The sequence below is a fragment of the Vibrio sp. TRT 29B02 genome (assembly GCF_050113655.1).
GTDB lineage: Bacteria > Pseudomonadota > Gammaproteobacteria > Enterobacterales > Vibrionaceae > Vibrio.
Genome location: NZ_JBNJOJ010000010.1, coordinates 57,672 through 115,342, shown reverse-complemented (window position 1 = coordinate 115,342; position 57,671 = coordinate 57,672). Strand labels below are relative to the sequence as shown.

56 protein-coding genes (2 of these 56 cut by a window edge) are annotated in these 57,671 nt (G+C 44.7%); 24 read left to right on the top strand and 32 right to left on the bottom strand.

Annotated elements, in window-relative coordinates:
- Positions 1-519, top strand: partial view of a DNA ligase gene (locus ACQEXT_RS08365; protein WP_426951472.1) — the 3' portion only. The gene continues 336 nt to the left of window position 1, outside the view; the window shows 519 of its 855 coding nt (coding positions 337-855); its start codon lies off the left edge, out of view; the stop codon is at positions 517-519.
- 33 nt (positions 520-552) lie between these two features.
- On the opposite strand, the gene ACQEXT_RS08360 is transcribed toward ACQEXT_RS08365, so the two are convergent.
- Positions 553-1,923 (bottom strand): MATE family efflux transporter, encoded by a 1,371-nt coding sequence (locus ACQEXT_RS08360; protein WP_426951470.1) that lies wholly within the window; start codon positions 1,921-1,923, stop codon positions 553-555.
- Positions 1,924-2,065: 142 nt separating this feature from the next.
- Between ACQEXT_RS08360 and ACQEXT_RS08355 the strand changes: the two genes are divergently transcribed.
- Complete coding sequence (locus ACQEXT_RS08355; protein ID WP_426951468.1) at positions 2,066-2,677, top strand: riboflavin synthase subunit alpha; 612 nt, start codon at positions 2,066-2,068, stop codon at positions 2,675-2,677.
- Positions 2,678-2,700: 23 nt separating this feature from the next.
- On the opposite strand, the gene ACQEXT_RS08350 is transcribed toward ACQEXT_RS08355, so the two are convergent.
- Both ACQEXT_RS08350 and ACQEXT_RS08345 read right to left on the bottom strand, forming a co-directional pair.
- Positions 2,701-2,904 (bottom strand): CPXCG motif-containing cysteine-rich protein, encoded by a 204-nt coding sequence (locus ACQEXT_RS08350; RefSeq protein WP_138970938.1) that lies wholly within the window; start codon positions 2,902-2,904, stop codon positions 2,701-2,703.
- Positions 2,905-3,152: 248 nt separating this feature from the next.
- Complete coding sequence (locus ACQEXT_RS08345; RefSeq protein WP_426951466.1) at positions 3,153-4,019, bottom strand: fructosamine kinase family protein; 867 nt, start codon at positions 4,017-4,019, stop codon at positions 3,153-3,155.
- A 357-nt stretch (positions 4,020-4,376) separates the two neighbouring features.
- Here ACQEXT_RS08345 and ACQEXT_RS08340 point away from each other — a divergent pair, with 357 nt between their 5' ends.
- Complete coding sequence (locus tag ACQEXT_RS08340) at positions 4,377-4,721, top strand: DUF3802 family protein (protein ID WP_138970940.1); 345 nt, start codon at positions 4,377-4,379, stop codon at positions 4,719-4,721.
- A gap of 18 nt (positions 4,722-4,739) precedes the next feature.
- On the opposite strand, the gene ACQEXT_RS08335 is transcribed toward ACQEXT_RS08340, so the two are convergent.
- Complete coding sequence (locus ACQEXT_RS08335) at positions 4,740-5,258, bottom strand: NlpC/P60 family protein (protein WP_426951464.1); 519 nt, start codon at positions 5,256-5,258, stop codon at positions 4,740-4,742.
- Positions 5,259-5,346: 88 nt separating this feature from the next.
- Between ACQEXT_RS08335 and ACQEXT_RS08330 the strand changes: the two genes are divergently transcribed.
- Positions 5,347-7,377: a methyl-accepting chemotaxis protein gene (locus ACQEXT_RS08330; protein ID WP_426951463.1), complete on the top strand. Its 2,031-nt coding sequence runs from the start codon at positions 5,347-5,349 to the stop codon at positions 7,375-7,377.
- Positions 7,378-7,399: 22 nt separating this feature from the next.
- Here ACQEXT_RS08330 and ACQEXT_RS08325 read toward each other — a convergent pair whose 3' ends face one another.
- Positions 7,400-8,191, bottom strand: coding sequence for a sterol desaturase family protein (locus tag ACQEXT_RS08325; protein WP_426951462.1), 792 nt, complete (start codon positions 8,189-8,191; stop codon positions 7,400-7,402).
- Positions 8,192-8,262: 71 nt separating this feature from the next.
- On the opposite strand from ACQEXT_RS08325, the gene ACQEXT_RS08320 reads away from it, so the two are divergent.
- Complete coding sequence (locus ACQEXT_RS08320) at positions 8,263-9,000, top strand: tRNA-uridine aminocarboxypropyltransferase (protein WP_426951460.1); 738 nt, start codon at positions 8,263-8,265, stop codon at positions 8,998-9,000.
- A gap of 144 nt (positions 9,001-9,144) precedes the next feature.
- Positions 9,145-10,053, top strand: coding sequence for an N-acetylglucosamine kinase (nagK, locus tag ACQEXT_RS08315; protein ID WP_331426517.1), 909 nt, complete (start codon positions 9,145-9,147; stop codon positions 10,051-10,053).
- 30 nt (positions 10,054-10,083) lie between these two features.
- On the opposite strand, the gene ACQEXT_RS08310 is transcribed toward nagK, so the two are convergent.
- The 7 genes from ACQEXT_RS08310 to ACQEXT_RS08280 form a co-directional block, all read right to left on the bottom strand.
- Positions 10,084-12,576 carry a sensor domain-containing phosphodiesterase gene (locus ACQEXT_RS08310; protein ID WP_426951459.1) on the bottom strand — a complete coding sequence of 831 codons (2,493 nt, stop codon included), beginning with the start codon at positions 12,574-12,576 and terminating at the stop codon, positions 10,084-10,086.
- A gap of 303 nt (positions 12,577-12,879) precedes the next feature.
- Positions 12,880-13,146 carry a DUF2960 domain-containing protein gene (locus tag ACQEXT_RS08305; RefSeq protein ID WP_426951458.1) on the bottom strand — a complete coding sequence of 89 codons (267 nt, stop codon included), beginning with the start codon at positions 13,144-13,146 and terminating at the stop codon, positions 12,880-12,882.
- Positions 13,147-13,204: 58 nt separating this feature from the next.
- Complete coding sequence (locus ACQEXT_RS08300; protein WP_426951457.1) at positions 13,205-14,974, bottom strand: bifunctional molybdopterin-guanine dinucleotide biosynthesis adaptor protein MobB/molybdopterin molybdotransferase MoeA; 1,770 nt, start codon at positions 14,972-14,974, stop codon at positions 13,205-13,207.
- Positions 14,974-15,558 (bottom strand): molybdenum cofactor guanylyltransferase MobA, encoded by a 585-nt coding sequence (mobA, locus tag ACQEXT_RS08295; RefSeq protein WP_426951456.1) that lies wholly within the window; start codon positions 15,556-15,558, stop codon positions 14,974-14,976. The genes ACQEXT_RS08300 and mobA overlap by 1 nt, the downstream gene beginning before the upstream one ends.
- Positions 15,536-16,252: an energy-coupling factor ABC transporter ATP-binding protein gene (locus tag ACQEXT_RS08290; protein ID WP_426951454.1), complete on the bottom strand. Its 717-nt coding sequence runs from the start codon at positions 16,250-16,252 to the stop codon at positions 15,536-15,538. Before ACQEXT_RS08290 ends, mobA begins: the two co-directional genes overlap by 23 nt.
- A 9-nt stretch (positions 16,253-16,261) precedes the next feature.
- Positions 16,262-16,960: an ABC transporter permease gene (locus tag ACQEXT_RS08285; RefSeq protein ID WP_269376450.1), complete on the bottom strand. Its 699-nt coding sequence runs from the start codon at positions 16,958-16,960 to the stop codon at positions 16,262-16,264.
- Between the two features lie 6 nt (positions 16,961-16,966).
- A complete protein-coding gene (locus tag ACQEXT_RS08280; protein WP_426951453.1) occupies positions 16,967-17,785 on the bottom strand; it encodes a substrate-binding domain-containing protein in 819 nt (272 codons plus the stop codon).
- Between the two features lie 257 nt (positions 17,786-18,042).
- Here ACQEXT_RS08280 and ACQEXT_RS08275 point away from each other — a divergent pair, with 257 nt between their 5' ends.
- Positions 18,043-19,491, top strand: coding sequence for a sigma-54-dependent transcriptional regulator (locus ACQEXT_RS08275; protein WP_426951452.1), 1,449 nt, complete (start codon positions 18,043-18,045; stop codon positions 19,489-19,491).
- The gene (locus tag ACQEXT_RS08270; protein WP_426951450.1) at positions 19,481-21,520 is read left to right on the top strand and encodes a sensor histidine kinase; all 2,040 of its coding nucleotides are present in this window, start codon (positions 19,481-19,483) and stop codon (positions 21,518-21,520) included. Before ACQEXT_RS08275 ends, ACQEXT_RS08270 begins: the two co-directional genes overlap by 11 nt.
- 45 nt (positions 21,521-21,565) lie before the next feature.
- Here the strand turns inward: ACQEXT_RS08270 and ACQEXT_RS08265 are convergent, their stop codons facing one another.
- A complete protein-coding gene (locus ACQEXT_RS08265; protein ID WP_138971914.1) occupies positions 21,566-22,444 on the bottom strand; it encodes a mechanosensitive ion channel family protein in 879 nt (292 codons plus the stop codon).
- Between the two features lies 1 nt (position 22,445).
- A complete protein-coding gene (locus ACQEXT_RS08260) occupies positions 22,446-24,791 on the bottom strand; it encodes an AAA family ATPase (RefSeq protein ID WP_426951449.1) in 2,346 nt (781 codons plus the stop codon).
- A gap of 368 nt (positions 24,792-25,159) precedes the next feature.
- Here ACQEXT_RS08260 and ACQEXT_RS08255 point away from each other — a divergent pair, with 368 nt between their 5' ends.
- Both ACQEXT_RS08255 and ACQEXT_RS08250 read left to right on the top strand, forming a co-directional pair.
- Entirely contained in the window at positions 25,160-25,714 is a 555-nt protein-coding gene (locus ACQEXT_RS08255; protein WP_138971912.1) for an outer membrane beta-barrel protein, read from the top strand.
- 190 nt (positions 25,715-25,904) lie between these two features.
- On the top strand, positions 25,905-27,497 hold the full coding sequence (locus tag ACQEXT_RS08250; RefSeq protein WP_138971911.1) for an ABC-F family ATPase: 1,593 nt from the start codon (positions 25,905-25,907) through the stop codon (positions 27,495-27,497).
- Positions 27,498-27,724: 227 nt separating this feature from the next.
- Here ACQEXT_RS08250 and fdhD read toward each other — a convergent pair whose 3' ends face one another.
- Positions 27,725-28,555, bottom strand: coding sequence for a formate dehydrogenase accessory sulfurtransferase FdhD (fdhD, locus tag ACQEXT_RS08245; protein WP_331416305.1), 831 nt, complete (start codon positions 28,553-28,555; stop codon positions 27,725-27,727).
- Between the two features lie 184 nt (positions 28,556-28,739).
- Here fdhD and ACQEXT_RS08240 point away from each other — a divergent pair, with 184 nt between their 5' ends.
- The 11 genes from ACQEXT_RS08240 (at position 28,740) to cobB (ending at position 39,813) form a co-directional block, all read left to right on the top strand.
- Positions 28,740-29,204 (top strand): DUF3305 domain-containing protein, encoded by a 465-nt coding sequence (locus ACQEXT_RS08240; protein ID WP_426951448.1) that lies wholly within the window; start codon positions 28,740-28,742, stop codon positions 29,202-29,204.
- Positions 29,194-29,700 (top strand): DUF3306 domain-containing protein, encoded by a 507-nt coding sequence (locus ACQEXT_RS08235; RefSeq protein ID WP_426951446.1) that lies wholly within the window; start codon positions 29,194-29,196, stop codon positions 29,698-29,700. Before ACQEXT_RS08240 ends, ACQEXT_RS08235 begins: the two co-directional genes overlap by 11 nt.
- Positions 29,701-29,878: 178 nt before the next feature.
- A complete protein-coding gene (locus ACQEXT_RS08230) occupies positions 29,879-31,543 on the top strand; it encodes a 4Fe-4S dicluster domain-containing protein (RefSeq protein ID WP_426951445.1) in 1,665 nt (554 codons plus the stop codon).
- 11 nt (positions 31,544-31,554) lie between these two features.
- Positions 31,555-32,190 carry a TorD/DmsD family molecular chaperone gene (locus tag ACQEXT_RS08225; protein WP_426951444.1) on the top strand — a complete coding sequence of 212 codons (636 nt, stop codon included), beginning with the start codon at positions 31,555-31,557 and terminating at the stop codon, positions 32,188-32,190.
- Positions 32,191-32,236: 46 nt separating this feature from the next.
- The gene (locus ACQEXT_RS08220; RefSeq protein WP_138971905.1) at positions 32,237-32,434 is read left to right on the top strand and encodes a twin-arginine translocation signal domain-containing protein; all 198 of its coding nucleotides are present in this window, start codon (positions 32,237-32,239) and stop codon (positions 32,432-32,434) included.
- An 11-nt stretch (positions 32,435-32,445) separates the two neighbouring features.
- Entirely contained in the window at positions 32,446-35,301 is a 2,856-nt protein-coding gene (locus ACQEXT_RS08215) for a formate dehydrogenase subunit alpha (RefSeq protein ID WP_138971904.1), read from the top strand.
- 11 nt (positions 35,302-35,312) lie between these two features.
- Entirely contained in the window at positions 35,313-35,921 is a 609-nt protein-coding gene (fdh3B, locus tag ACQEXT_RS08210; RefSeq protein ID WP_006878919.1) for a formate dehydrogenase FDH3 subunit beta, read from the top strand.
- 14 nt (positions 35,922-35,935) lie between these two features.
- The gene (locus ACQEXT_RS08205; protein ID WP_426951443.1) at positions 35,936-36,982 is read left to right on the top strand and encodes a formate dehydrogenase subunit gamma; all 1,047 of its coding nucleotides are present in this window, start codon (positions 35,936-35,938) and stop codon (positions 36,980-36,982) included.
- Entirely contained in the window at positions 36,969-37,385 is a 417-nt protein-coding gene (locus ACQEXT_RS08200; RefSeq protein ID WP_426951441.1) for a hypothetical protein, read from the top strand. Before ACQEXT_RS08205 ends, ACQEXT_RS08200 begins: the two co-directional genes overlap by 14 nt.
- 300 nt (positions 37,386-37,685) lie before the next feature.
- Positions 37,686-38,906 (top strand): ammonium transporter, encoded by a 1,221-nt coding sequence (locus ACQEXT_RS08195; RefSeq protein ID WP_426951494.1) that lies wholly within the window; start codon positions 37,686-37,688, stop codon positions 38,904-38,906.
- 169 nt (positions 38,907-39,075) lie between these two features.
- On the top strand, positions 39,076-39,813 hold the full coding sequence (cobB, locus tag ACQEXT_RS08190) for a Sir2 family NAD+-dependent deacetylase (protein WP_426951440.1): 738 nt from the start codon (positions 39,076-39,078) through the stop codon (positions 39,811-39,813).
- 21 nt (positions 39,814-39,834) lie between these two features.
- On the opposite strand, the gene ACQEXT_RS08185 is transcribed toward cobB, so the two are convergent.
- From ACQEXT_RS08185 to potA, 6 genes are all read right to left on the bottom strand, one after another.
- On the bottom strand, positions 39,835-40,626 hold the full coding sequence (locus ACQEXT_RS08185) for a GGDEF domain-containing protein (RefSeq protein ID WP_426951439.1): 792 nt from the start codon (positions 40,624-40,626) through the stop codon (positions 39,835-39,837).
- A gap of 98 nt (positions 40,627-40,724) precedes the next feature.
- On the bottom strand, positions 40,725-41,762 hold the full coding sequence (locus tag ACQEXT_RS08180) for an extracellular solute-binding protein (protein ID WP_426951438.1): 1,038 nt from the start codon (positions 41,760-41,762) through the stop codon (positions 40,725-40,727).
- A gap of 173 nt (positions 41,763-41,935) precedes the next feature.
- Positions 41,936-42,970, bottom strand: coding sequence for an extracellular solute-binding protein (locus tag ACQEXT_RS08175; protein WP_269376471.1), 1,035 nt, complete (start codon positions 42,968-42,970; stop codon positions 41,936-41,938).
- A 76-nt stretch (positions 42,971-43,046) separates the two neighbouring features.
- Positions 43,047-43,817, bottom strand: coding sequence for a spermidine/putrescine ABC transporter permease PotC (gene potC / locus ACQEXT_RS08170; protein WP_138971898.1), 771 nt, complete (start codon positions 43,815-43,817; stop codon positions 43,047-43,049).
- Positions 43,817-44,677, bottom strand: a complete 861-nt coding sequence (potB, locus tag ACQEXT_RS08165; RefSeq protein ID WP_138971897.1) for a spermidine/putrescine ABC transporter permease PotB — start codon at positions 44,675-44,677, stop codon at positions 43,817-43,819. Before potB ends, potC begins: the two co-directional genes overlap by 1 nt.
- A complete protein-coding gene (gene potA, locus ACQEXT_RS08160) occupies positions 44,658-45,791 on the bottom strand; it encodes a spermidine/putrescine ABC transporter ATP-binding protein PotA (protein WP_426951493.1) in 1,134 nt (377 codons plus the stop codon). Before potA ends, potB begins: the two co-directional genes overlap by 20 nt.
- A gap of 380 nt (positions 45,792-46,171) precedes the next feature.
- On the opposite strand from potA, the gene ACQEXT_RS08155 reads away from it, so the two are divergent.
- The 3 genes from ACQEXT_RS08155 to ACQEXT_RS08145 are packed head-to-tail and all read left to right on the top strand — an operon-like array spanning position 46,172 to position 48,485.
- Positions 46,172-46,975 (top strand): hypothetical protein, encoded by an 804-nt coding sequence (locus tag ACQEXT_RS08155; protein ID WP_426951436.1) that lies wholly within the window; start codon positions 46,172-46,174, stop codon positions 46,973-46,975.
- Positions 46,968-47,813, top strand: coding sequence for a glucosaminidase domain-containing protein (locus tag ACQEXT_RS08150; RefSeq protein ID WP_426951492.1), 846 nt, complete (start codon positions 46,968-46,970; stop codon positions 47,811-47,813). Before ACQEXT_RS08155 ends, ACQEXT_RS08150 begins: the two co-directional genes overlap by 8 nt.
- Before the next feature lie 12 nt (positions 47,814-47,825).
- The gene (locus ACQEXT_RS08145) at positions 47,826-48,485 is read left to right on the top strand and encodes a DUF2987 domain-containing protein (protein ID WP_426951435.1); all 660 of its coding nucleotides are present in this window, start codon (positions 47,826-47,828) and stop codon (positions 48,483-48,485) included.
- A gap of 34 nt (positions 48,486-48,519) precedes the next feature.
- Here ACQEXT_RS08145 and ttcA read toward each other — a convergent pair whose 3' ends face one another.
- The 11 genes from ttcA to ccoN all read right to left on the bottom strand — a co-directional run.
- On the bottom strand, positions 48,520-49,452 hold the full coding sequence (gene ttcA, locus ACQEXT_RS08140) for a tRNA 2-thiocytidine(32) synthetase TtcA (protein WP_269376474.1): 933 nt from the start codon (positions 49,450-49,452) through the stop codon (positions 48,520-48,522).
- A 136-nt stretch (positions 49,453-49,588) separates the two neighbouring features.
- On the bottom strand, positions 49,589-50,536 hold the full coding sequence (gene uspE, locus ACQEXT_RS08135; RefSeq protein WP_426951433.1) for a universal stress protein UspE: 948 nt from the start codon (positions 50,534-50,536) through the stop codon (positions 49,589-49,591).
- A 142-nt stretch (positions 50,537-50,678) separates the two neighbouring features.
- Positions 50,679-51,428 carry an FNR family transcription factor gene (locus tag ACQEXT_RS08130; RefSeq protein WP_138971892.1) on the bottom strand — a complete coding sequence of 250 codons (750 nt, stop codon included), beginning with the start codon at positions 51,426-51,428 and terminating at the stop codon, positions 50,679-50,681.
- Between the two features lie 88 nt (positions 51,429-51,516).
- Positions 51,517-52,191 (bottom strand): sulfite exporter TauE/SafE family protein, encoded by a 675-nt coding sequence (locus ACQEXT_RS08125; RefSeq protein WP_426951432.1) that lies wholly within the window; start codon positions 52,189-52,191, stop codon positions 51,517-51,519.
- Positions 52,188-52,352 carry a cbb3-type cytochrome oxidase assembly protein CcoS gene (gene ccoS, locus ACQEXT_RS08120; protein ID WP_138971890.1) on the bottom strand — a complete coding sequence of 55 codons (165 nt, stop codon included), beginning with the start codon at positions 52,350-52,352 and terminating at the stop codon, positions 52,188-52,190. The genes ACQEXT_RS08125 and ccoS overlap by 4 nt, the downstream gene beginning before the upstream one ends.
- Entirely contained in the window at positions 52,353-54,725 is a 2,373-nt protein-coding gene (locus ACQEXT_RS08115; protein WP_426951431.1) for a heavy metal translocating P-type ATPase, read from the bottom strand.
- Between the two features lie 6 nt (positions 54,726-54,731).
- Positions 54,732-55,211, bottom strand: a complete 480-nt coding sequence (locus tag ACQEXT_RS08110; RefSeq protein WP_331426500.1) for a FixH family protein — start codon at positions 55,209-55,211, stop codon at positions 54,732-54,734.
- 90 nt (positions 55,212-55,301) lie between these two features.
- Positions 55,302-56,282 (bottom strand): cytochrome-c oxidase, cbb3-type subunit III, encoded by a 981-nt coding sequence (gene ccoP, locus ACQEXT_RS08105; RefSeq protein ID WP_426951430.1) that lies wholly within the window; start codon positions 56,280-56,282, stop codon positions 55,302-55,304.
- Positions 56,279-56,455, bottom strand: coding sequence for a cbb3-type cytochrome oxidase subunit 3 (locus tag ACQEXT_RS08100; protein WP_331416286.1), 177 nt, complete (start codon positions 56,453-56,455; stop codon positions 56,279-56,281). Before ACQEXT_RS08100 ends, ccoP begins: the two co-directional genes overlap by 4 nt.
- A gap of 14 nt (positions 56,456-56,469) precedes the next feature.
- Positions 56,470-57,090 carry a cytochrome-c oxidase, cbb3-type subunit II gene (ccoO, locus tag ACQEXT_RS08095; protein ID WP_006878897.1) on the bottom strand — a complete coding sequence of 207 codons (621 nt, stop codon included), beginning with the start codon at positions 57,088-57,090 and terminating at the stop codon, positions 56,470-56,472.
- A gap of 13 nt (positions 57,091-57,103) precedes the next feature.
- Positions 57,104-57,671, bottom strand: partial view of a cytochrome-c oxidase, cbb3-type subunit I gene (gene ccoN, locus ACQEXT_RS08090; protein ID WP_008079443.1) — the 3' portion only. Its footprint extends 860 nt past the window's final position; the window shows 568 of its 1,428 coding nt (coding positions 861-1,428); the start codon falls outside the window, past its right edge; the stop codon is at positions 57,104-57,106.

Below are 57,671 nucleotides of genomic sequence, written 5' to 3'. Positions count from 1 at the left end.
CAAGTGGCTTGGTCATTGATCCGCTACATGCTATTTGACATTCCTTATAGCGATCAGAGCTATCTGAAACGCTATGACGCCTTACAGAGTTTAGTCAATACGCTGGATACAGAACATATCCAATTGATTGAGCATACACCAATAGAAAGTCAGGCGACATTGTTTGACAATCTTGAGCGTGTAGCGGCACTTAAAGGTGAAGGTTTAATGTTGAGGAATATTCATCATGCCTATCACGCAGGGCGAAGCCAAGATCTAATCAAGCTTAAGAAACAGCAGGATGGAGAGGCGGTCGTTGTTGGTTATAAGCCAGGCAAAGGCAAGTTTTCCAATATGATGGGAGCACTGTTAGTCGAATTGCCCAATGGACAACGGTTCTATATTGGAAACGGATTCAGTGACGAGCAGCGTAATTTCCCTCCACCATTGGGTAGTCGCATTACCTATCAGTTCAATGGCTACACTCAAAATGGCGTGCCTAAGTTTGCTCGATTTCTTAGAGCCGCGATAGATCAATAAAAAACAGGCCAGTCAATTGACTGGCCGGTCGCGTTATTTAGATGCGAGTTCTAATTGATGAGCATCATCGAGTCGATGCATCCAACGTAGGCGTAATCCGAGCATGATCGCTGCCGAAGATAGACCAATAATAAAGCCCATCCAGAAGCCGTGAGCGCCCATTGGTTCTACAATCCAGTCTGTCATAGCGAGTATGTAGCCTAGTGGTAAGCCCAATACCCAGTACGCAATAAAGGTACGGTTGAATATTGCTGCCATATCCTTGTAGCCACGAAGAGCACCAGCCGCGACAACTTGTACCGCATCGGTCACCTGATAAACCGCTGCCAGCAATAAGAGCTGCAACGCAAGCTCGATTACTGCTCGGTTGTCGGTGTAGAGCAGGGCGACTTGTTCTCTGAACAAGACGGTGAATAGTGCCGTAAACAGTGAGCTTGCTACCGCAACGATAAGGCCAACACGAGATGCGATGGTAGCCCCCTCAACGTTAGATTCCCCAAGTCTGTGTCCGACGCGGATACTGGTTGCAGCACCAATACTCATTGGGATCATAAACACTAATGATGAGAAATTAATCGCGACTTGGTGAGCGGCGACGACAAGTGGCCCTAATGGTGCCACTAACAGAGCGACAACAGCGAATAGGGTCACTTCAAAAAACATGGCGGCGGCGACGGGGAATCCCAGTTTAAATAGACGTACCAATGGCTTTATTTGTGGACGATGAAACTGTGCAAATAACTGAACGTGTGCCAATCGATTGGACGTCAGCACATAGAAAAGCAATAAGGCAAACATAATCCAATAAACAATGGCTGTAGCGACACCACAGCCAACCCCACCAAGAGCAGGGGCGCCAAACTTGCCATAAACAAATATCCAGTTGAGCGGAATATTGATCAGGAGTCCAATAAAGCCAATCACCATCGCTGGCTTAGTCAATGACATACCATCGGTTAAGCTTCGAAGCACTTGGAACAGCAAAAATGCAGGGACGGCGAAGATAACAGCGTGCATATAACCAATCGTCTTGCTCGCCATCAGAGGCTCGACGTCCATTAGACCGAGGATACCTTTGGTTTGCAGCAAGACTAATGAAATCGGGATAGACAGCAAAAGTGCCATCGCAAGTCCCTGATGGATTTCAAATGGTACTTTGTGCTGTCTACCTGAACCATTGAGCTGTGCCACAACAGGGACTAAAGCCATTAGAAGACCAACACCAAATAGAATCGACGGTAGCCAAATACTCGCAGCAATGGATACCGCTGCCATATCTGTTGCGCTGACGCCACCCGCCATTACGGTATCGACAAAGCCCATTCCTGTTTGAGCCACGGAAGCAATCAGAACAGGTGTAGCCAGTTTTACCAGTGTGTTAGCTTCGGTTTTATAGCGATGCAATGAAAAATACTCCAACAAACTGTTTGAAAAACCTGAGTGAATAGGCAAAGGAATGCTGCGCACTCAAGCACAGAGAAAATGATTGTCTGCGATGATAAAGAAATGTCACACTAAGCACCATGAAAAACTGACGGAATTAATCATGTTTACCGGAATCGTTCAGGGAATGGCGAAAGTTGTTGCCATCGAAAAGAAAGAAAAGTTTCAAACACATACCGTTGAATTCACTGGATCAATGAATCAGGGTCTTGAGATAGGTGCATCTGTGGCACACAATGGGTGCTGTCTTACGGTAACGAAAGTGAATGGAGAGCTTGTTGATTTTGATTTGATGCAGGCGACGTTAGCGTTGACCAACCTTGGAGAGCTGGCTGTCGGAGATCGGGTTAATATTGAGAGAGCCGCTAAGTTTGGTGATGAAATTGGCGGGCACTCCATGTCAGGTCACATCTCGCTAATGGGTGAAGTGGTTGATGTGATAGACACACCAAATAATCGAACTCTATGGTTCGAAATTCCTCAAGAGATGATTAAGTATGTGTTGGCTAAAGGCTATATTGGCCTCGATGGTTGTTCGTTGACCATAGGTGAGGTCGAAGGTGCGCGGTTCTCCGTTCATCTCATCCCAGAGACGTTGCATAGAACTCTGTTCGGAAGCCGTAAGATTGGTGATAAAATTAACGTTGAATTTGATCCACAGACACAAGCCATTGTGGATACCGTTGAAAGAGTATTAGCGAGTAAATCGTTATAAAAAAAGCGCCGTTTGGCGCTTTTTTAAAATACTTGTTCATCGTCGGCATCAACAAACAAGTCAATCGTATCCATTTGCTCATTGACCGTCATGTTGAGGTGGATTGCATGGCAGCAAGCAGGACAATCATCGTAAAACTCTTGGCTACCATTCGACGCATCAAGTGTAATACTAATGGTATGACCGCAATGGGGACAAGCAACCCTTTTTTCTGTGTAGCTATGCATAACTCTTTTCCTTACATCTATATCGAAAACAGCGCCTAACTGACTCCCACTGAAAGTAAGAATTTCCCTGTAGACGATATAATCTTATGCTTAGAAGTTTCTGTTAGGCAGAAATTAAGTACAAAATTTGACTTAGCTATGAAAAGGCAAAGGTTGTCGAAACACACATCACTATTGATCGACTAAATGTTTGACAATTCAACAACTGCAAACCTTCTTAAGTGTTTGTTAAATAAATATATTCACCATTAATATGAAAGAATTTTCTTTATCATTTTTTCTGATTGATCCAAGTAGTGTCCACCAAATTGATTGTAATGATTGAGTAAATGATAAAGGTTGTAGATGTCTTTCCGTTCGCTGTAACTGATGTCGAGCGGCAGAATACTTTCATAGCCTTGATAAAACTCTGGTTGGAATCCACCAAACAGCTCAGTCATAGCGATATCACATTCACGATCACCCCAGTAACTGGCTGGGTCATAACAAATCGGGCCGAAGACAGAACTTGCCACATTACCATGCCAAAGATCGCCGTGAAGTAGGGAAGGTTTAGGCTGATGATTGGCGAGTCTGGTCTGAATTAACTGGGTAAAGTCGTTGATATCGACCAAGTTAATTCCTTTCTCTTGCATTAATTGCAGTTGCCAACCAATTCGTTGTTCAGCAAAGAAACGGGACCATTTCCTATCCCACTTGTTAGGCTGGATCGTCGCACCAATAAAGTTGTCCTGATCAAAGCCGTATTCCTGCTGCTCGCCCCACTGGTGAAGTGCGGCGATCTGCTGTCCAAAGAGATAACTATTCTTGCTGTCATCTAATGGTTTGGTTGGGAGGTAGTTGAGTATAATGAAGGCGTTATCTTTGGTGGTACCCGCTAAAACCAGTTCAGGAACAGAAACCGTTCGGCTTTCACGCAACATGTGAATACATTCAGCTTCAGCTTCAAACTTAGGCAAAGAACCACGCTGATTAACTTTAACGAAATAGCGTTGTTCTCCGTCCGAAATCATATAGCATTCGTTGATTTCACCACCGTGAACTTTGCATTTTTCGCTTATTTCGTAAGCGAACATCAAGGTTTCAGAAAGCTGTTTTGATATGGCTTGCCACATAACATTTCCTAAGTCAGATGTATTTAACTACAGTGTAGAAGATGATGGCGTTGAATACTGATTCATAGTGCAAAAAATTCAACGATTTAGACAATCTGACCTGTCAAATTCGCAAAGTGTGAAGTGTGTCCCTCATCGCATTCTTCGCTATAAAATATGCTATTAATAATACGTGAGTATTATTTGACTCTGCTTCAACTTTCTTAGTTGCAGCAAGTTATGTCTAATGGGGTAGGCTACTATAGCCAGAACTGAACATGTAATCAGCAACTGAACGGACACGAGTTGTGAAAACACATTGAAATGTCTTAGTATTAAAGATGGATATCGACGACATGACAATAATGGAGATGAACTGTGGTTGTTGAAACCGATGGTTACCTAGCTCTAATCGAGCACTTAGCTTTCAATCTTGATGTGTTTGCTTCTGAAGAAGGAGACACAGGAACAGAGAGCGTCGAAGATGTCGTTACCGATATGGTAGCGAGTAACATCATGGCTATCTTTGAGCAAAACCCAGAACTCCACTCTAGCGTCCGCTTCCAGTTACTTAAAGAAGCTGATTCAGTAGTAGAAGACCTCGGGGAGGTTCTTGCTGGAGTATGGGGCAAGCCTGCGACAAACGAACAAATTAGCTTCTTAGACGAATACATTGCTTTGGTTAAGAATTTGTTCGACTCCGCTGTTGCGAAATACGATTAACCCCAATTTGTTGTACGACTAATTGATTTCAGGCGAGAGGCTAACTCGTCTGAAATGCCAGTACTTGCCAGCCCAATATGGGTTGTCGAGTCTCGATATGACGACCCCTTTTGATGTTGACGCGTGCATAAACTGCTTGCCGCCAATATAAACGCCAACATGTCGAGTGTTGGGTGCAGTTTTAAAAAATACCAAATCACCAATTGTCGCTTGAGAGTAGGTGATTTCCGTTCCCACCTTAACTTGATCTAGTGTCGTTCGTGGTAACTGTATTCCCATCGCTTGTTGAAACGCAGTTTGCACGAATGCCGAACAATCCACCCCATTTAATGACGACCCACCTAAGCGGTAGGGAACACCTTCCCACTGGTCATAAACTTTAATCAAAGACTCTCTGATCGCCAACTGAGAAGCATTGGGCGCTAAATAAGTTGCCGACGCGGGCTGACTTTCTTGTTGAGGAGAACTGCTACAAGCCGTGAGTAATGTTGTCAGGATTATTGCGTTCAGGGATAGGTGAAGTGCATCGCGATACATAATTATAACTCTAGTCTGCAATCTAACCGTAACAATCTCGCCATAATATCCTCGCCAGAAACGTCGGTATCAGGATCTTATCTTCATTATGGAAACGATGAAAAAAAGCACATTTTCACTGTCCCTTATTCAGACAATCAGTGCGGTATTTTTTACCATCACCTTACTCGTCATTTTACTTTCTGTCACTAGTATTAAAGGTTTAGAAAATATTAGACAACGTTTTTCAGAACTTTCCCAACAAGCTTTGCCACTGGCGATGACCAATGCTGAACTTACGCAAAACATTTTAGAGCAGGTTAAGCAGTTAAGCTATGCAACTGGAACTCAGAGCATCGAGTCACTACAAACGATCGAACAAAAGATTGTAATTCATGAGCAACAAAGTACCGCGCTATCTGAAAGTGTGGTGAAGGTTTCAGCTGAATTTGATAATGCGGTGACACCAGATCAAACTGAACAGTTAACGGGATCGTTATTGTCACTTGCGTCACTCAGCAACACAGTGATAGCTACGCAGCGCAATATCTTGACGTTAGAAAAGACTATTGCCAATGAACTCGACGGATTCCGATATGGACTAGGGTCTATTGGGCCGGAAATGAATCGCATTAGCTCATTTTTAGTTGGCGACAATCCTGAGTCAGCAGATGCTGCGAATCGGTTTATTGCTAATGTGAGTTCGATGGAAAGTTCTTTTGTTCAACTGATGATGATAACAGAACTGGATCAGGCCCAAATAGCATTCAAAGAAATGAAAAACCGTCTTGCAGGGGTCAACTTAGCGTATGACGATTTTAAGCAGTGGCATCCTGATGTGGTTGAGTTTACAAGCCTTACAGCGGGCTATGAGATGGTGTTGTCTGGCTTTGAACCCAATGCGATTGTCGAGCAGATATTAGCCAAACTTGAGCTTGTTAGCCAACAGCGCAGGCAGGTTGAAGAAGTGGTGATTGCCGCAGATAAGACGATCGGTTTACTCAATGATATTTCGGCTACAGCCAACACCTTGATAGGCAACAGTCAGCACGTGGTTAGCTCAACGATGCAAACCACAGCTACCGTCGTACTGACGAGCGGTGCAGTGCTGGTAGCGGTAATTATCATGGCTTGGTTTATTCTTCGTGCATGGACAAACCGAGGTCTCAAGAACATTCTGACGCATCTCAACCGTATGACTGAATACGATCTCACGGGTCAGGCGCTGTTAGTTGGGCCGTTGGAAATGAAAGAGATCGCCAATAAACTCAATCAGGTGATTCGTTCGACTAACGAATCAATCGCTCTAGTGACAAGAAACTGTGAAACGCTCTATCAGACCGCCGAAATTAGCCACGGCGCAGCGGAACAATCCAATCAGAGTCTAACTGAACAAAATCAATCGTTGGCAAGTATGATTGCGACCATCAACCAGTTGGAAGCTTCAATTCGAGAAATCGCGACAGTGACAGCCGAGTCATACAATGAGTCAACAGCCGCGACGCGCTTCTCAGCTCAAGGTGTCGATGCAGTCGAAGAGAACCAGACACGCTTACGATCGCTGGAAAGTACACTCAATGCCAATGAAGAGTCTATGGTTGAGCTCGATAAAAGGGTGAAACAGATCCGAGAAATGGTTGATCTTATCTCTGGTATCGCTGAAAACACCAATCTTTTGGCCCTCAATGCCGCGATAGAAGCCGCTCGTGCCGGTGAGCAAGGGCGAGGCTTTGCAGTGGTGGCAGACGAAGTACGTAAACTCGCCAGTGATACATCTAATCAGACAACGAATATTCGTGAACGTATGAATCAATTGGTTGCTGCTGCCGAACGTTCGCGCTTGGCGGTTGAGGAATCACGTCAGGAAATGAACAATGCGTTAGAGTCGAGTGAAGTCGTCAAATCTACTTTCAACGATATTGAAGCCGCAGTGACTCACATCCAGACTAGAGTGGAGCAGGTAACCATAGCGACCGAAGAGCAAGAGCGAGCGACAGAACACGTCAGCAGTTCGATCTCACTTATTTCCGAGCAGGGGCAACAGACGAAAATGCAGCTTGAATCTATGGTCGAAAGCTCACAACAGGTAGCAGGGATTGCGGGTAATCAGCAGGCTATGTTACACAAGTATTCGGTTTAGACTCCTACTGGTGTGCCGTATCTTAGCGATTTCTAAAAGGTTGCGAGAGCATCTTGTCAATTCGTTGCTCTTGCGCTGAACGGAACGTGGTGATGCCAATTTCGACATCATCATGCCCTAACTTTGGTTGGGCTCGATAGGTGGTAAATATCCGATCCCACACCGATAAAAAGAAGCCAAAGTTAGAATGGGTCTCTTGGGTAATGGTCGAGTGGTGTACGCGGTGCATATCAGGCGTAACCACCCACTTTCTTAACCATTTATCCCATTTTTGTGACAAATAAGCGTTACTGTGATTAAACATCGCACTGGCATTGAGAATGATCTCGAAAACCAGTACAGCGATAGGTGGTACGCCAAGTACTAATATGAGCGCAATTTTAATCCACATTGAAAGAAGGATCTCAATGGGGTGGAAACGAGAGCCGGTCGTGACATCTATGTCCTGATCAGAATGATGCATTCGGTGTAATCGCCACAGAAGCGGTACCCGATGAAAAACCAAATGTTGTAGATATATCGCTAAGTCGAGAACGATGACCGCAATAAGTAACACCATTGGTTGAGAAAGCGCAAAAAACTGATTAAACAGCCCGATTTGATGAGATTGAGCATAGTAGGCCGCTTCAATAGCGACGATGGGCATCAATAGGGTTAGGCATAATGAGTTGAAAGCGACTAAGCCTAGATTGTTAAGCCATCTGTAGAGTTTATTCTGTGTTAAACGTTTTCGTGGCGTCACCCATTCCCAAAGACCGCAAAGCACAAGGACGCCAACGAAAAAGCTTAATCGAATCATTTCTGGATTTTGCATTGATACTATTCCTTGCAACTGTTATTTGGGTGAGTAAACTTGCTCAACTTTGACATTATCTACACTGCGCTATGAGAATCCACGCCTTTCATCACTTGTACCAGCAACGCCTCGAACGTTCAACCAAGCCCTTTAATGCGCGAGGTAGTAAAGTCGCGCGTTGTCAGTACTGCCAAGTCGCACAGCAAGATTGTTTGTGTCAGCACCAGCCGACAGCGAGCACAGAGGTGGCGGTGTTGTTGTTACTCTCAGAGAACGAAGTATTCAAGCCGAGTAACACTGGACGCTTAATTTTAGATACGGTGGCAGACGGGCATGCATATCAATGGAGCAGAACCGAGCCTGAAGCGGCAATGTTAGAATTGCTCAACAGCCCAGACTACCAACCGATTCTGGTCTTTCCTGAGCAGTATGTTGAGGATCACTCAAGGCTGGTCGCGAATACGACCACTAGCAGCGACTTGGCATGCAAACCCTTGTTGGTTTTTCTTGATGGGAGTTGGCGTGAAGCTCGACGCATGTTCAACAAGTCGCCATATTTGAGTCAACTACCCGTTTTATCGATTAGCCCTCAGCGAATCTCGCAATATATGATGCGTCGTTCGGACAATGATCAACATCTCGCAACGGCGGAAGTGGCGGCACTGGTATTCAAACAATTAGGCCATCAACAATTGCATCAAACATTGACCATGTGGTTTGAGGTGTTTCGAGAGTCATATCTCAACAGCAAAACACGTAACAGAAGAGACGACACTAAACCGGCATTGAACGAGTACATCATGTCGAGAAACGAGAAATCACTCTAAATAATCAATTCTGGTTGGGCAGAGACTGTTCAGTTGAGAACAACGCAAAGCTAAATTGGTTCTGTATCACAGTTTGTAGGCTTAGCTATATGGATAATGGTGCGATTATACGTTTTCTGATTGATTTTTTCTGGGAGAGATAAGATGTACTACGGCTTTGACGTTGGTGGCACTAAGATTGAATTTGGTGCGTTCAATGAAAAACTGGAGCGAGTGGCTACCGAGCGAGTACCAACGCCAACGGACGACTACGAATTATTGGTTGAAACCATTGCTGCTTTGGTTGCAAAGTACGACCAAGAGTTTGGCTGTGAAGGTAAAATTGGTCTTGGTTTACCGGGTATGGAAGACGCTGACGATGCGACTGTATTGACAGTAAACGTGCCTGCGGCTAAAGGCAAACCGCTCCGTTTTGACCTAGAGCGTAAAATTGGCCGTAGTGTAAAAATCGAGAACGATGCAAACTGTTTCGCACTGTCAGAAGCGTGGGATGAAGAACTCAAAGACTCTCCATCAGTTATGGGTCTGATTCTAGGCACAGGTTTCGGTGGCGGACTTATTTATGATGGCGCGGTGTTTTCGGGACGCAACCACGTAGCTGGTGAGTTGGGTCATATGCGTCTACCGATTGATGCTTGGTTCCACCTTGGTGACAATGCGCCACTATTAGGCTGTGGTTGTGGTAAGAAAGGCTGTCTAGATAGCTACTTATCAGGTCGTGGTTTTGAACTTATTTATGCACATTACTTTGGTGAAGAGAAAAAAGCGATCGACATCATCAAAGCGTATGAGCAGGGGGAAGAAAAAGCGTGTGTACATGTTGAGCGCTTTATGGAGTTGCTTGCGATCTGTTTTGCAAACATCTTCACGGCTAACGACCCACACGTTGTTGCTTTAGGTGGTGGTCTATCAAACTTCGAATTGATTTATCAAGAGATGCCTAAGCGTGTACCGAAATACTTACTTTCGGTAGCAAAATGCCCGAAAATCATTAAAGCGAAGCATGGTGATTCGGGTGGCGTACGCGGTGCAGCGTTCCTCAACATCAAATAGTAAAAAGACGGGACCATTTGGTCCCGTTTGTTATTCGCCTTGGTTGATCCGTTTGATCTCTGCTTCAATCTCCTCAAACGGTTGAGGTTTACTGATTAAGTAGCCCTGAATGTAGCGACATCCTAATTCTTGAAGCAGAGTCAGTTGTTGTTCATCTTCAACACCTTCCGCGATCACTTCTAACCCAAGTTGGCGCGCTAACAGGTTTACCGATTTAATTAACACCGCGTTGTTGAGATTGGTTGAAATATCTCGGACAAAAGAGCGATCGATTTTTAGGATATCAATCGAATTCTTCATTAAGTTAGAGAATGATGCGTAGCCAGTACCAAAGTCATCCAACGCGACTTTAACGCCTTTCATGCGTAACACACTGAGTAGATCCTGAACATGTGGCTTATCTTCAAGAGGGATTGACTCGGTGACCTCGATAATGATGTCCTTCTCAGACAAACCTGACTGACAAATGATGTTCAAGATCGAACAGTTGGCTGGGTCTTCTTCGCTTAGTTCATCGATAGATCGGTTAATCGACATCAAAATATTTTCATAGCCGCGAGATTTTAAACGTTGCAGATCCTGACAGGACTTCTCCAACACAATTTCGCCAAGCTGGAAAATATAGCCAAGATTTTCAGCGATAGGGATGAACTCGAATGGAGAGATAATCTCACCGTCTTCGTTCCAGCGTGCAAGAGCTTCGAGTTTGACTACCTTGTTACTGTTCAAATCGTAAATTGGTTGATAGTGAACATCAATGCGTTTTTCGTCGATGGCTTTCTTGAGACGTGCACCAAGCGAATACTGTCTTGCCACTCGTTTTTCTAACTGAGTGGAATAGATAGAGGTCGATGGAGCAGGGTCGCTCTTGGCTTCTCGTAGCGCATAGTAGGCCTGCTTTATCGGATGTGTTTTGCTTTCAAACTCACTGACATTTGAGCAACCGATGTTCACCGCGAGTTCAATTTCATGATTATCTATCACGACGCTTGTTTCGATCTTGGCGCGAACAAAGCTAACGAATTTATTGACCCCTTCGAGGGTGTCTTGAGTAAAGCTCAGTGCAAACTGATCTGGGCCATATCGACAGATGTTAATCTGATTGGTATCAAAATTGGTCGCCAGAGTATGACCAACATGGACGAGAACCTTATTACCAACGGATTCTCCGTACATATTATTGATTGACGAAAAACGTTTAAGATCGAGAATGATGACTGTTTGATTGTCGGTGTTTGATAAGGCATTAATAAAGCTTTCTCGAGTTTGTAGCCCCGTAAAATCGTGTTCGTTTTTGTAGTTGTTGAGTTCACTTTCAATTGATTTTAGCTTACTAAGATCTTCGAATGTCGCGATGTAGTTTTGTATCTCGCCAACTCGGTTTCGTAACACATAGATACTGAGTTTTTCGGGATAAACGGCGCCAAATTTGGTTTGATTCCAGACCTCGCCGCTCCAGTGCCCCTGTTCATGAAGCTCTGCCCACATCTTTTGATAAAAACTCGCCGGATGGAGACTAGAGCTCAAGATAGAAGGCGATTCACCCTCTAGCTCAGCAAAAGTATAGCCAGTAATATCTTTCACTTTTGAGTTGGTACTGATAATGCGGTTGTGTTTGTCGGTAATTAATACGCCGTTGCTCGAGAGGTCAACGATCTTTTGCGCAATGGTAAAGTCCGCTTCTAATTGAGAAATATCTGTCGTATTTCGTATGTTGCCTACCACCTTGGTCAATTCGCCTAACTCATTGAATTTTTTAATGTAGCTAATTTCGAATTGCTTATTGATCGGGCACATTTCTCTATAAACAGTGAGAGTCTTAGCTTGCCCCCCAGAGCTTACATCAAGCATGAAACGATCTAAGCTGATTTTACTGTTAAAGATATAGAGTCGGAAAAAATCAGAAAATTGTAGTCGTTGATTCGGTGCCATGCCCGTCATATTGGCGAGATTTTTAGAATAGCTAAAATGGTTATGAGTGATATCCCATGTCCATGAACCACTTTGCGTTAATTGCTCTGAACGTTCAAATTGTTCCAATAGTTTATCTTTTTGATCTGCAAGGCGTCGCTGAGTGATTGACTTACCGATGAGAAAACCGATGGTTTCTAGCCAAGTCTTATCAAAAGATATATCGGGTAAATTGGTGTTATACATGAGTGCGATAACGCCAACTACTTTGCCACTGCGCGACTGAATAGGAATGCCGAGATAACTGTGCGCATTGATTATCTGTAAGATGGCATCATCAGGGAAAAGTTGTTGAATTTTCTCTTTGTAGACACAGATTTCTCGGTTTTCCAGCACCAGTTCACACGGCGTGCCACCTAAAGAATAGGTGATGTTTTCCGCTAGCTCGCCGTGGTGCAAGTAGCAGTGAGAATGAGCGATGTTCTGCTCCAGATCATACTCAGCAATCAAACAGTGTTGTGGTTTATAGCGTAAATAGACGTCTTTTAGACAATGGTGGTAAAGCTCTTGTTCATTTCTTGAATCGATGATTTTTGTAATGAGCGATTCCATTAGAAGGGGCCAATCCTTGTTAAGTATTATGTTCTATTTTTATGGTTTATAGGGTTGGCATAAATATTCACACAGGTGCCATTAATTGTATATGTACAATGTACGGTTTTGTGAGGGGAATATTGTCAAAATATAAAATTATCAGTTAATTCAGCTGGATGTAACGTCGCTGCCTGAACATTAAGGTCTAATAATTCTAGTGTAATTACTCCACTTTGTTTTAAACAACGACCTTATGTTGAGTTAATTAGCCTTGTCTAAGAAAGAACAAAGGCTGGAAAGCCAGCCTTTGAAACGAGGGGATTACGAATTCTTCTTTCCTACACCGAGGTTTTCTTTTTGCGCCAAAGTGATTTTACTAAAGCCAAGTTTTTTAAAGTGATTATCACGATAATTGCGAACGGCTTTGGTGTCTGAAATCGCTTCGATTTGCTGCTCCATTTTTAGGTATGCCGAAATATCAATACCTTCAGCTTCTGCCACTGCCTCGTGAATGTTTCTGTGTTTCTCGTAAGAAAAAGTCAGTGTTTTGTCTTGGTCTTTGTAGGTATATAGGATTGTACGAGCCATAAATATTCAACCGTCTATAAAATAAAGAGGCCAGCTAAGCTGGCCCCTGAATGGATTGCTAGATTCTGCCTTGAAGTGGGATGATTGTCACGCTTTCTCCAACTTTAACCGTGTCAACAGCAGGGGATATTTCGATTAAGCAGTTGGCTTCACTCATTGAGCGAAGAATACCTGAACCTTGCTTGCCCGTTGTTGCGACGGTTAAATGGCCACGAGAATCAAATTGATAGATGCCGCGACTAAATTCTGTGCGTCCTTGGCGAGAACGTAAGGGTTCAGTGGCGATTGCCTTAATCTTTAATGGCTGCCAATCAAGTTCGCCTTGCATCTTGCGTATCGCTGGTTCGACGAAATTAATGAATGACACCATAACCGCCACTGGATTACCTGGTAAACCAAAGAAAGGTTTTTCGCTAATGTTACCGAAAGCGAGTGGGCGACCCGGACGCATGTTTATACGCCAAAAATCGATACTACCTAGCTGTTCAAGGGCAAGTTTAATGTAATCGGCATCGCCAACAGAGACGCCACCAGAAGTAATGATCACGTCTGCTTGCTGAGCTGCGCGTTCCAGTGCTTCAACCATCGTCTGCTGGTTGTCCTCAACAATGCCAAAATCCAAAATTTCACAACCAAGATTTTGCAGTAACCCCATAATGGTGAAACGATTTGAATCGAATATAGAGTGCGCTTTTTGCTCACTCCCCGGGGCTTGAACTTCATCACCTGTTGAGAAAACAGCAACTTTAAGCTTACGGTAGACTTGGCATTCACCGTAACCAAGAGAGGCGATCATTCCCATCTCAGCAGAAGAGAGGCGCTGACCACGAGAAAACACATCATTTCCTGCCGCTAGGTCTTCACCTGCAAGACGTACATTCTGACCTTGTTTTATTGAAGTATCAGGGAACGTGACGCTGTCACCGCTTTCAGTGGCTTGTTCACGCATGACAACTGTATCGGCAAATTGTGGCGTCGGCGCACCTGTCATGATTTTTACCGCTTGACCTTTTTGTAAAGGTTGTTGGTAAGCATGACCTGCGAGTACTTCAGCCACGACTTGGTAGTGCTGACGATCGAGGTCATCACCACGAATCGCGTAACCGTCCATTGCCGAATTGGTGTATTGCGGCACATTGACCGGTGAAATAATGTTGTTCGATAAAACTCGACCAAAACAAGATTCCACAGCGCACGGCTCATTCTCAGTGACGGTATTGACAAGTGACAGTATTTTTTCTTGTCCTTGTGTGACAGAAAGATACGCAGGGGAGAGGGTGTCACAACATGCCGCCACTTGGTTTGGTTGGATACCATTTTGTGCGTACTGAATGACAAAATGAGCAATCGCATCAAGGTCATTGATATCCATTTGTGGCAGCTCGGTGTCCTTGACTGGCGTATCCGACGCAATGGCAATGATGTTAGTGTCATTTGGATACAACCAAGGTTTACCCACAACTTCGCGATGCAATTCAATCTTTGGAAACGCGATGTTTTTGCAGCCTTCAACCAAAATGATATCGAGTTTATCGGTATCAAAACGTGTCAGTAGGTATTGAAATTGTGATTCTTCCTCAGGCGTCTCCGTCATCAGTGCGTAACGATTACGAGAAGAAATCAACATTTGCGATGCGCCAGCTTTACGAAGACGATAACTATCTTTGCCTTCTTTATCGACGTCAAAATTGTGGTGAGCGTGTTTCAGCATACCAATGCGCAGGCCAGTGGTTGTTAGCTTTGGCAACAGCGCTTCAAGGAGCGTCGTTTTACCTGTGCCCGAATAGGCAGCAAAACCTAGAATAGGAATGGGTGTTTGTTCAATCATCAGTTAATGGTACCGAATTGAGCGAGCTCTTCTGGTGTGTTCAAATTAACAAAACAGTTTGGTGAATCGCTAAAGTCGACATACTGGGTATGGCACTCTTTATAAAGTAGGATGATTTTGCGATCACCGCGCTCTAAGAAAGCGGTTAATTTGGGAAGAACTCTTTTGTGATAAAGGGTGAAAACCGGCTGTTGGTGGTCACCATCGTGAGCAACGAGAATATCCGTCTCGTCGGTGACAGAAGCGCAAAAACGCTCGACGAGATCGTTATTGATCAGTGGACTGTCACAAGGGACGAATCCTACCCAGTCTGTTGGTGCGTTGAGCAGTCCCGCATGGATACCGCCCATTGGCCCAGGATAGTCTTTAAATTGATCACTAAATACATCGCCGAACTGAGTATAAATACTCTGATTTCGGTTAGCGTTAATCATGATGCGCTCAGTCTGTGGAGTGAGACGCTCGATAACGTGTTGAATGAGTGGTTTGTCATTCAGTTGGACAAGCCCTTTGTCTTGTCCGCCCATACGGGTTGCTTGTCCACCAGCTAAAATGACCCAGCTAGTTTGCATTGGAGGAAGCATAATTAGTTTGTAACTCTTTGTCGGTTATTACTTGAAGCAGAGGAGACTCTACCAAAGTGGCTTCTTTTATCCACCATTGTTTACGGCATAAAGCGGTCAAGGCGTTTTGCTGGTGACTGGTTATCACCAAACTTGACCCACGTTCGAGAAGGTCTTGCGCCATAATCACTAAACGGTCGATCGATTCTTGATCTAAAGAAGCACTGGGTTCGTCCATCAGCAAAATCGAAGGCTTTAGAATCCACGCTCGTGCCATTGCAACGCGTTGCTTTTCGCCCCCCGACAGCACTGAGATGTGTTCGTCTGCAAGAGTTTCTAAGCCTACCATGCGCAGTGCCGTAATAACTTGAGCTCGCTTATCTTTTGCTGTTTCTTTTTGATAGCGAATACCGTATGCAATATTCTGGTATACCGTGCCATCAAATAAATAGGGAGACTGATGGAGGTAGATAACATTTTTTCGTCCTGATCGCGAAAAGAGTCTATTGCGCCACGAGTCACTGGGGGCGACAACTTTACCAGTGGTGGGTTTGATCAACCCAGAAAGGATTTTTAGCAGGGTAGTTTTACCGACACCATTATCTCCTTTTAGATAAATGGCGTCGTTTGGACCAATATTCAAAGTAGGGACGTGAAATAGCACGCGCTCTTTGAAGCGCATAGAAAGTTGCTGTGCCGTTATTTTTATAGTCATACAGCGCCCTTAAGTTCTGAGGTAGCCTTTGCCACGCATACTGGTAAGCAAGAAGTTTAATACTAAAGCTAGAGTCAGTAACACTATGCCTAATGCGACACCTTGCGCAAAGGCACCCTTGTGGCTTTCCATAGCAATCGCTGTCGGTATGTTGCGAGTGATGCCCATAATGTTGCCACCAACCATAGTCGAGCAACCCACCTCTGTCACGATGCGCGAGAAGGCAGCAATAGTGGCTGCAAGAAGCGGGAACCGTGTTTCCCAAATCATTGTTCCAACGATGCGAGGTATCGAGGCTCCGAGCGTGATTGATGTTTCAACCGCTCTTCGGTCACTAGATTGAAGCGCGCCATGCATCATTGAAACCAGTACCGGAAAACCGATAAGCATCTGACCAACAATCATCGCTTTCTGAGTGAATAGCATCTGCCAGTCCCCAAGAGGACCTGCACGTGACAGTAGCATGTAGAGCAGTAATCCAATCACAACGGTTGGGATAGCCTGAAGCGTATTGACCAGCGAAAGAAAAAGCCATTTTCCCCTGAACTCTGTGTACGCGAGAACAAAAGAGAAAATGATTGCTGGCAACAGCACGATCGAAATCGCTGACAATGAAACACTAAAGGAGACCGCGACGATCTCCCAAAGTTCTCTATCGAGGCTCACCAATAAGGCGAGCGCATCGAGGGTGGTTTGCCATAGGCTCATCGAAAATTATTTCTCGTTAGCGTTGGCGACAAACAGTTGTTTACCATTGAGTTTGAATTCATTGATCAGTTGTTGTCCTTTTGGATTGACGAGCCAGTCACTGAACTCCTTGGCACCTTGGTAATTGATGCTAGGGTAGCGCTCAGGGTTAACTAGAATAACTTGGTATGGGTTAAACAGTTTTTTATCGCCTTGGAACAACACTTCTAGATCAAGTTTGTTATTGTAGGCTAACCAAGTACCACGGTCGGTCATCGTGTAACCTTGCATCTCATTGGCCATATTTAGCGTTGGCCCCATACCTTGGCCCACGCTGCGGTAGCCGCCAAAGTTGGGTTCCATTTTTGTTTGTTGCCAAATGCCTTTTTCTTTTTTATGTGTTCCAGAATCATCACCACGAGATACAAAAGTAGCGTTCATGTTTGCAATACTTTTGAACACTTCAGCAATGTCTTTCTGCTGAGCAATTTTTGCAGGATCTGAATGAGGACCAACAATAACGAAATCATTATACATCAGCTTGCGAGGCAGTACGCCATAGCCTTTTTCTACGAAGTTTGCTTCTGCTTTCGGTGCGTGAGTCATAACCAAATCTACGTCACCGTTCTCACCCATTTTAAGTGCTTTACCCGTACCGGCAGCAATAACGTCGACTTTATAACCGGTATCTTGTTCAAATTTAGGTAATAGGTAGTCTAGTAGGCCTGAGTGATACGTGCTTGTAGTAGTCGCGAGACGAACATGAGGAACTTCATCGGCAGATGACGCGGAGTAACTGACTAAGGCTAAAGACGCTGTTGCTAATGTAAAAGAGATTGCTTTCATCGTGTTTATTAATCCATTCTATTTATTATTTGCTAGGTATCTTGATACCTAATCGCTGCCAACTCTGACGTGTTATAAGTTGGCATGCATATAAAGCAATCTTGATGCCAAAAAAATGCGATCTTTTTCAAATGAATTATCAATAAGTTACAAGGAAAAAGTTTGATGAGGGACAAAATGTCTCACATTAAATATAACCAAGCTTTGGAAACTTGGTACACTCTGTCCCAATAGTCACACAGTAATAGTGGAATACAATGCCTCCTTCATTCGACCCTAATAAAGCTTCACAATATCAAGCATTTTCCGTTCTTGTCGTTGACGACGAAGCGGGAATGCAAGCGATATTAAACAAAGCACTAAGTAAATGGTTTTCAACAGTGGATTGCGCTGGAAGTATCGAAGAGGCAGAGACGCTCAGATGTGCCAATCATTACGATTTGATCATCTTGGATATCAATTTACCGGGTCGCTCTGGTATTGAGTGGGAAGAGGCGTTTTACGACGATGATAAAAAAGCCGACGTGATATTTATGACAGGATATGCCGACTTAGATACCGCTATTTCGGCGATCAAACTCGGCGCGACGGACTTTATTCTTAAGCCGTTTAATTTGGATCAAATGCTTAATGCCGTTCAACGTTGTATGGACAAACGTCTTGAACAACGCCATCAGTTTGCGCTTCGTCATGACTTCAAGCGCCATATCGCGACTGATATCGTTGGTGGCTCCGACAAAACCAAGCAACTGAAACAACTCATTACTCAATTTGCGCCTTCACGTGCGTCCGTTCTCATTGAAGGCGAATCTGGAACGGGTAAAGAACTGGTCGCTAGGGGTGTACATGATGCGAGTCAGCGTAATGGGCCTTTTGTTCCCATCAACTGTGGCGCTATTGCCCCTGAATTATTAGAGAGTGAACTGTTTGGTCATACCGCGGGCGCTTTTACAGGGGCGAAACGCAGTCGTGAAGGCTTATTCCGTGTCGCCAATGGGGGGACTCTGTTTTTAGATGAAATTGGCGAGATGCCGCTTCCAATGCAGTCGGCGTTACTAAGGGTGTTGGAACAGAGAACAATTCGCCCAGTGGGAAGTGAGAAGGAAGTGGCGGTCGACGTGCGAGTGGTGGCTGCGACGAACCGTAATCTTCAACAAGAAGTCAAAAAAGGGCATTTTCGATCGGATCTCTATTATCGCCTTAACGTACTCAAAATTGATGTCGCACCGCTGAGAGAACGTAAGACGGACTTGATTGAATTGGTGCCGTTCTTTACTAAAAAGCTCGCCGCGGAGTTAGCAATGCCTGACCCTAAGTGGGCGCATGAAGATGTTCTGGCGATGAATGAGTATGATTGGCCAGGCAACATCCGTGAACTCAAGAACCTGATTGAACGTTGTATTCTGCTAGGGAAACCACCTGCTCATTATTGGCGTGAGATTCATGGCGATGCTTACAAACCTTCTGTTTCGATGAAGGTTTCGAGTGGTGTTGAATTAATCGAACTGGCTGGCGATACCAACAAGGGGGTTGGCTATCCAAACAGCTGGGCGCTAAAGGATGTTGAAAAAGCCCATATCATGCAGTTGGTTGATTACCATGATGGTAATAAATCCGCCGCCGCACGTGATTTGGGCGTAGCTCGTAAGACATTAGAGCGCAAATACAAAGAGTGGGATGGTGAGGAGTCAACGCATGCCGAGTAGAGCATCACGTTGGTCTCTGTGGTCAAAATGGCGCTATCGCTTTAAAACCATGGTGCGCTATAGGCTGATGATCCTCACCTCTGCGCCGATTTTTTTGACTCTGCTCGCTCTGATTGGAATAACCATCTACTGGTCGATTCATTACACTTGGCAAAGCGCGTTGATTGATGTTTCTGAACGTTTAGGCGTGGCAGAGAACAGCATTGAACTGATTCAGGAGCGTCAAGCGAATCACGTCAAAGCATTTGCGAACTCTTACGACTTTGTAACCAGAGTGGCCAACAGTGAGATGCCAGAAGCAGATTTGCAACAATGGGTGTCTGACCAGCGTATCGAATATAAGTTGGATTTTTTACGGTTTCATCGTGTAGATAGCCTAGTCAATAAATTTCGCTTTATGGATCTCACTCGCCGTGAATCCTTCTTCGATGTACTTACTCAGCAGGAGCTCAATGCACTAGGGTCGGATCTTGTAAAACGAGCTCAGACGCCGATTCTCAATAGTAGCGAGATAGAAGGACGTGGCTTAGTTAGTCGAACCGTGATCCCTATTCACAACAAGGCCAATGATATTATTGGTTTTCTGGATGGTGGATTGCTGCTTAACAACAGCACCGTTTTGGTTGATACCATTCGTGATTTAATCTATCCGTCGAAACAAGATAGCTTGCGTCCCGTGGGAACGCTCACGGTCTTCTTGGACGATCTGCGAATCAGTACCAACGTTCCTTTAGACAGTGATGACCGCTTGGGACGCGCCATCGGTACGCGCGTTTCCGACGAAGTCAAACGCACCGTACTCATCAATGGTGAGGAGTGGGTTGACTTAGCCTTTGTCTACGACGCTTGGTATATCACGGCTTATCAACCATTACATGATCAATATGACAATGTGATTGGCATGCTTTATACCGGCTACCTGCTATGGCCGTTTGTCACCACCTATATGACCAACATCGCTGAGATCTCGATAACCACCTTGTTTTTACTGCTCATTTCCAGCTTATTGGTCTATCGCGGTTCGAGAGATCTGTTTATTCCTATTGAGCACATTCACCGCGTCGTCAAAATGATCCAGTTAGGTAAGGAAACGCGTATCGGCCCGCTCGGTTTGGATGAGAACCATGAACTGGCGCAATTAGCTAAGCAATTCGACAACATGCTTGATCTGCTCAAGCAGCGCAAAAATGAATTGTTGCGAGCGGCAAATGAACTGGAGTGTAAAGTCCAAGATCGCACCGCCAGTTTGAAAGAGAAAACGGAGGAGCTGGAACTTCATATCCAGCTACTCAACCAAACTCGAGACAAATTGGTAGTCAATGAGAAATTAGCCGCGCTTGGCGAATTGACGGCGGGTATTGCGCATGAAATCAATAATCCAACAGCGGTGATTCTGGGAAATGTCGAGTTAATGCAGTTTGAACTCGGTGATGAATCTAATCGAGTCAAAGAAGAGATTGAAGCCATTCATGCTCAGATAGATCGCATCCGAAACATTACTCGCAGTTTGCTGCAATACAGCCGTCAAGGGGGAGTTCAGGATGAAATCACATGGCAACATGTCAACCCCATTGTTGAGGAGAGCATCACTCTGGTTAAGACGGGAACTAAAAAACGCGGCGTTGAGTTTGAGACACACCTCTCTGCTCATACCTCTGTTGAGGTTAACCGTCACCAACTGTTGCAGATACTGGTCAACTTGCAGATGAATGGTATCCATGCAATGAAGGGGACGGGGCGACTGTTCATATCTACACAAGACTGGATGGAAGGCGACAAATCCGTCGGCGCTATTATTCATGTTAGAGATGAAGGGTGTGGAATCAAAGAGGAGAATCTGAAGCGAATCTTCTCGCCGTTTTACACCACCAAGCGCGATGGAACAGGGTTAGGGCTTTCCGTATCGCAGAGTATCCTGAGCCAATCTGGTGGTGAACTAAAAGTCACTTCTGAGTGGGGCAAAGGGAGTTGTTTTAGTGTCTATTTACCCGAACGTGCCGAACCCAAACTAAAAATTACCAATCTATAAAAAAGGCCAGTGCGACTATCGTACTGGCCGTTTTTATCGGTGTTATTAACTGGCGTTAACTGCAATTTTCGGCGGGCAAATACCGTGCTTTTTAAACTCTTTCATCACGCGCAGAGTAATGTCGGTTTCAAACAGCTTTTCGTAAGCGGTATCAACCACGTACGCCTTACACGTCAACTGAATGGCTAAGTAGTTATCAGTGATGGTTTGTTTGACCAGTACCGTTACAGGCTTAGGTAAGTGGATGTAGCGACTTGATGACGCCGCTTCTTGAATCAGGTCTCGAGCGAGCGTAATGTCTTCATCAAGCCCAACATAGAATGGGATAACAACTTGCATATCAAGAGCACCGTAGTTCCCGCTCACCGTCACTTCATTGAGGAACTTGTTGTTGGGAATGGTGATGATGTCGTCATTGAGAGTACGCATACGAACGGAACGTAATCCAATCGCAATAATGTCTCCGTAGTTACCTTCAAATGTGACGCGGTCACCAACCTGAAACGGACGATCGACCATCACAGTCATGCCCGCGATAAACGACGCAGCAAGGTCTTTAAGCGCAAAGCCCACGGATACAGCAAGTGTACCGCCAATCAATGCGAGTATTTGGTCATTGATGCGGAAACTCATCATAAACACCAAGATGCCCGCACTCATGTAGATAAAGAACTGCATGAATGACTGGAGTTTTTGCAGCAGCATTCTGTACTGAGCAAACTGACCACCAATGCTTTCAACCATGGAATTGATGAACTTAAGCAATAACCAGGTGGCGATAATGATCAGCAGCGAGAAGAACACACCGCTCCAACGAATCAGACTGGCAATTTGACCGATGTTTTCGACACTGGCCACTTCCTCAGTGGCAAAAGCAGGGTGGATGACCAGCAAACCAAGCAAGACAATTAGAATTTTTTTCATGTTACTTCACCAATAAATGCTGACGATCGAGAACATTGGTTATATGACGGAACCAGTGATCGGAAACACGCGCTTTGTCTTCTAGCCACTCAATATAACCACGGCTCTGGAAGTAACGCAGTGTGCCGGTGATCTCGGCAATGCTCAACTGAGTACATTCGGACAGGATTTCTGGAGAAGCGATCTCCAATTGAACAATAGAGCGCAGCACAGCCAACATAGGTTTGGGCATTTTCTCCAACTCTTGTGATTCAGGTGCGCGGAATAGGCGAATATAAACCTGCTCCGTCTCTTTATCGCGGTTTAATGACAACCTGAAAAAGCGCAGCGCGACGGTAGGGTTGCCATCAGAGTAATGCCATAGAATTCGATAGAACCCTTGTTTAGCACGCTCTTCTTCAGTGACTTCTTCCTGATCCCACTGTTTTGGAACCACTAAGCCCTCAAATGAAATCTGTTTCTGTTCAGGTTGGTTGATTCGGGTATCGAGTAACAGATGGATCTGTTTCTCTGTCCAACGAGGCAGAAAAGAGACCAAATCAAACAGCAGACGTTCACCACGAGCGCGATCGACAAAACGCCAGCTGGCTTTCTCAATTGCGATAACAACGCGATGGTTCTTTTTTGAACGGCGCAAGAGGTTAGTAAGACGAATCAGGTCAGTTAGCCCACCGACCATTGGTTTCACCAGTCGTTGAGCGTTGTCCACGGCAATTAAGTAAGTGGTGTCACTTTTTCGCAATTGGGACAATATTTGGATCTCTGTCGCGTCTTCTTCTAAACCAAGGCTAACGGCCAAATGCGCGAGCAATTCGCTGTACCCAGAGTAAGGACAACTTAGATACATTGGCTCGGCATTATTCACTTTCATAAGAAGCCCACGCAGGAGTGTTGTGGTTCCAACGCCACGTTCACCCGACACTACGCATATCGCCGGACTGTCGCTCATCAAATACTTAGACAACTGCTTAATTTCATCACCCGCATAGTCGATGATGGTGCTGTCAAAGCTCCCAGGTGAAACGTACTCAAACGTGTCGTTACCTTTAACACGCACTAAGTTGCTTTGGCCGTTGTTGTTTCCAGTTTGCTTAGCGACCTCAATACGGAACAGGTAGGCGAGTGCTTGACTGAAAAAACTGTAATTTGAAAGCGCAGAGACGAGCCTATGTTTGAAGTGGTGAATGATTAACCACACCATTGCCATCGCTGTCGCAGGAATACTCAGCAGCAAGGCATCTTTACGGCTTACTGCCCAGTTAACCCATACTGGTCGGTCAGTTAAGGGCTCAACCGTTGCGAATACCTTGCTACGCCACAAACGCAAAATCGATAAGGTCACCAAGACAAACCAAGCGTAAAGGGCGCTATATATCCAATAGTAAATGGTTCCTTTACCGAGGGTGCGCATAGAGATTTGTAAGATCACACCAGCAACAATGGCGCTCCAGACATAGCGTCGAATGGTCGATAGCCTCAAGGCAACAACTTCTGGATTAGATGAGCGACTATTGCGATACGCAAACTCGAGAATAAAGCTAATCGCTATCGAGCCACCGAGCACCCACCAAGTAAATATCTCTAAGATAATCAGGTGCTGAAGACTTGGAATACCAGAAAGTACACGCAGTGATAAGGTAATCGCGATCAAGAAAGCGATCGCTCTGTTAGCGCGACTGATGTACCAGATAAGGCGAACCCACAATGCAGGCTTAGCATTCGACTCAAGCTGAGTTTCTTTGAAAAGGCGAATCAAGCGCTTGCTGTTTGCTAGCCACCAGACCAGACCAAAATAGATAAACAGTACTTTCAACCCAGCCCAAATGACAGGAATCGGTGAGATCAAGACTTCGCCAAGCAGTGATTTAAAACTGCGCAGCTGAAAATAGATCCAATATTCAAGATTAAGCTGGGTTTGATGCCATTCCTGTTTAAACTGAGTTACCCCGTAAGGACCAAACCCCGTCAGCTTGTCACGGTTAACTGAATCGGTCAGGACAAGCAGTTGCTCCTTACTTTTGCCAAGACTGGTTAACGTCAGATAACTGGATTCTGTGTCAAACCACGCATCGTCCCCCCCATGTTTTCGGAAAGTCGCAAGGTTTTTCTGGAAATGATCAATCTGTTTTTGTTGCTCAGTAAGAACGGCATCAAGTAGCTGATTGACCTTTCTTCTATCTTGAGCCGTCATAAACAAAGCTTCAGGAAGGTTCGCTATTTCTTGTTCAATGTCACTGCTGACACTGTCCACCTGAGGAATTGCCTGGAGATCATACTGCCAAGCTGCCAAAGCAGGAAGCGCAGTAATCAAGCTAGCCATACATAAAAAGCGTACGATTAAACGCATAAAAATCTCTTATAACTTATGAGGTTAGAGTTAGTTTAGTAGTTTTAGAAATGAAAGCGAGTGAAACACCCACTTATTTAAGCTGCAAAACTATATTCTTAACTTTGCGTCAAGTGTCATACCGATGTCATTAATAATAGTGATCCGCTAATTGAGACAATCTTTACAATGCAGTTAATTACCGGCGTTGATTCAATAAGTTAGCTCAGTTGAGAATGCCCTACAATGCGAGCTAGTACACTAGTGCGCGAGTAGAGTAAATGCTCAATTTTGAAATGTCACTTTACTGATTAATGTAAATACACAGATAGAGAAATTTTGTAATTTTGAGTCTCAAAATAACTTATATATAAAATGGATGACTCAGCATGAAAAAGATAATTCTAACGACTGCATTGATGGCAGTCACTGGTTCAACGTTCGCTTCAGACTTTATAAACTTAGATGTCGCAGGACCGCGTTTCGGTTTCCAGACGGTTAACTCAGAGCTTGAATTCTCAGGCAATAACATTCAGGACACGACGGTCAAAGGTGATATGGATGGGGTAGAAGTTGGCTTCGATTTTAACCGAGTATTCGGTACCACCTTCTCATACAGCAAAGGGGATGATAACGGCTCTGACTACGACGATATTCGAGCGGCGGGTGAATTTGGCTATACCTTCTTCTTTGATGATGAAAAAGAGTTTTCAATCAAGCCATACGGCTCTATTGGTTGGGAGAAGGCAAACATCAAAGATAACTCGCAATTCAGTTTTGACGCGTCGATGTCTGGTCTGACTGCGGGTATCGGTGCGCGAGCGACAATCTTCAAGTACGGGTATGTCGGTGTCGAGTACACAGCCCTTACTGGCAAGATAATTGGAATCGACACAACATTGACCAATGCGCGAGTTTCAGTGGGTGGCCGAGTTACCTTCTAAACCCACTGTGTATTACCAATAGATCGAAGGAGCTGTTAAGCGATTAGCGGCTCCTTTTTGATATATCTGCAACATGTTATGTAGTTCACACTTCTTACCTGTTACAATAGCGCCAAATTTACATCAATACATTTGGTAATTAGTCATATCTAATTGATTTTTAAGGCTAATTCATTAGGGGGATAGTCCTATCATAAGTACAGCTAATATCACTCAGCAATTTGGCGCTAAGCCGCTGTTTGAAAACATTTCGGTAAAATTCGGTGAAGGTAACCGCTACGGCCTGATTGGTGCCAATGGATGTGGTAAGTCAACCTTTATGAAAATCCTTAGCGGAGAACTTGAGCCGACTGGTGGTAACGTAAGTTACGATCCTAACGAACGTGTGGCAAAGCTGAATCAGGACCAGTTCGCTTATGAAGAGTTCACGGTAATCGATACGGTTATCATGGGCTATAAAGAACTTTGGAAAGTTAAGCAAGAACGTGACCGCATCTATTCATTGCCAGAAATGAGCGAAGAAGAGGGCATGTTAGTTGCGGATTTGGAAGTTCAGTTCGCTGAAATGGATGGCTACATGGCTGATTCTAAGGCGGGTGAATTGCTTCTTGCTGTGGGTATTCCAGAAGAACAACACTACGGATTGATGAGCGAAGTCGCACCTGGTTGGAAGCTACGTGTTCTACTTGCTCAGGTTCTGTTTGCAGACCCGCATATCATGCTGCTTGACGAACCAACCAACAACTTGGATATGGACACTATCCGTTGGTTAGAAGATACCCTAAACCAACGCAACTGTACGATGATCATTATCTCGCACGACCGTCACTTCCTAAATTCTGTATGTACGCATATGGCGGATCTGGATTACGGTGAATTACGAATCTATCCGGGTAACTACGATGAGTACATGACCGCGGCTTCACAAGCACGTGATCGTCTACTGTCTGATAATGCGAAGAAGAAAGCTCAGATCGCTGAACTACAGACATTCGTTGCACGTTTCTCGGCTAACGCATCTAAAGCTAAACAAGCAACATCTCGTGCTAAGCAGATCGACAAGATCCAACTGGCAGAAGTTAAAGCATCAAGCCGTCAGAACCCATTTATTCGTTTTGAGCAATCGAAAGAGTTGTTTCGTAATGCACTGATTGTTGAAAATCTGAGCCAAGGTTTTGAAGACGATCTGTTTAGTGATTTCAATGCTATATTCGAAGTCGGTGAGCGTGTCGCTATCATCGGTGAGAACGGGGTCGGTAAAACCACACTACTTAATACATTAGCGGGTGTACTAGAGCCTCGCACAGGTGAATTTAAGTGGTCAGAAAACGCTAACATCAGTTACTACGCTCAAGATCATGCTCATGACTTTGAAGAAGATATGAATCTGATGGACTGGATGGGCCAGTGGCGTCAAGCAGGAGATGATGAACAAGTTATCCGTAGCTTCCTTGGTCGTATGCTGTTCTCTCAAGATGACATCAAAAAGTCAGTGAAAGTACTCTCTGGTGGTGAACAGGGTCGTATGTTGCTTGGCAAAATCATGATGCACAAACCGAATATGCTGTTAATGGACGAGCCGACCAACCACATGGATATGGAGTCGATCGAATCGCTTAACAACGCGCTTGAGCAGTACAAAGGCACACTATTCTTCGTCTCGCACGACCGAGTATTTGTAGACTCACTGGCTACTCGAATTATTGAAATCAAGAACAACAAAATTACCGATTTCAAAGGAACGTATTCAGAATTCCTTAAAGCTCGTGGTATCGAGGGATAGTTCTCTCCAGCCAGACAAGTAAAAGCCTCCTTGCGGATAACTCCTATCACTTAACGTGTTTGGAACGAACAGGGTAGAGTTTTACTTATACGAACGGCCCTTGATTTGGGCCGTTTTTTCGTTCTGGCAGAATGTAACGCTTCACTTGCTCTCGCATTGCCCGCAACTCTTTTTATGTCGGGAAATATAAAATTAAGGGCGCATGGGAGGTGTTTTGCCAGTATCGGTTAACTTGCTGGATTGCCTTTTACGTCAAACTCCATTTTATCTGCGCCGGTAAATACCTGGAACCTCAAACCTTTGGCTCGAGCTATGGTGGTAATTCCAAATTTTTGTGCCAAATCTAACCCCATTTGCGTCACTCCTGAACGGGACAAAAGCACGGGAATTCCCATTTGAGCAACTTTAATCACCATTTCTGAGGTTAAGCGACCTGTGGTGTAGAAAATTTTGTCATCACCGCTTTGCTCATTGAGCCACATTTCACCGGCTAGCGTATCAACTGCGTTATGACGGCCTACATCTTCAACAAAAGAAAGAACCTCATTGGCTTTACATACCGCACAACCGTGAACGGCGCCGGCTTTTTTATAGGTGTCGTTGTAGTGAGTCAGGGCTTCGAGCGCGGAGTATATTTCTGATTGCTTAATTTTGACTTGAGGAACTTGATAGTTTTCTAGTTGTTTCATCACATTGCCGTACATGGTGCCTTGACCACAACCTGATGTGACGGTTTTTTTCTTCAGTGCGCCCTCGACTTGTTGAGTGTCTTCACTGGTGATTACCGCTGCGGTATGCGTTTCCCAGTCAATAATCACAGATTCCAATGCCTGTGGATCGGAAATAAAACTCTGGTTTTTTAAATAGCCAAGCACGAGTGACTCAGGGCGTGATCCTAATGTCATCAAGGTAACCACTTCTTTCCAGTTAAGCATGACGGTTAAAGGACGTTCGCAAGCTATCTGTTTGGTGAGCTTTTCACCGTATTCATCAAACACTTCAACTTCAAGTGTCTGCATTGGGTTTTCACTGGTTTTAATAATGTTTGGTTTAACCACAGAGTTATCCTATTCGATCTATCCGCATTCGCGGAGTGCTGCTTGCAAATAATGTTCCGCCTCTATAATAAGGGTAGGGAATCGCATTGTTTAGGACTAGGTACAAATATTGCAAAGTAAAACCCAGATTGTATCAATTACACAATCCAAACCTGACAAACAACAGTGTACAAGTTGGTGAACTATGCCAGAACAGCAAACTATGTCCGTTAAAACAGAAAAGTCCGAAGATTTATGGTCAATCGGGTGCAACTTAATCGCACATGAAATTAGTACCGGACTATGGACGACGACGCAGTGGCAACTTTCAAGCTTTGATCTACAGCCAGATGAGTCGCACCAGAGAGTCATTGCTCTGCAACTGCATCGGGATGAAAGAACGGATTACCGTTTTAACCTGAGTTCTCAACAACCTAAGCTATTTTTGGTTCTTGATACTATGGAGTCCGAAGACGATCCTAATATTGTCATACTCACAGCCTCGCAAAGTGTTGCTGGCCAATACATGGATGGCGATTACCTAGTGCTTTCTAATGACATGCCGCTTGCGGTACAAGCATGGATGGAGGCGTATATTGGTCGTCATGGTGAACTGCTAGAAGAAAGACGTAAAAAGCGTAAAGGGGCGGGTAGAGCAAGTGGCAACTAGTTTCCTAAGTCGCTGGTCACAACGTAAACTCGATGCGCAAGGTTCTGAGCCTGAGTTGGTTGAATCAAGTGAAAGTACAAATTTGCCAGATAACGCTGATTCTTCACTGGAACTTGCGCCAGACATCCCTGAACAACAGAGTGCAGAAGCGAGTGAATCTGAGCTCAGCGTCGCGTCTTTGTTGACTTCAGAGGTCGAGTCAGCGGTCAAAAAGGCCGCGTTACGCAAACTCTTTTTATCAGGGCAATTCAGTGAAATTGACGGGCTCAATGATTACGATCATGACTATAAAGCGGTTAAGAATCTCTCTTCAGAAGTCGCCAGCAAACTTCGCGAATGGGTCAACGCACGCGAAGAAGAGCCGAAACCGTCTTCTGAACTGGATAATAATTACCAGCTAACCGATCAAGATTCCTTGATTCAACCCGAAGACGTTGAACAAGAGTCAGAACTTGAGCGAGAATCGATGGGACAAAATATACCACACAATAAATAGGTACATTTTGACTAAACCATCAATTAACAGAGTGGGACAATTTGTCTCACTCTGTTTTTTTGTCACCAATAAAGATAAGGAAATATTCTAATTCATTGATTTTAATGTAAATAAAAGTTGGTACAGCATTTGCAATTAAGAGCGCAGGTGAATATTCCGTTCTAACTGGAACTGAGCAATGCTAAAACAACTACTACAAGAATCATCGTCAACATCCAATGGTAAAGCGCGTCTTTATGCATTTGAGAACACGGTTGAACTAACGAACTTAATTCCTCCCACGGTAAGTTACGAGAGTGGTGGTAATACGCTTATCGTCGGTCCGACTTCAATCATCGAAAGCGCTGCTGCTCAATTGGGTCAAATGAATAGCCTAACCTTGCTTTCTACTGATGGCGAACAAGGTCAACACGCGAATCTGTATTACGCTAACACAGTTCAAGTATCAGGATTCCTGGGCACCTTTTCGGTGCTAATCGAAAACAACGGCCTAGAGAGCAATCTGGCTAAGGTCGCGTTAAATCATGATTGTTTTGATATCGTTTTGGATCTGTGCCTCAACAGTTGCATGAGTGAAGAGGTTCCTGTCCCTGGTTATTACCCAGTTGGCAGAGGTTATCCAAAACTGGCTGAAGCATTAGAAGAAATTCCGACGCTGATGGGGACATTTGATAAACCCAAATTTTTCCGTTTGGATACAGACAAATGTGCGCATAGCTCTCGTGGTGTAAAAGGTTGCGAGAGATGTGTTGACGCCTGTCCTGCTGGTGCGTTGTCGAGCGAAGGCAGTGATAAAACCGGTCATCGCATTGAGATTAACCCTTACTTATGTCAAGGCGTCGGTACTTGTGCCACTGCTTGTCCGACAGAAGCAATTCACTATGCGTTACCGAATCCACAAGATACACAAAAATTCATCGAACGAACCTTAGCAAATTATGAATCAGAAGGTGGTGTTGATCCGATCGTACTGATTTGTAGTTCTCGTCACGAGCAATACAACGTGATAGCACTTAAGGCGCTACCTGATAACGTAATCCCTATCGTTGTTGAAGAGTTGCCGTCTGTTGGCGTCGATTCTTGGTTTGCTGCATTAGTAAATGGCGCAACGCAAGTGCTGTTCGCCGCGAGCCGTTTCATGCCTGAAACGATTCAACGAGTCCTCAACAATGAAGTTGCAGTCGCACAAGAACTGCTGGCTCAAATCGGTATCGCGAAAGAAACCATCGACATCGTATACCTAGAGTCATTACGCGAAGGTGCTCCGATTTTATGCACGGATTCATTTGACCTCGCACTGGGTGATTTGCCGGGTAATAAGCGTCAACGACTGTTTACGGCTTTAGATGCGCTTGCTCAGTCAAGAATTCCGGTCGAAAACATTGTTGAACTTCCGGCCAATGCCCCTTACGGCAATATTTCATGCAAATCGAGTGATTGTACTCTGTGCATGAGTTGTGTGGCCGTGTGTCCAACTCGTGCGTTGCATACTGACGGTGACTCTCCGTCGCTCAAGTTCGTCGAACAAGACTGTATCCAGTGTGGTTTATGTACTAAAGCGTGTCCAGAGCAGGCGCTTACGATGACGACACGTATGAACTGGGACAAGGCGAGTCGTCAGCAAGCGACGGTAATCCATCAAGAAAAAGCCGCGGAATGCATTCGTTGTCAAAAGCCGTTTGCCCCACAGTCAATGATTGACATGCTTCAAAATAAGTTACGCGGTCACTCTCATTTTTCAGACCAAGCTTCGCTAAACAGAATTGCGATGTGTGAAGACTGTCGTGTTGTCGATATGTTCGAATCGATGGCGGAAGACCCAACTAAACAACTGAATTACTAGGGTAGAAAGCAATGGAAAATCAACAACAAACTCTACGCGCTGAAATTTACCTTGTGCTATCTGCACTATTCCGTCAGGCGCCATCAGAAGAGATGGTGAGTTTTCTCAGTGAGTTGGAGATTGAACAGAGTGCAAGCGAAATGCAGTCCGCTTGGATCGGTTTGCAAAACGCAGCCCGAGAATCTAACCAAGAAGCGTTAAACGATGAGTACCAAGAATTATTCATTGGTATTGGTCGTGGTGAAGTGATGCCTTTCGCCTCTTGGCATCTTACGGGTTCACTGATGGAAAAACCATTGGCTTCGATTCGTCACGATCTTGCAATTCTTGGTCTAGAGCGCGAAGAGCAAGTCAAAGAGCCAGAAGATCACTTCTCTGCCCTTTGTGAAGTGATGTCTGTACTTACCGCTGAAGATGAAGAGCTGCAACAGGTATTTTTCAATAAGCACTTAGCAACGTGGTTTAACGCGTTAACGAAACAGATCAAGGCTGCTCAGCACGCCAATTTTTACCTGGCTGTTGCCGAATTAACTGACGCATTTATGACCCTTGAGCAAGTGCGTTTTAGTGAAAATCTACAAAGTGGAAAAAACAAATTAAAAATTGATGTTAAGAACGTGACTGAGTACGAGCAAGCTCAGCAATAAGCGTCACATCGATGCAATACCTACTAATAAGGGTAAGGAAGCAATAATGAAAGACGATAATAAGTTAAATCAAAGCCGCAGGGATCTTCTCAAAGGCTTAACTACGGCAGCAGTTGCTGGAGCGGTAGTCGCTGGAACCACTAAAGTGGCTAGTGCTTCAGAATCTGTATTGCCAAAACAAGACGTGAAGAAAACTGGCTATCACGAAACTCAGCATATTCGTGACTACTACGATACGCTATAGGAGCCTAACCAATGAAACTAGTTAAACGCTCCGATAGTGTGAGCAAAGAGCAACACCAACTCGGCGTTTCACGCCGTGCCTTTATGAAAAACAGTACCCTTGCAGCAGGCGGGGCCGTAGTAGGGGCAAGCCTGTTCGCACCAGGAATGATCAAAAAAGCGCAAGCTAAGTCTGTTGATCCTTCAGCGAAGACTGAGATCAAAAGAACGATTTGTTCTCACTGTTCTGTAGGTTGTGGTATCTACGCCGAAGTACAAAATGGTGTTTGGACAGGCCAAGAGCCTGCTTTTGACCACCCGTTCAATGCTGGTGGACATTGTGCAAAAGGTGCAGCGCTGCGTGAACATGGCCATGGTGAACGCCGTCTCAAATACCCAATGAAGCTCGAAAATGGCAAATGGGTCAAACTGAGCTGGGATCAAGCTATCGAAGAAATTGGTAACAAGGTTCTCGATATTCGTAAAGAATCTGGTCCAGATTCCGTTTACTGGTTAGGCAGCGCAAAGCACAACAACGAACAAGCGTACATGTTCCGTAAAATGGCATCACTTTGGGGAACCAATAACGTAGACCATCAGGCGCGTATCTGTCACTCAACAACAGTAGCTGGGGTAGCAAATACTTGGGGCTACGGTGCAATGACGAACTCGTTCAACGATATGCACAACTGTAAGTCGATGCTGTTTATCGGTTCGAACCCTGCTGAAGCGCACCCAGTGGCAATGCAGCATATCTTAATCGCGAAAGAGAAAAACAACTGTAAGATCGTTGTTGCTGACCCTCGTCGTACACGTACCGCAGCAAAATCTGATCACTATGTTTCGCTTCGCCCAGGGTCAGATGTTGCGTTTATCTGGGGTATTTTATGGCATGTTTTTGCTAACCAGTGGGAAGACAAAGAGTTTATCCGTCAACGTGTGTTTGGTATGGATGAAATTCGTCAGGAAGTCGCAAAGTGGACTCCTGCTGAAGTTGAGCGCGTAACAGGCGTCTCTGAAGCCGATGTATACAAAACGGCGAAACTTCTTTCTGAAAACCGTCCTGGATGTGTTGTTTGGTGTATGGGTGGTACTCAGCACACCACAGGTAACAACAATACCCGTGCATACTGTGTACTGGAACTTGCGCTAGGTAACATGGGTAAGTCAGGTGGCGGTGCGAACATCTTCCGTGGTCACGACAACGTGCAAGGCGCGACAGACTTAGGCGTACTTTCTCATACGCTTCCAGGTTACTACGGCCTTGCAGATGGTTCTTGGAAACACTGGGCGAAAGTGTGGGATCTTGACTACGAGTGGGTTAAAAATCGATTCGACCAAAATGAGTACCGTGGTAAGAAACCGATGAACAATATGGGTATTCCGGTTTCTCGTTGGATCGATGGCGTTTTAGAGAACAAAGAAAATATCGAGCAGAATGACAACATTCGCGCGATGTTCTACTGGGGACACGCGGTTAACTCGCAAACTCGTGGCGTCGAGATGCGTAAGGCAATGCAGAAATTGGATATGATGGTGATCGTCGATCCATATCCAACAGTTGCTGCGGTAATGAACGACCGTACAGATGGCATTTACCTTCTTCCAGCGACCACTCAGTTTGAAACCTACGGCAGTGTGACAGCGTCAAACCGCTCTATTCAATGGCGTGACAAAGTGGTAGAGCCGTTGTTCGAGTCAAAACCTGATCATGAAATCATGTACCTTCTGACTAAGAAGCTTGGTTTCTCCGATCAACTGTTTAAAAACGTAAAAGTTGAAAACAACCAACCACTTATCGAAGACATCACGCGTGAATTTAACCGTGGTATGTGGACAATTGGCTACACGGGTCAAAGCCCAGAGCGTTTGAAAACGCACCAACAAAATTGGCACACCTTCCACAAGACGTCGTTAGAAGGTGAAGGTGGTCCTGCTCATGGTGAAACCTATGGTCTACCATGGCCGTGTTGGGGTACACCTGAGATGAAACATCCGGGTACGCATATTCTTTATGATACGTCTAAGCCAGTTGCTCAAGGCGGTGGTAACTTCCGTGCTCGCTTTGGTGTGGAATTTGAAGGCAATAATATTCTTGCTGAAGATAGTTATTCTAAAGGCTGTGAGCTTGAAGATGGATATCCAGAATTTACCGACAAACTGATCAAAGCACTCGGATGGTGGGATGACCTCACAGCAGAAGAGAAAGCCGCGGCAGAAGGCAAAAACTGGAAAACGGATCTCTCTGGCGGTATTCAGCGAGTAGCTATTAAACATGGTTGTATTCCATTTGGTAACGCGAAAGCGCGTGCTGTGGTTTGGACATTCCCAGACCGTGTTCCGCTGCACCGTGAGCCACTGTACACACCTCGCCGCGACCTTGTTGCTGATTACCCAACATGGGATGACAGTGAGTCTATCTACCGTCTACCGACCATGTACAAGTCGATCCAAGACAAAGATGTCTCTGCTGAGTACCCAATTATATTAACGTCTGGTCGTTTGGTTGAATATGAAGGTGGTGGTGAAGAGACACGTTCAAACCCATGGCTCGCTGAACTTCAACAAGAGATGTTTGTAGAAGTTAACCCGAAAGATGCCAATGACCTTGGTTTTAAAGATGGCGATATGGTGTGGGTAGAAGGTGCTGAGAAAGGCCGCATTCACGTAAAAGCAATGGTGACTCGTCGAGTGAAACCAGGCCTTGCCTTCATTCCGTTCCACTTCGGCGGGAAATTCCAAGGTGAAGATCTTCGCTCTAAGTACCCAGAAGGTTGTGACCCATATGTCATTGGTGAATCAGCAAATATTGCCACCACTTATGGCTATGATCCTGTTACTCAGATGCAGGAAACTAAAGTCACCCTATGTAACATTCGCAAAGCGTAAGGAGTCCACTGATGGCTAGAATGAAATTCCTTTGTGACACCAAACGCTGTATCGAATGTAACGGCTGTGTCACTGCATGTAAGAACGAAAATGACGATGCGCTTGAGTGGGGTATTCAACGTCGTCGCGTAGTCACACTCAATGATGGCGAACCAGGTGAAAACTCGATTTCGGTTGCGTGTATGCACTGTACCGATGCGCCATGTAAAGCCGTGTGTCCTGCTGACTGTTTTGAGCACACCGAAGATGGCATCGTGTTACACAACAAAGATCTTTGCATCGGTTGTGGTTACTGCTTATTCGCGTGCCCGTTTGGTGCTCCTCAGTTCCCTAAACAAGCTTCGTTTGGTGAACGCGGTAAAATGGACAAGTGTACATTCTGTGCTGGCGGTCCTGAAACTGAACCAGGTTCGGTAGAAGAACGCCAAAAATACGGTGCCAACCGCATTGCAGAAGGTAAGCTCCCAATGTGTGCTTCTCTATGCTCGACAAAAGCGCTGCTTGCCGGTGATGCAGAAAAGGTCTCTGACATCTTCCGTCAACGCGTTGTTGAACGTGGAGCCAAGGGCGCGGGCTGGACAGATGGTAATGATCTGTCTTATGACGCAACGAAAAGCTAACGGTGGAGAGATTCATGTTTTCAATGTTTAAACGTGCATCTCTTGCGATGCTGTCACTGATGGCAGCATTGCTTTTTGCTTTGTCGTTGCCTGCGCATGCTGAGCAAAAAGAGTCTGATGTTGCACAACGTGAAATGACGCAATTAGCTGGTGCCGATTATTGGCGTCAAGTTCGTCAGGGCGAAGTGGGCTACACGACGTCTCAGTTCCCAGAGCACGGAATGCTAATTAGTACCCCAGGTCAAGCTTGGTACATTTTAAAAGAAAAATGGATGTCTCCTGCGGGAGCTGTGGCGATTTTCGGTAGTATCGCATTAGTGACCATGATGTATATCGTGATTGGTCCGCTAATGTTAAGTGCGCCTCGGACGGGCAAAAAGATCAAACGCTGGTCTCGGCTTGATCGTGCACTGCACTGGAGTATGGCATTCACCTTCTTGACCCTCGCGTTTAGCGGCTTAATGCTGGTTTACGGTAAGCATTTCCTTAAACCATATATCCCAACAGAGCTGTGGGGATTCATCATTATGCTGGCTAAACAATACCACAACTACATAGGACCAATTTTCTATGTGTTGCTGCTATGTGTGCTGATTAAATGGTGGCGTAAATCTACCTTCAAGAAGGTGGACATTGCTTGGTTTATGAAGCTTGGAGGTATGGTTGGTAAGCACAAAGGTTCTCACCCTTCAGCTGAGTTTTCGAATGCGGGCGAGAAAGCGCTATTTTGGCTTCTGATCGTTGTTGGTAGTGTTGTCGCGTTCAGTGGCTTAGTGTTGGATTTCCCAATCTTCGGTCAAACTCGTCGCGACATGGAGCTATCGAACTTAGTTCATATGTTGGCTGCGCTTATCCTTATCTGCGGCTTCGTCTTCCATATCTACATCGGTTTGTTTGGTATGGAAGGGGCGCTAGAAGGTATGGTCACCGGTGAAGTTGATGAGACTTGGGCAAAAGAACATCATGATCTTTGGTACCAAGAAATGATGGCGAAAGAGCAGGAACAACAAACAACAACCGTTCAAGATGTGAAAGGAGTGCGCGCCGATGAGCAAGCCTAATAACGGGATTTGGGTAGCGTATATCCTTAGCATATTTACTCCATTCACTTGCCTTATCTCTGGAGTGATCGCGATTATCTATGCAGGTTATCGTTTGGATAAAGGAGAGGATGGTGAGATTGTTGATTCACACTATTACGGTTTGATTCGTACTTTCTTCCTAAACCTAACCTTCTTTGTGGTGCTGATTATCACAGTCGCGACATCTAATGGTGTCCTGATCGGTGTTAACGACTACTGGTACAACAGCAATGTTATCGATGAAATCGCGTACTACATCCCTTACGTGGGAATGCTGTTTGGTGCGATTGCGATATTACTGTGGTTTGTACGCATGTATCAGGGGATGCAAAAGCTTAGAGAAAATCAGCCATTTAACATAGTCAAAGGCCCCAATTTATAGCGAATCTAAAGCCCTGTTCAACAGGGCTTTTTTATTGCGTGCACAAAATTTGAGCGCATTAAGTTGGTGCGGTCTCACCAAAAAAGTGCATTTTTATGCGTCGTTCTTATCTTTCGTTGCACACCTTTATCGTTAGAAATTCGTTTTGATAAGTAAAATCAATGAATTACATGAGTTGATAATTATGTGATTTATTTGGCACAAAGCTTGCCCTTGCTATGTCTCACTATCAATTCACCAATATGGTGAAACAAAAATGCCCAGCGCACAGACGTTGGGCGACAAAGGAGACAAATGACAATGAGCGTAGATGCCAGTCAGGTACATGGAGCGGTACAAACCCTGACACAAAGTTCAGATACTCTGTTCTTATTACTCGGTGCAATCATGGTATTTTTGATGCACGCAGGCTTTGCTTTTCTTGAAGTAGGGACAGTCCGTCACAAAAACCAAGTCAACGCACTCGTCAAGATTCTTGCCGATTTCGGCATTTCTGCCATCGCATACTTCTTCATTGGATACTGGGTGGCTTATGGGGCCAATTTTTTTGCCGATGCAGAAACCTTATCGCAAGGCAACGGTTACGAGCTAGTGAAGTTCTTTTTCTTACTAACGTTCGCCGCTGCGATTCCTGCTATTGTATCCGGTGGTATTGCTGAGCGTGCACGTTTATATCCCATTTTAATTGCCACGTTTTTTACGGTAGGCTTGGTCTATCCACTTTTCGAGGGCATGATTTGGAATGGCAACTACGGTGTTCAAAATTGGTTTGAAACACAGTTTGGCTATGGCTTCCACGACTTTGCAGGTTCTGTAGTCGTTCATGGTGTCGGAGGTTGGATTGCTCTGGTTGCGGTTATCTTCCTCGGTATGCGTAAAGGTCGTGTCCGTGCGGGTAAACACACAAACTTTGCCCCATCCAATATTCCGTTTCTGGCGTTAGGTGCGTGGATTCTATGCGTCGGATGGTTTGGCTTTAACGTCATGTCAGCTCAGACACTGAATGGCATCAGTGGTCTTGTGGCCATAAACTCTTTGATGGCGATGGTGGGCGGCATTGTAGCAGCGCTAATTGCAGGCAAAAACGACCCAGGCTTTATCCACAATGGTCCTTTAGCAGGGCTTGTCGCGGTTTGTGCGGGGTCAGACCTGATGCATCCGATTGGTGCGTTGGTCACAGGTTCACTCGCTGGCGCTCTGTTTGTTTACTTATTTACCTACCTACAGAACAAGACAAAAATTGACGATGTACTGGGTGTTTGGCCTTTGCATGGGGTATGTGGCGCGTGGGGCGGTGTAGCGGCAGGTATTTTCGGCCAGAGTGCTCTCGGCGGTCTTGGAGGCGTCAGTTTAACAGTGCAAGTTCTAGGGACCTTGGCGGGCATTTCTATTGCTCTAGTCGGTGCCGTGCTCGTCTATGGTGTCATCAATAAACTAACGGGCCTGCGCCTTTCTGAAGAAGATGAGTTTAACGGTGCCGATTTGGCTATTCACAAAATTTCGTCAACAAACGAAGATTAAATGCGTGAAGATTGGTGTTTCGGAAGGCAGTCAAGTGGCTGCCTTTTTGTTTAACCTCACAAAAAATGGGTAAAACTGCGGTAACTTCGACCATGGTCTAATCTTGTTGGCTTATACCGAGAATCAGACAATGCTAAGCTAACTCAATGAACACTAAAGAGGATGTGGTATGAAGCTCCCGTATCGTAATGTCGTTGTATTAACCGGCGCTGGAATCTCTGCTGAGTCTGGTATTGAAACGTTTCGCACACAGGATGGGCTGTGGGAAAACCACCGTATAGAAGATGTGGCAACGCCGGAAGGCTTTGAGCGTAATCCAGATTTAGTGCAAGACTTTTATAATAAACGTCGCTTAGGGCTACAAAATCCGACAATCAACCCAAACCCTGCTCACATTGCTTTGGGCAAACTCGAGCAGGAGCTGGAAGGTACTGTTACCGTTATTACCCAAAACATTGACAATCTCCATGAACGCGGCGGGAGTAATAATGTCATCCATATGCACGGCGAGCTATTAAAAGCGCGTTGCAGTGAATCAAATCAGGTTGTTGAAGAGAAGGGTGAAATCCATACCGGCGATCTTTGCCATTGCTGTCAGATCCCTGCTCAAATGAGGCCTCATGTGGTTTGGTTTGGTGAGATGCCCTTAAAAATGGGCGATATTTATGCCTCCTTAGAAGCTGCTGACTTGTTTGTTTCTATCGGTACGTCTGGGGTCGTTTATCCTGCCGCTGGATTCGTGCATGACGCTAAAATGCATGGCGCACACACGATTGAAATCAACTTGGAACCGAGTGCAGTAGAAAGTGAGTTTGAAGAGAAGCGTTACGGAAAGGCGAGTATTGAAGTACCTAAATTGGTAGAAGAGATCCTTGCACTGCAGCAAGCGGATGTAAAACACGCTTAAGATAATCTTTGCTATAGACTCTCAGCCATTGCGCTGGGAGTTTTTCATTAGGTACATTGCTTGATCGGTCTTGATCAACGCTTCTTTAAATTTTTCCCGTCTGGTTTGTGGCTCTATACCATAGCTGTAACTGATAGAGCGCTCCTCAAGCTGTTTATCCAGATTCTTAATCAGTTCATCACTGTGACCAACAGGCACAACAGCGACGAACTCATCGCCACCAATTCGGTACGCGCTTCCCCGGCTGGGTAGTGAAGATTTTAACCCTCGCGCAAAGCGTATGATTAACAGATCACCTGCAGAATGCCCCTCACTGTCATTGACCAGTTTAAGACCGTCAAGGTCGAAATAAATTAAATCAAAAGTGTCTAATTCAATTTCGGATAGTTTTTTACGGTTATATAAACCCGTCAACTCATCGATGGTCGCTCTATTGTGCATGTCGTACACTAAACGAGTGATACCAAATGCGATCATTAGATAGGCAATTTGTAGGCTGCCATCTTCAATCAGAGTATGAAGGAAGTCATTGTTATCGGCCCACCTATCAAGCTCATCTATCTCTGTGATGACGTCGTAAGCCTGATTAAGAATGAGCAGCAGGAAACCGATTTTAACCAATCTGTTGGTCACCACTTTTCGCGCCAGGATAAAGTAGATAAACAGTAGAATGAACAGTGTGTTCGACTCAAACAGTAAGTCATTACGTGACTCGATATTCAATGTCTGGCCGAAGTAAGTAGTAATAAAGGTCGTGGCCCCAATAAAGGCGGAGGAGAGTAACACTAGATAATATTTGGTATTTATACTCAATAGCTGCTCCTTTGCTAGATCGGCGTCTATGGGCTGCAAATACAAATAAAGCGGCCGGAGCCGCTTTTTAAGTATATAACTGAAAACTAATTTTTGGATTAGTTATTCACTTTTAGTTTCTGGAAATATTCGTCGTAAAGCACGCTCGCTTCGCCAACTTCATCTTGCCATGTACCGCTGTCCATCACTTCTTGTGGAGGGAAGATGCTTGGATCGTTAGCAAATTCTTTTGGTAGTAGGTCATGCGCTGTCGCTACAGGAGTAGGGTAACCAATCTCTAGTGCAATCTTAGCGGCGTTCTCTGGACGAAGTAGGAAATCGATCATTTTGTGTGCAGCATCAACGTTTTTAGCGCCAGCTGGAATCGCTAAGCTATCCATCCAGAAAACGGTGCCTTTTTCTGGCCAGATGATATCGATTGAAGCGCCTTCTTCACGCGCCATGTATGCACTGCCGTTCCAAAGCATGCCGAGTGATACTTCACCAGCTAGGTATGGGTTTGCAGGAAAATCAGAGTTAAAAACTAATACGTTTGGCATTAGCTTTTTCAGTTCGTGGTAAGCAGCTTCGATCTCTTTTGGATCGGTTGTGTTTGGTGAGTAACCTAGTTTGGTTAGGGCAATATGGAACACTTCGCGAGAGTCATCCATTAACATTAATTGGCCTTCCCACTTGCTGTCCCAGAAATCGTCCCATTTTGTGACTGACGACTTGTCTAGCATATCTGAGTTGATGCCAATGCCCGTTGCGCCCCAGATATAAGGGATAGAGTAATTGTTGTTTGGATCGAACGGCTTGTTAAGGAAGTTAGTGTCTAGATCACTGAAATGAGACAGCTTAGTTTTGTCGATTTGTTGAAGCATGTCTTCTTTGCGCATTTTTGACACGAAGTAAGTAGACGGTACTACTAGATCGTAACCAGAACCCTGGGTCTTAAGCTTGGCATACATGCTTTCGTTAGACTCGTAAGTCGAGTAGATAACTTTGATCCCAGTTTCTTTTGTAAAGTCTTCAAGAACTTCATTTGGAATGTATTCAGACCAGTTGTAGAAGTAGAGTTCTTGATCAGCAGCCATTGCAGGAGTAGCGATCAAAGTCGCTGCGCACAGTGCGCTTGCATAGAATTTACTTTTCATTATGTTTCCGTTTTTCTTTGTTTAATCAGCATAAGACCCATCCAAGCCAAATACTCTGATTAAGCAGTGAGTTAACTTTCTTGTTAGGACAACAAGAGATACAAAACGGAATTATATCAGCCCAAGACCAAAATAGGCAGCCAAGGCTGCCTATTTTCATAATTTTCGCTGACTTATTGACCAGCTTTAAGTTTAAGGAAGTATTCCTCGTACTTAACCGTCAAGTCACCCACTGAATCTTGCCACTCTACGCGGTCAAGATCTTCTTGAGAAGGGAATAGTGGAGCGATGTCTTTGAACTTCGCGTTAGACTCAGCAACGGCTGTCAGATAACCTGTGTCACGAGAAATCTGCTCAGCGATTTCTGGACGTAGTAAGAAGTCGATCATCTTATGTGCCGCATCTACGTTTTTCGCACCAGAAGAAATAGCAAAGTTATCAACCCAACCGATACCGCCTTCTTTAGGGAAGACAAGTTTAAGGTTCATACCTTCGTTTTGAGCTGCCGCTGCGCTGCCATTCCAAAGCATACCAACGCCAACTTCACCTGACATGTAAGGAGCACCTGGGTTATCAGAGTTAAAGACCAATACGTTTGGCATTAACTTTTGAAGTTCCGCGTACGCTTCATCAATCTGTTTAGGGTCAGTTGAGTTACCAGAGTAACCTAACTTGCGCAGAGCGATGTGGAACACTTCACGAGTGTCATCCATTAGCATTAGCTGACCTTCAAGCTCAGGGTTCCATAGATCCGCCCAGCTTTGAAAATCGTTCGCGTCGTACATGTCTGTGTTTACCGCAAGACCAGTAATCGCAACAACGTGTGGAATAGAGTAGTCGTTGTTAGGATCGTATGGCTTATCTAGGTAATTTTTATCAAGGTTGTCGAAGTTTGACAGCTTAGACTTGTCAATCTTCTGCAACATACCTTCGTCGCGCATTTTTGCTACGAAATACGTCGAAGGTACGACTAGGTCGTAACCTTGATTATGAGTTTTTAGCTTCGCGTACAAAGTCTCGTTTGACTCGTAAGTTGAGTAGATAACTTTGATACCCGTTTCTTTGGTAAATTGCTCTAGGATATTACTGTTAATGTAAGGACCCCAGTTCATAAATACCAGTTCTTTGTTTTCGTCCGCTGCCACTGAACCAGAGAACAGAGAAAGCGCACATGCACTACCAGCTAATAGAGTAGCCCATTTCTTCATTGACGTTAGCTCCAAACCAAACGTAGATAGAAAAACAGAATGGCTTAACCCATTCTGTCTCGTTTTAAATACTGAATTACTTCACTTTTTCTCTAGCCAATAGCTGTGATGCTACGACTAGAACAAGTGAGACAATCAGCATTACTGTTGCTAAGGCATTCACTTCCGGTGATATGCCGACTTTTACCATTGAATAAATTTTCAGTGGCAAAATTTCATAAGTTGGTCCTGTCACAAACGAGCTGATGATCACGTCGTCTAGTGAAAGGGTGAAACTCAATAGCCAACCCGCCGCAACGGCCGGTTTAGCCAGTGGCAAAATGATCTGTTTTAAAATGGTCCATTCACTGGCACCCAGATCTTTCGCGGCTTCAAGCATTTTTACGTCAAAGCCGTTCAAGCGACTGTAGACGGTGACTACCACGAATGGTAGACAGAATGTAATGTGAGCAATCAACAGGGTGAAAAAACCCAATTGAGCGCCAAGCACCAAAAACAAGGCCAGTAACGAGATTGCCATGACGATATCTGGAGACATCATAACAACAAACAGCATGCCATTAACTGCGCCTTTACCCTTAAACGAGTAACGGAATAGGGCAACGGCAGTTAAACTGCCGATAATTGTAGCAGCTGTAGCAGAAAAGATGGCGACATTTAGTGAATGCCAAGCAGCCTGCATTAAACTGTCATTGTTGATCAGCGTCTCATACCATTTAGTGGTAAAGCCACCCCATTTCATTCCAAATTTGTTGGCATTGAATGAGTTAACAATCAACACCACGATTGGCAAATACAAAAATGCATACACCAATGTCATAAAGCTAAATCGAACAGTACGTCCCATCAGTCTAGCTCCACTTTCTTATTCAATAATTTACCTGCTCTGTAGTAGGCGTAGAGCATGATTGCCATCGCAATGGTCAGTGCAATACTTGTGGCTGCGCCAAACGGCCAATCACGAGCGTTAAGCACTTGGCTCTTAATCACGTTACCAATCAGTAGATTCTTCGCTCCACCCAGTAGATCCGATATGTAGAACATACCGAGAGCTGGCAACAGCACCAACAAGCAACCACCGATAATGCCAGGCATTGTTAGCGGTAGAATAACTTTTGTGATGGTCTGAAACTTGTTCGCACCTAAATCTTTCGCTGCTTCAATATATGTGTTGTCCAACTTCTCAATAGCCGAGTAGAGGGGCAAAATCATAAAAGGCAATAGGATATAGACTAAACCAATCATCACTGCCGTCTCTGTGTACATAAGACGAAGTGGTTTATCAATAATGTCCAGCGCCATGAGCGATTGGTTTAGAATACCTTGAGTACCCAACACAATTTTAAGTCCGTAGGTACGGATAAGTGAGTTAGTCCAAAATGGAACAATCACTAGAAACAGCATAAATGGACGCCATTTCTCTGGCATCTTAGCGACGATGTAAGCAAATGGATAACCAATGACTAAACACAGTAACGTCGCAATAATAGCCATGTAAAATGAGTGCAATAGCACTTTGGCGTACAACGGATCAAGCAATCGGAAATAGTTATCGAGAGTAAACGTCATCTCGATCAGATTTGCTTCGTCGCGAGTCAGAAAACTGGTACCAATAATCATCACGTTTGGCACAAGCACAAACAGTGTTAGCCAACCAACAATTAAGGCAATGATTGCGTTCTGAAGGCTAAGCTTTTTGGCTTTCATCGAGTACTACCTCCCAGCTTTCAACCCAAGTGATAGCGACTTTTTGACCTAATGAGTGATCCACATCTGGATCATCTTCATTGAAGAACTCGCTGACCATCACACGCATGCCAGATTCCAGTTCAATGACAGAATCTAACGTCATACCTTTGTAGGTACGCTCAGTAACGTGACCAACGATACCTTCTTGTTCTGATTCTTTAATCTCTTCGATACGTAAATCTTCTGGGCGAAGTAGTACTGTTAGTTTGTCACCAGCTGACGCTTCTTTTTCGTAGTATACAACGGACTCCACGCCTTCAATTTCAGCTCGAACGCGTTTTTCGTCAAGGCGCTCAATCATGGTGGCGTGGAACACGTTGATCTCGCCGATAAAGCGTGCAACGAATAGATTCTTAGGTTCTTCGTAAATCTCACGTGGTGAACCGTCTTGCTCGATAACACCGTCGCGCATAACGATGATGCGATCTGACATCGATAAGGCTTCTTCTTGGTCGTGAGTAACGAAAATAAAGGTAATACCTAACTGACGCTGTAATTGTTTTAACTCAATTTGCATCTGTTTACGCAGTTTGTAATCAAGTGCAGATAGGGATTCGTCAAGCAAGAGGACTTTTGGCTTGTTCACTACGGCGCGAGCGATAGCGATACGTTGCTGTTGACCACCTGAAAGCTGATGAGGTTTACGCTGAGCCATTTTTTCTAGGCGAACCATACGTAACGCATCCATCACTCGAGGCTCGATTTCAGCTGCATTGACTTTCTGCATGCGGAGACCGAAAGCGACGTTTTCAAACACCGTCATATGGGGAAATAGTGCATAACTCTGGAAAACAGTGTTTACGTGCCTTTGCTCAGCAGGAACTTGAGTTACATTTTGGTTGTCTAGAATGATCTGACCATTGTCAGCGCTTTCAAAACCAGCGATCATTCTTAATACGGTCGTTTTACCACAACCAGAAGGGCCCAAAATCGTTAGAAACTCACCATGATTAACATCAAGGTTAAGATTTGCGATGATTTCCTTACCATCGAAACTTTTGCTAATTCCAGTAAGACGAACTACTGGTTGTCCTGCATTTTGTTTAGCGTTCAACGTCTGTTTTTCTCCCACATTGGTCATTTAAAGTGACTTAACTGAATGACCCGTAGTTACACAAATTAGAGGCGCGCATCATAATCATCAAAAGTGTGAATTCAAAGCATTTTCTTATCCTGAAACACAAAAAATTTTGCAGGCTTAATTAAACATTCCTTACCATACTCTCTATATATGGGTAATGGCTTGCAGATAAGGGTTATTTTTCTTTGCCTTAGAGTAAGATAAATGCAATTAGATGACGCATTAGTGGTTAATTATCATCCAAACAATTGAGAAAGCAAGCTCATCATTGAGATTCGATTTTAGACCGCTTAGTGTTGCAGTATAATAGCCGAAATTTTCTATTAACAAGTTGGCTGGAATGAACGTACAACCAGCCACTGGATTCAAGAATGAACAACGACATTGAAAAAGACTTCAATTTGGGCGGTAGCGTAGAGCGTGCTTTGTCCGGCGACTATGACCTTAAAGCAGGAGACGTGTTTAAGGAAGCATGGCAACATACCGTTAAAAACTTCCTTTCATTTTCACCTTCGATCATTATTTTGATCGCCTTACAACTGGCGATTTTCTACATAGCACTAAAGCTGCAACTGGGTAACCCTGGTATCATTATTGATGCTTTTACTAATCCAGAGGCATTTGATCCAAGTATCTTCAACGCCATCATGATTGCTAACTTTAGCTATGAAGTCATCAGCGCGCCTATCTATGCGGGGATTAGTTTAATGGCGATGAGCCACGCTTCGGGCCTTGCCACCAAACCACGCCATATTGGTAAAGGGTTGCAGTATACCGTACCTGTCATTCTGGCTACACTGTTCAGTTTATTACTACAAGGTATCGCAGGAATGATATTTCCGTTCCTATCTTTGTATTTGTCGCTGGCATTCAGTAACTCGATTCTTTTAATCTGTGAGAAACAAATTCCCCCAATGCAATCACTGCTGCTTTCTCTGCGTGCGGTGAACAAAAAGATATTTGCTCTGGCGGGAATCTATATTGTTGTGTCGATTATGTTTGTGCTCGGCATGATGTTTTACGGCTTAGGTCTAATATTTGTGTTGCCGTTTTTCTTCCATGTTAAGGGGATTGTTTACCGCAACATGTTTGGCATCAAACTAAAAATCATTGCCTCAGACCGACCAAAAGATGAAGACGATAATGACAACGATCCACAAGTGTTCAATGCGTAAAAGTGAATTTATAGCGATTGCTGCGGCGAGTATTATTGCTGGCTGCTCTCTTTATGGGTACGAACGAAATGCCGCAGAAGAGCGCGAAAAAAAGAGAGTGGCAGCGGTTGCAACAGAGATGCAGCAGAAGGTTAAGCCGTCAGCTGTAGGTAGCGCACCTAACTTCGCTGCCATCACCGATGTAAAACAAAAGAAGCAGGCATTCTTTGACTACCTTCGACCTGGTATCGCACTCGAAAACCAGAGAGTGAGAAACGAGCGACTGCGCTTAGATTCAATTCAGCAGAACTACTTGCAACAATCGCTCGACGATGCGGATAAGTCTTACGCACAGCGTTTAGGCAAGCTCTACAATGTTGAACTGCCTTCTGACGGAATATCGCAACAGTGGCTCGACGATATGCTTCACCGTGTCGACGTCATACCTGAAGCACTGGTTTTGGTTCAAGGCGCAAATGAATCGGCGTGGGGCACTTCGCGTTTTGCCACCGAAGCCAATAACTACTTTGGACAATGGTGTTATCAGTCAGGTTGTGGGCTTGTCCCTCTTCAACGTGGCGACGGCATGACCCATGAAGTGGCTAAGTTCAGTTCGGTTCAGCAGTCGATTTACGGCTATTTTATGAACGTCAATCGCAATAACGCTTATGAAGAGCTGAGAGAAATTCGTTATCAACGACATCTTGCCGGACAAAGCTTGACTGATACTGAGGCTGCAATGGCGCTGTCCAATGGATTACTGAAGTACTCTGAACGAGGTGAGGCCTACGTCAACGATTTACAAAGCATGATCAGGCACAATCAGAGCTTCTGGGAAAATCCGATCGTCAAACAATAAGTATATAATTTCATGAAGAAAGTAACGTCAATGATTTTGGCCGCAGCGCTAACGGGTGCGGCTGTTTTACCTGCTCAAGCTCAAGAATACATGTTCACCTACTCAAAGCTCTACTCACACATGAAGCAGAATGCGAAAGAGGGACATGATGATGTAAAAGTAGGGTTCTTCTTCCTTAACGCTAATACCAAACAATTGTGTAATATCGAAAAAGCCTGGATGGAGAAAGAAGAACACTACGAAGACCTTAAGGTTTCGCCATATAACGAAGTGATTGTTCCTCTAGACGATAACTTACGATCGGCTAACCCTTTGGTTTTTGTCCATACGCCGATGGATATGCGCTGTGACTTTTCTATGGTCGTGATGACCAAACAACCAATGAGTGACAATGTCACGTACGATCAGGTGAAAGTTCTCCTGCCACAAATGCAGGCTATTTTAGAGCAGTTAGGGGGCATGTTTGCTAGTTGGTTCACACCTGATGTCGAAGGTGTGACACTTGAGTTTGCAGACAAACTGAATTCAAAAATCGTTTTTTCTAACGGTAAATCAAAACCCATTATTGATGGTAAAGTTCAAGTCTCTCTAGATGATATTGGTGAGGGAGGCTTTATGACCTTGCCGCAAGAGACAGCGCGTGTGCTGCCGTACTTGCCTAAAGCAAAATGAAAAAAGGGTCGCATTGCGACCCTTTTTATTCGGATTAGATGTTGGTGACATTAAGCTGAAGGCTTGGATCAAACTCGTGAACCATATCTGGGTCTTGAACAGTCTGAGTTGGCATTTCTTCTTTATCGAAACCAATATCACCACCGTTGATTACACCAGAGTTTTTGTCGATCGATTTGAAATCAAATAATTCGAAGTCAGCAAGGTGGCTTGGTACGACATTTTGCATTGCACGGAACATCGTCTCGATACGACCAGGGAAGCGTTTGTCCCAATCATTGAGCATCTGCTTGATGTTTTGACGCTGCAAATTAGGCTGTGAACCACAAAGGTTACAAGGAATGATAGGGTATTCACGCATCTCTGAATATTTGATGATATCTTTTTCGCGGCAGTATGCGAGCGGACGAATGACAACGTGTTCGCCATTATCTGATACCAACTTAGGAGGCATTCCCTTCATTTTTCCGCCATGGAACATGTTCAAGAATAGAGTTTCTAGAATGTCATCACGGTGATGGCCTAATGCGATTTTCGTCGCACCGAGTTCGTTAGCGGTACGGTAAAGGATGCCACGGCGCAAACGAGAGCAAAGTGAACAGGTTGTTTTGCCTTCTGGGATCTTGTCCTGAACGATTGAGTAAGTGTCTTCTTCGACAATTTTGTACTCAACGCCGAGAGATTCAAGGTATTCAGGAAGGATGTGACCTGGGAAACCTGGCTGTTTCTGGTCAAGGTTAACTGCAACTAGCGAAAACGAAATCGGCGCGCTCTTTTGTAAGCTCATTAGGATATCAAGCATAGTAAAGCTATCTTTACCGCCAGATAAACACACCATGATACGGTCACCATCTTCAATCATATTGAAGTCTTGGATCGCTTGGCCTGTATTGCGGCGAATACGCTTTTGTAGCTTGTTAAAATTATATTGTTGAGCTTTAGTACGCTCTTGAGTTTGCTCGGTCATTAGCTTGCAGTCTTCATCAATCTTCAAAACAAAATGAAGTGCGTATGATACGGATAAATAGAACAGATGCTAGATCTATTCAGCGGAGAACAAAAAAAAGTCCCCTCTAAGAGGGGACGGAGAGAGAGGCTTTACGCTAGATAGCGGTTTTTGGATCGAGCGGGCTGATATAACCTTGTGGTTTCAACGCCATCACATCGCAATTAATCTTATCGATCACGTGCTCTGCCGTGTTACCAATAAAGACGGCTGACAATCCTGTTCTACCCGTTGTGCCAATGATAACCATCGCAGCATTGAGTCGCTCAGCGGCCTCAGGAATGATGTCTTCAGGCAATCCTTGTTCTACAACGGTTTGTTCTTCGTCATAACCGTGTTTCTGACGCAGAGCTTTCATCGCAGTAAGATGATGTCCACGTACCGCGTCGGTATAGGTCGCTGGATCGAATTCTGGTAACTCAATCGTAATGTTTGCTGGAGTAACAGGGTACGCATTGACCAGATAAGGCTTCGCGCCTAACCGCTCAGTGAGGCTATTGAGCTGTTCTACCATGGCATCGTTTAGACCAAGGTGGGTATCGTTCTCTGAACCAACGTGAACGGAAGCCAAGATACTCGCATCTGCTGGCCAATCAGCGTTCTTCACTAGCAGAACAGGGCATGGACATTTACGTAATAGATGCCAGTCGGTGGGAGTGAAAATCACCGACTCGAGCACATCGTGTTTACGTGTTCCCTTAATCACAATGTCGTGTTCGCCGGCAAATACCTCAGCAATAATCGCCTCATAAGGGCGGTTGTGCCATACCACGCGAACATCGAAGTCGACCTCGTCATTAATGTAATCTTTGGCGATTTTACGCATCCATTGTTCGCGCTGCTGAATGACTCCACGACGCATTGCGTCGCGTTCATCGACAGATAACATGGACGTCATGTCATAGGAAAAATCGTAGATAGAAAGAAAGAAGGTTACCCGGCTTGGAGATCGACTTTTCGCTGCAAGTTGCATAGCACGAGCTAAGGCTGGCTGTTCATCTTTATTAATGTCAGCAACGACCAAAATCTTATTGTAGATACTCATATTGACTCCTTAGAGACGAGGAGGGCATATGATTAATGTAGCTTAGTTGGACGTAGAGTTTTAGAAATAATTGGAGGAATGTAAGAGAAGTTTGATGTAGCTCATCATCATGCTGAAAAACGAGCTACATCATTGAAAATTATTATGATTCTTTTGAAACGCCCGCCAATTCCATAAGCGCATCGTGGTTAAGAATAGTAATGTATTTACCCTTAACACTTAGAATTTCCGACTTTTGGAAACGGCCCAAGAGACGAGAAATCGTTTCGACGGTAAGTCCAAGATAGTTACCGATATCACCACGAGTCATGGTAAGACGGAATTCACGTGGACTAAAACCACGTTGAGAGAAACGAGTAGAAAGGTTGTACAAGAATGCAGCTAAACGCTCTTCGGCATTCTTCTTCGATAGTAGAAGAATCATCTCCTGATCGCCTTTGATTTCGTTACTCATCAAACGCATGATTTGCTGACGTAATTTCGGCATTTTACCTGAAAGGTCATCAAGGATTTCGTACGGAATTTCACAAACCATCGAGGTTTCTAGCGCTTGAGCAAAGCTAGGGTGCAAATCACCAGTAATTGCATCAAAACCTACTAGGTCACCCGCTAGGTGGAAAGCAGTAATCTGCTCATCTCCTTGTTCTGTGATGGTGTAACTTTTGATCGTACCTGAACGGATTGCATAAAGAGATTTAAGGTCATCTCCTGCTTTAAACAATTCCTGTCCTTTCTGGATTGGCTTTTTACGCTCGATGATCTGATCGAGTTGATCGAGTTCAGATTCATTGAGCGTAAACGGAATACAAAGCTGACTGATACTACAGTCTTGACAGTGGATTGCACAACCACCAGATTGAATGCGCTTTGTTGCAGGCTTTTCAGAAATCATAACAACCTTTCACTATTTGATATACATCAATATTTTAGCACCCATTACGACTAAAGGATAGTGGAAAAAAGCGCATAAAAACAGCTGACTAAAAACTAATGTTAAGTAAAGACAGTGCACCATAGCCTGTATATAGGCCATAGATTAAGATAGTAAATGCAACAATGTGACGAAATATATCAGAGTTTTGCAGCTTATGGAGTGAGGTCGCTGCATGTCCTACAAGTAGCATCGCGGGTAGGGTTCCGGCCCCAAATGCTAGCATGACTAACGCACCGTTGAGTGCACTTCCGGATACGGCTGACCATGTTAACGTTGAATACACGAGTCCACATGGAAGCCAACCCCAAACAAATCCAAATGGAAGCGCATGGAGTGAAGATTTCAGTGGCAACAAGGATTTACCTGCGGGGGATATAAATCGCCAGATAACTTGGCCAAGTTTTTCGATGTGAAGTAAGCCTTGCCACCAACGACCAATGTAACAGGCCAATAAAACCATAAATAGCGCAGCGGCAAGTCTTAACCAAATCAATGCATCGTTAACTTGGCTAACTTGTGAAATTGTCGAAAAGGCGCCACCTACGATGGCGCCAATGACAGCGTAGCTAATTAAGCGACCACTGTTATAGAACAACGGAACCCATTTCGATGGTTGCGATTGTCCCATTGTCAGCATGGACGCGATACCTCCACACATTCCCATGCAGTGGCCAGCGCCCACAAGGCCAATGAAAAAAGCACCTAACCAATCAATGCTCACTTAGGCGGGTTCTCTTTACGTTCGTCTTCATCAAACAAAATGTTATGACCTTGACGTTCAAGATCTTCAAATTGCTCACTTCTTACCGCCCACAGAAAGACCGCAACAGCGACACAGACCAGCACGATAGCAATAGGGATGAGGATATAAAGGCTTTCCATCTATTTACCTTTTTCTTTGAGCAAGCGTAGAGAGTTAGATACTACAATAATTGAGCTCGCAGACATACCGACAACTGCAAAATAGGGGGCAACAAATCCCGCAACTGCAAGTGGCAGGATCAGAAGGTTGTAACCAAGCGACCAAGCCAGGTTTTCGCGAATGATCTTACGTGTTTGCAAAGCCAGTTCACGAGCTGCCAAAATTCGGTCAAGCCTGTCACCGAGTAACACCATGTCTGCGGAGGCTTTAGCGACGTCAGCACCACCGCCCATTGCCACCGATAGATGAGCGCCGGCAAGCGTAGGAGCATCATTAATGCCGTCACCAATCATCATGGTAATGTCTTTGGCGTCAACATTATTGAGATAATTCAGCTTATCTTGTGGTTTTGCACCTGCAACCACGTCTTGAATACCAATTTTACTCGCGACAAGGTGCGCGTTTTCACTGGTATCGCCAGTCAAAAGCGTAATTTTGACACCCGAGCGCTGGAACTTCTCTACAAACTCTTTTGCTTCAGCACGTATTGGGTCGCGGTAACTAAATGTCGCAACATGAATGCCGTCTAAGGACAGATAAACCGAATTCGCTTGTGCGAGCTTTGTTTCACCCAACACATAGTGTGCACTACCGATTTTAACCACAGAACCTTGATAACGTCCCTTAATCCCTGAACCGATCACGTTTTCTACGTCATCGACGATAACGTTGGTATCGGCGTATTGTTTAAATGCGCGAGCAATAGGGTGGTTAGCGCGAGACTCTAGTGACGCAGCAATAGCTAAAACTTGTTGTTTATCGTGTTCACCGTACACATCCACTTCATTGATCTCGATATCGCCATGGGTAAGTGTCCCTGTTTTGTCGATAATGAGATGGTTCACCTTACACAAAGTTTCGAATACATGACTTTTACGCAGCAAGATGCCGAGGTTACCCATTCTGGATGTCGCACATGTCAAAGCGGTCGGCGTAGCAAGCGAAAGCGCGCACGGACACGTCGCAACCAAAACTGATAACATGATCCAAAACGCGTCATCTGGGCGACTTGAGTGCCAGAAAAACCAAGTGCCTGCGGCAATAATGAGGATCACCGCTACAAAATAGCGTGCAACAATATCAGCGATCTCTGCAATTTTTGGCTTAGATAGCTGCGCTTCATCCTGAAGACGAACAATATTCGAAATCATTGAATCGGCTTTTGAAGAGGTCACTTCAAGTTCGAACGATTCTTCACCGTTTAATGTCCCTGCAAACACATAGTCGTCCACTTGCTTGACCACAGGTAAAGACTCACCTGTAAGCATGGATTCGTCGATGTGGACGCGTCCAGAAATGATCTTACCGTCTGCAGGAATATGTTCACCGGGGAGAACACGGATCTGGTCACCGACTTTCAACGTTTTCACCGGTACTTGGTCACCATTTAACTTGTTCGCAATCGCAGGGATTAACTTCAACAAGTTTCCACTCGCAGCCGCAGCCTTACGACGTGCGCGCATTTCCAAGAAACGGCCAACCAATAAGAAGAATGCAAACATCGAAATAGATTCGAAGAACACTTCTCCTTTTTCAGTCACTGTGGCAACCAAGCTGGCGAAATAGGCGAAGATCATGGCAATGGATACAGGGACATCCATACCGAGTGTACGGCTGCGAATACTTCGCCACGCGTTGATATAAAACGGCAAAGCAGAGTAGAGCATCACTGGCGTGGCAAATATTAGACTCACCCAGCGGAAGTAGTTTTTAAACTCGGGCTCTAAGTCGCCGAAGACTTCTAGGTAGAGCGCAACCGCGAGCATCATAACCTGCATCGTTGCCAAGCCTGCTATGCCTAGTCGATACAGATACTGCTTCATCTGTTGATGATAAGCGGCCTCCTGCTTATCTGCTTCAAATGGTGCAGCTTTATAACCTAACTGATGGATTAACGACAACAGTTCACTAAGACGAACCTGAGTTTTGTCCCAAGCCAACAAAGCACGGTTTGTGGTTGTATTGACACGAATAGAGACCACACCCGATTTGTTTGATACCTGTTTTTCAATCAACCAGGCACAAGCTGCACAAGAAACCCCATCAAGCGAGAGAGTGACCTCGGAACAATGTTCGCTATTGCGAACAAACTCTGACTGAACATCATCATTGTCGTAGTGAATTAATGCTTGTAACTGTTCAGGAACGAGATCTGCTTTTTCGGCAGGTGCGGTGCGATATTGGTAGTACGAGACTAAACCACTATCAACGATCGTTTGAGCGACAGTCTCACAACCTGGGCAACACATTTCTCTGATATCACCCAGAATCTCTACTTTATAGTCCGTGTTGACTGGTACTTCTTCACCGCAGTGGTAACACGATTTACACATAAGCTATTAGTTCGCTAGTTGTACTGGAGTCGAGGATGGGAAAGTGACGCGCCCTTGTAGTAGCCACTGTTGATCATGCGGCGTAAGTTCAATAAACCAAGGTCCTTGAAGCTCTTGATCTAATTTAAAGCGATATTGTCCGCTCGCATCAGATGTAAGTAGTCGGCTAAAGTCACGGTCCGGTAGTGTACGGTGGGCAAACATGGCCGTTATAGCTGGATAGTGATCAAGTTGACCTTTATCAAATTGAATCACAACTTCGTGATCTTGAGAGAATGCAGCCGCGCTGAGACCGAGCTCTTTCGCCACATTCAGTTTAGAGATATCGATGTTGATGCCTTTGCCTTTTTTATAGTAATCCTCAGTCACTAATGAAACAGAGTTCTGTGAGAAAACGATAACTGTAATGATCGTCCATACAACAACGGTGAGTGGCAGAATGATTAGGAACCACGGCCAGAACTGCTTATACCAAGGCTTTACCATAAAAAAGTTCTCAATGAAAAAAATGAAAGATATTAGGGCTTTAACTGTAAAGGAAAGACAGCCCCTTAAAAAGGGGCTGTTATTGAAATGTTACTTATTATCTGAGTTGCTCAAGCTCCAAACGTAAGCTGAAACTAGCTGAACTTTGTCTTCGCCTAGAATATCTTTCCAAGCTGGCATTACGCCAGAACGACCGTTCATAACTGTTTCAGTTACATCCGCGCGAGAGCCACCGAACAACCAGTCTTGGTCTGTTAGGTCAGGAGCACCCACTGCTGGGTTACCTTTACCGTCAGTACCGTGACACGCAGCACATACAACAAAACGTGCTTTACCTGCTTCAGCTTCACGTGCATTCACAGAACGACCAGATAGGCTTAGTGTGTAGCTCACAACTTCTTTCACACCTTGCTCACCTAGAGCATCCTTCCATGACGGCATTTGACCGATACGACCATTCATTACTGTCGAAACGATAGCCTGAGGTTCACCACCGTACAGCCATGCGTCGTCAGTTAGGTTAGGGAAACCTTTCTGACCACGAGCATCTGAGCCGTGACATTGTGAACAGTTTTGCAGGAACAAACGTTGGCCAACTTTAACGGCTTCGCCATCCGCAGCAATTTCTGGGATAGGGCGCAATTCAGATGAACCATCTACGTAAGCAAGTTTCTTAAATGCTTCACCAAAGTAGGCTTCTGCATCGTCTAACTCTTTTGCGTATTGAACTAGATGCTTGTTCTCTTGTGATGCAGCGATAGAAGCTTTCGACTCTTCTACTGAACGTACAGTTTGGTCAGAACTCTGCCAACCTAGAACGCCTTTGAAGTTACCTAAACCTGGGTAAAGCGTTAGGTAAATCGCAGCAAATACAAACGTACCAACAAATAGGTAGGTCCACCACTTAGGAAGTGGGTTGTTCAATTCACGAATACCATCGTATTCGTGACCCATATCTGCACCTTCTTCGACGCCCATTTTATCTTTAAGGCACCAATAAAGGACAGCAGCACAGCCGAGAAGTGTACCGACTGTAATGATGATTATCCAAAGACTCCAAAATGTAGTCATTGCTTAGTCACTCCTTGTTCTTTAGAAGGTGCTTGCTCTTCGTCAGCGAATACAAGGTTAGCGGCTTCGTCGAAACGAGCTTTACGGCTCTTACCGTAAGCCCACCAAACCACACCAATAAAACTCACAAAAAGCACTATGGTCCAAATACTGTGAATAGTACCAATGTCCATAAATACCACCTTAATTACTTCATTGCGTGACCAAGAGACTGAAGGTAAGCGATGATGGCATCCATCTCAGTTTTACCTTCTACATCTTTAGACGCATTAGCGATCTGCTCATCAGTGTATGGAACACCGAATTGATCACGGAAAATAGTTAGTTTTTTCTGAGTGTCCTTACCATCAAGAACATTCTCTTCAAGCCATGGGAAACCAGGCATGTTTGACTCAGGAACTAACTCACGAGGATCAATAAGGTGTACACGGTGCCACTCGTCAGAGTAACGACCGCCCACGCGTGCTAGGTCTGGACCTGTACGCTTAGAACCCCATAGGAATGGGTGCTCATACACACTTTCACCAGCAACAGAGTAGTGACCGTAACGTTCTGTTTCAGAACGGAATGGACGAATCATCTGACTGTGACAAACGTTACAGCCTTCACGGATGTATACGTCACGACCTTCCATTTCAAGCGCAGTGTAAGGACGTAGGTTCTCAACTGGCTCAGTAGTTTGTTTTTGGAAAATTAGCGGAGTGATCTCAACAAGCGCACCCAAGCTAATAGCAAAAACGATAAGAATCGCGAGTAAACCGACATTGCGTTCAACAATTTCGTGGCGATTGTTAGAATTAGAACTCATTCTTTAAATCTCCTTATGCCGGCTGAGGGATAGCTTTTAGGCTATCTTTTGGCGCTGTTACCGTCTTGTACGTGTTGTATGCCATTAGGAACATACCCGCTAGGAAGATGAAACCACCTAAGAAACGTACGAAGTAGAATGGGTAAGACGCTTGAACTGACTCAACGAAGCTGTAAGTCAATGTACCGTCAGAGTTAACTGCACGCCACATCAGACCTTGCATAACACCCGAAATCCACATTGCAACGATGTACAGTACAGTACCGATAGTTGCCAACCAGAAGTGCGTATTGATTAGGCCAACAGAGTACATGCGCTCTTGACCGAATAGGCGAGGAACTAGGTGGTATACCGAACCGATAGATACCATAGCAACCCAACCTAATGCACCAGAGTGTACGTGGCCGATAGTCCAGTCTGTGTAGTGAGACAGTGCGTTAACTGTCTTAATAGACATCATTGGACCTTCGAACGTAGACATGCCGTAGAACGATAGAGACACGATTAGGAAACGTAGGATAGGGTCATAACGTAGTTTGTGCCATGCTCCTGACAGAGTCATGATACCGTTAATCATACCA

Excerpts from the sequence above, each read along its gene's own strand:
- ACQEXT_RS08200 (WP_426951441.1), top strand. The coding sequence starts at position 36,969 with ATGAGCAAGCCTAATAACGGGATTTGGGTAGCGTATATCCTTAGCATA.
- ACQEXT_RS08240 (WP_426951448.1), top strand. The coding sequence starts at position 28,740 with ATGCCAGAACAGCAAACTATGTCCGTTAAAACAGAAAAGTCCGAAGAT.
- ACQEXT_RS08320 (WP_426951460.1), top strand. The coding sequence starts at position 8,263 with ATGAGAATCCACGCCTTTCATCACTTGTACCAGCAACGCCTCGAACGT.
- ACQEXT_RS08355 (WP_426951468.1), top strand. The coding sequence starts at position 2,066 with ATGTTTACCGGAATCGTTCAGGGAATGGCGAAAGTTGTTGCCATCGAA.
- ACQEXT_RS08180 (WP_426951438.1), bottom strand. The coding sequence starts at position 41,762 with ATGAAAAGTAAATTCTATGCAAGCGCACTGTGCGCAGCGACTTTGATC.
- ACQEXT_RS08100 (WP_331416286.1), bottom strand. The coding sequence starts at position 56,455 with ATGGACATTGGTACTATTCACAGTATTTGGACCATAGTGCTTTTTGTG.
- ACQEXT_RS08275 (WP_426951452.1), top strand. The coding sequence starts at position 18,043 with ATGCCTCCTTCATTCGACCCTAATAAAGCTTCACAATATCAAGCATTT.
- ACQEXT_RS08215 (WP_138971904.1), top strand. The coding sequence starts at position 32,446 with ATGAAACTAGTTAAACGCTCCGATAGTGTGAGCAAAGAGCAACACCAA.
- ACQEXT_RS08175 (WP_269376471.1), bottom strand. The coding sequence starts at position 42,970 with ATGAAGAAATGGGCTACTCTATTAGCTGGTAGTGCATGTGCGCTTTCT.
- ACQEXT_RS08155 (WP_426951436.1), top strand. The coding sequence starts at position 46,172 with ATGAACAACGACATTGAAAAAGACTTCAATTTGGGCGGTAGCGTAGAG.
- ACQEXT_RS08330 (WP_426951463.1), top strand. The coding sequence starts at position 5,347 with ATGGAAACGATGAAAAAAAGCACATTTTCACTGTCCCTTATTCAGACA.
- ttcA (WP_269376474.1), bottom strand. The coding sequence starts at position 49,452 with ATGACCGAGCAAACTCAAGAGCGTACTAAAGCTCAACAATATAATTTT.
- ACQEXT_RS08145 (WP_426951435.1), top strand. The coding sequence starts at position 47,826 with ATGAAGAAAGTAACGTCAATGATTTTGGCCGCAGCGCTAACGGGTGCG.
- mobA (WP_426951456.1), bottom strand. The coding sequence starts at position 15,558 with ATGCTTCCTCCAATGCAAACTAGCTGGGTCATTTTAGCTGGTGGACAA.
- ACQEXT_RS08230 (WP_426951445.1), top strand. The coding sequence starts at position 29,879 with ATGCTAAAACAACTACTACAAGAATCATCGTCAACATCCAATGGTAAA.
- ACQEXT_RS08130 (WP_138971892.1), bottom strand. The coding sequence starts at position 51,428 with ATGATTTCTGAAAAGCCTGCAACAAAGCGCATTCAATCTGGTGGTTGT.
- ACQEXT_RS08345 (WP_426951466.1), bottom strand. The coding sequence starts at position 4,019 with ATGTGGCAAGCCATATCAAAACAGCTTTCTGAAACCTTGATGTTCGCT.
- cobB (WP_426951440.1), top strand. The coding sequence starts at position 39,076 with ATGAAGCTCCCGTATCGTAATGTCGTTGTATTAACCGGCGCTGGAATC.
- ccoS (WP_138971890.1), bottom strand. The coding sequence starts at position 52,352 with ATGGAAAGCCTTTATATCCTCATCCCTATTGCTATCGTGCTGGTCTGT.
- ccoO (WP_006878897.1), bottom strand. The coding sequence starts at position 57,090 with ATGAGTTCTAATTCTAACAATCGCCACGAAATTGTTGAACGCAATGTC.
- ACQEXT_RS08310 (WP_426951459.1), bottom strand. The coding sequence starts at position 12,576 with ATGGAATCGCTCATTACAAAAATCATCGATTCAAGAAATGAACAAGAG.
- ACQEXT_RS08335 (WP_426951464.1), bottom strand. The coding sequence starts at position 5,258 with ATGTATCGCGATGCACTTCACCTATCCCTGAACGCAATAATCCTGACA.
- ACQEXT_RS08280 (WP_426951453.1), bottom strand. The coding sequence starts at position 17,785 with ATGAAAGCAATCTCTTTTACATTAGCAACAGCGTCTTTAGCCTTAGTC.
- ACQEXT_RS08195 (WP_426951494.1), top strand. The coding sequence starts at position 37,686 with ATGAGCGTAGATGCCAGTCAGGTACATGGAGCGGTACAAACCCTGACA.
- ACQEXT_RS08350 (WP_138970938.1), bottom strand. The coding sequence starts at position 2,904 with ATGCATAGCTACACAGAAAAAAGGGTTGCTTGTCCCCATTGCGGTCAT.
- ACQEXT_RS08150 (WP_426951492.1), top strand. The coding sequence starts at position 46,968 with ATGCGTAAAAGTGAATTTATAGCGATTGCTGCGGCGAGTATTATTGCT.
- uspE (WP_426951433.1), bottom strand. The coding sequence starts at position 50,536 with ATGAGTATCTACAATAAGATTTTGGTCGTTGCTGACATTAATAAAGAT.
- ACQEXT_RS08265 (WP_138971914.1), bottom strand. The coding sequence starts at position 22,444 with ATGAAAAAAATTCTAATTGTCTTGCTTGGTTTGCTGGTCATCCACCCT.
- ACQEXT_RS08290 (WP_426951454.1), bottom strand. The coding sequence starts at position 16,252 with ATGACTATAAAAATAACGGCACAGCAACTTTCTATGCGCTTCAAAGAG.
- ACQEXT_RS08285 (WP_269376450.1), bottom strand. The coding sequence starts at position 16,960 with ATGAGCCTATGGCAAACCACCCTCGATGCGCTCGCCTTATTGGTGAGC.
- ACQEXT_RS08260 (WP_426951449.1), bottom strand. The coding sequence starts at position 24,791 with ATGCGTTTAATCGTACGCTTTTTATGTATGGCTAGCTTGATTACTGCG.
- fdh3B (WP_006878919.1), top strand. The coding sequence starts at position 35,313 with ATGGCTAGAATGAAATTCCTTTGTGACACCAAACGCTGTATCGAATGT.
- ACQEXT_RS08110 (WP_331426500.1), bottom strand. The coding sequence starts at position 55,211 with ATGGTAAAGCCTTGGTATAAGCAGTTCTGGCCGTGGTTCCTAATCATT.
- ACQEXT_RS08255 (WP_138971912.1), top strand. The coding sequence starts at position 25,160 with ATGAAAAAGATAATTCTAACGACTGCATTGATGGCAGTCACTGGTTCA.
- ACQEXT_RS08270 (WP_426951450.1), top strand. The coding sequence starts at position 19,481 with ATGCCGAGTAGAGCATCACGTTGGTCTCTGTGGTCAAAATGGCGCTAT.
- ACQEXT_RS08115 (WP_426951431.1), bottom strand. The coding sequence starts at position 54,725 with ATGTGTAAATCGTGTTACCACTGCGGTGAAGAAGTACCAGTCAACACG.
- potB (WP_138971897.1), bottom strand. The coding sequence starts at position 44,677 with ATGAAAGCCAAAAAGCTTAGCCTTCAGAACGCAATCATTGCCTTAATT.
- ACQEXT_RS08305 (WP_426951458.1), bottom strand. The coding sequence starts at position 13,146 with ATGGCTCGTACAATCCTATATACCTACAAAGACCAAGACAAAACACTG.
- ACQEXT_RS08325 (WP_426951462.1), bottom strand. The coding sequence starts at position 8,191 with ATGCAAAATCCAGAAATGATTCGATTAAGCTTTTTCGTTGGCGTCCTT.
- nagK (WP_331426517.1), top strand. The coding sequence starts at position 9,145 with ATGTACTACGGCTTTGACGTTGGTGGCACTAAGATTGAATTTGGTGCG.
- ACQEXT_RS08300 (WP_426951457.1), bottom strand. The coding sequence starts at position 14,974 with ATGATTGAACAAACACCCATTCCTATTCTAGGTTTTGCTGCCTATTCG.
- potC (WP_138971898.1), bottom strand. The coding sequence starts at position 43,817 with ATGGGACGTACTGTTCGATTTAGCTTTATGACATTGGTGTATGCATTT.
- ACQEXT_RS08225 (WP_426951444.1), top strand. The coding sequence starts at position 31,555 with ATGGAAAATCAACAACAAACTCTACGCGCTGAAATTTACCTTGTGCTA.
- ACQEXT_RS08205 (WP_426951443.1), top strand. The coding sequence starts at position 35,936 with ATGTTTTCAATGTTTAAACGTGCATCTCTTGCGATGCTGTCACTGATG.
- ccoP (WP_426951430.1), bottom strand. The coding sequence starts at position 56,282 with ATGACTACATTTTGGAGTCTTTGGATAATCATCATTACAGTCGGTACA.
- ACQEXT_RS08220 (WP_138971905.1), top strand. The coding sequence starts at position 32,237 with ATGAAAGACGATAATAAGTTAAATCAAAGCCGCAGGGATCTTCTCAAA.